The organism is uncultured Thiodictyon sp. (assembly GCA_903837595.1).
Taxonomy (GTDB): Bacteria; Pseudomonadota; Gammaproteobacteria; order Chromatiales; family Chromatiaceae; genus Thiodictyon.
Genome location: CAILVI010000190.1, coordinates 1 through 56,341 on the forward strand (window position 1 = coordinate 1; position 56,341 = coordinate 56,341).

The 56,341-nt window shown below is 64.8% G+C and carries 45 protein-coding genes; 29 read left to right on the top strand and 16 right to left on the bottom strand.

Going from position 1 to position 56,341, the window contains the following annotated elements; genetic code table 11:
* The first annotated feature begins 90 nt into the window (after positions 1-90).
* Positions 91-942: a methylenetetrahydrofolate reductase [NAD(P)H] gene (metF, locus tag QZY44_RS10285; RefSeq protein ID WP_295445821.1), complete on the top strand. Its 852-nt coding sequence runs from the start codon at positions 91-93 to the stop codon at positions 940-942.
* A gap of 162 nt (positions 943-1,104) precedes the next feature.
* Here the strand turns inward: metF and QZY44_RS10290 are convergent, their stop codons facing one another.
* Entirely contained in the window at positions 1,105-1,800 is a 696-nt protein-coding gene (locus QZY44_RS10290; protein WP_295445823.1) for a hypothetical protein, read from the bottom strand.
* Positions 1,801-2,503: 703 nt separating this feature from the next.
* Between QZY44_RS10290 and QZY44_RS10295 the strand changes: the two genes are divergently transcribed.
* The 7 genes from QZY44_RS10295 (at position 2,504) to QZY44_RS10325 (ending at position 10,801) form a co-directional block, all read left to right on the top strand.
* A complete protein-coding gene (locus QZY44_RS10295; protein WP_295445825.1) occupies positions 2,504-2,698 on the top strand; it encodes a hypothetical protein in 195 nt (64 codons plus the stop codon).
* Between the two features lie 70 nt (positions 2,699-2,768).
* Positions 2,769-3,089: a hypothetical protein gene (locus QZY44_RS10300; RefSeq protein ID WP_295445827.1), complete on the top strand. Its 321-nt coding sequence runs from the start codon at positions 2,769-2,771 to the stop codon at positions 3,087-3,089.
* The gene (locus QZY44_RS10305; RefSeq protein WP_295445829.1) at positions 3,082-3,510 is read left to right on the top strand and encodes a PIN domain-containing protein; all 429 of its coding nucleotides are present in this window, start codon (positions 3,082-3,084) and stop codon (positions 3,508-3,510) included. The genes QZY44_RS10300 and QZY44_RS10305 overlap by 8 nt, the downstream gene beginning before the upstream one ends.
* 234 nt (positions 3,511-3,744) lie before the next feature.
* Positions 3,745-5,379: a site-specific DNA-methyltransferase gene (locus QZY44_RS10310; RefSeq protein ID WP_295445831.1), complete on the top strand. Its 1,635-nt coding sequence runs from the start codon at positions 3,745-3,747 to the stop codon at positions 5,377-5,379.
* The gene (locus tag QZY44_RS10315; RefSeq protein ID WP_295445833.1) at positions 5,376-7,874 is read left to right on the top strand and encodes a DEAD/DEAH box helicase family protein; all 2,499 of its coding nucleotides are present in this window, start codon (positions 5,376-5,378) and stop codon (positions 7,872-7,874) included. Before QZY44_RS10310 ends, QZY44_RS10315 begins: the two co-directional genes overlap by 4 nt.
* A 64-nt stretch (positions 7,875-7,938) precedes the next feature.
* Positions 7,939-8,436 carry a hypothetical protein gene (locus tag QZY44_RS10320; protein WP_295445835.1) on the top strand — a complete coding sequence of 166 codons (498 nt, stop codon included), beginning with the start codon at positions 7,939-7,941 and terminating at the stop codon, positions 8,434-8,436.
* Between the two features lie 406 nt (positions 8,437-8,842).
* On the top strand, positions 8,843-10,801 hold the full coding sequence (locus tag QZY44_RS10325; RefSeq protein ID WP_295445837.1) for a hypothetical protein: 1,959 nt from the start codon (positions 8,843-8,845) through the stop codon (positions 10,799-10,801).
* A 156-nt stretch (positions 10,802-10,957) separates the two neighbouring features.
* Here QZY44_RS10325 and QZY44_RS10330 read toward each other — a convergent pair whose 3' ends face one another.
* From QZY44_RS10330 to QZY44_RS10355, 6 genes are all read right to left on the bottom strand, one after another.
* A complete protein-coding gene (locus QZY44_RS10330; RefSeq protein WP_295445839.1) occupies positions 10,958-11,947 on the bottom strand; it encodes an META domain-containing protein in 990 nt (329 codons plus the stop codon).
* A 154-nt stretch (positions 11,948-12,101) separates the two neighbouring features.
* Positions 12,102-13,505: a lytic murein transglycosylase gene (locus QZY44_RS10335; RefSeq protein ID WP_295445841.1), complete on the bottom strand. Its 1,404-nt coding sequence runs from the start codon at positions 13,503-13,505 to the stop codon at positions 12,102-12,104.
* A gap of 66 nt (positions 13,506-13,571) precedes the next feature.
* Positions 13,572-14,513, bottom strand: coding sequence for a sulfotransferase domain-containing protein (locus tag QZY44_RS10340; protein WP_295445843.1), 942 nt, complete (start codon positions 14,511-14,513; stop codon positions 13,572-13,574).
* A gap of 135 nt (positions 14,514-14,648) precedes the next feature.
* Positions 14,649-16,820, bottom strand: coding sequence for a malate synthase G (locus QZY44_RS10345; RefSeq protein WP_295445845.1), 2,172 nt, complete (start codon positions 16,818-16,820; stop codon positions 14,649-14,651).
* Between the two features lie 140 nt (positions 16,821-16,960).
* Positions 16,961-18,133, bottom strand: a complete 1,173-nt coding sequence (locus tag QZY44_RS10350; protein WP_295445847.1) for a two-component system response regulator — start codon at positions 18,131-18,133, stop codon at positions 16,961-16,963.
* Positions 18,134-18,142: 9 nt separating this feature from the next.
* A complete protein-coding gene (locus QZY44_RS10355; RefSeq protein ID WP_295445849.1) occupies positions 18,143-19,261 on the bottom strand; it encodes an anthranilate phosphoribosyltransferase in 1,119 nt (372 codons plus the stop codon).
* A gap of 161 nt (positions 19,262-19,422) precedes the next feature.
* Here QZY44_RS10355 and QZY44_RS10360 point away from each other — a divergent pair, with 161 nt between their 5' ends.
* From QZY44_RS10360 to QZY44_RS10400, 9 genes are all read left to right on the top strand, one after another.
* Positions 19,423-20,094, top strand: coding sequence for a hypothetical protein (locus QZY44_RS10360; protein ID WP_295445851.1), 672 nt, complete (start codon positions 19,423-19,425; stop codon positions 20,092-20,094).
* Positions 20,043-20,558 (top strand): hypothetical protein, encoded by a 516-nt coding sequence (locus QZY44_RS10365; protein WP_295445853.1) that lies wholly within the window; start codon positions 20,043-20,045, stop codon positions 20,556-20,558. The genes QZY44_RS10360 and QZY44_RS10365 overlap by 52 nt, the downstream gene beginning before the upstream one ends.
* A complete protein-coding gene (locus QZY44_RS10370; protein ID WP_295445855.1) occupies positions 20,558-20,731 on the top strand; it encodes a hypothetical protein in 174 nt (57 codons plus the stop codon). The genes QZY44_RS10365 and QZY44_RS10370 overlap by 1 nt, the downstream gene beginning before the upstream one ends.
* Positions 20,732-21,082: 351 nt before the next feature.
* Entirely contained in the window at positions 21,083-24,229 is a 3,147-nt protein-coding gene (locus tag QZY44_RS10375) for an ATP-binding protein (protein WP_295445856.1), read from the top strand.
* Positions 24,219-25,442 (top strand): ATP-binding protein, encoded by a 1,224-nt coding sequence (locus tag QZY44_RS10380; protein WP_295445858.1) that lies wholly within the window; start codon positions 24,219-24,221, stop codon positions 25,440-25,442. The genes QZY44_RS10375 and QZY44_RS10380 overlap by 11 nt, the downstream gene beginning before the upstream one ends.
* 61 nt (positions 25,443-25,503) lie before the next feature.
* Complete coding sequence (locus QZY44_RS10385; RefSeq protein ID WP_295445860.1) at positions 25,504-28,614, top strand: transporter substrate-binding domain-containing protein; 3,111 nt, start codon at positions 25,504-25,506, stop codon at positions 28,612-28,614.
* Positions 28,614-30,422 (top strand): diguanylate cyclase, encoded by a 1,809-nt coding sequence (locus QZY44_RS10390; protein WP_295445862.1) that lies wholly within the window; start codon positions 28,614-28,616, stop codon positions 30,420-30,422. The genes QZY44_RS10385 and QZY44_RS10390 overlap by 1 nt, the downstream gene beginning before the upstream one ends.
* Complete coding sequence (locus QZY44_RS10395) at positions 30,419-31,924, top strand: hypothetical protein (RefSeq protein ID WP_295445864.1); 1,506 nt, start codon at positions 30,419-30,421, stop codon at positions 31,922-31,924. The genes QZY44_RS10390 and QZY44_RS10395 overlap by 4 nt, the downstream gene beginning before the upstream one ends.
* A 466-nt stretch (positions 31,925-32,390) precedes the next feature.
* Positions 32,391-35,450 (top strand): PAS domain S-box protein, encoded by a 3,060-nt coding sequence (locus QZY44_RS10400; RefSeq protein ID WP_295445866.1) that lies wholly within the window; start codon positions 32,391-32,393, stop codon positions 35,448-35,450.
* Between the two features lie 301 nt (positions 35,451-35,751).
* On the opposite strand, the gene QZY44_RS10405 is transcribed toward QZY44_RS10400, so the two are convergent.
* Both QZY44_RS10405 and QZY44_RS10410 read right to left on the bottom strand, forming a co-directional pair.
* On the bottom strand, positions 35,752-37,965 hold the full coding sequence (locus tag QZY44_RS10405; RefSeq protein ID WP_295445868.1) for a pyridoxal-dependent decarboxylase: 2,214 nt from the start codon (positions 37,963-37,965) through the stop codon (positions 35,752-35,754).
* Positions 37,966-37,976: 11 nt separating this feature from the next.
* Positions 37,977-38,372: a LysR substrate-binding domain-containing protein gene (locus tag QZY44_RS10410; protein ID WP_295445870.1), complete on the bottom strand. Its 396-nt coding sequence runs from the start codon at positions 38,370-38,372 to the stop codon at positions 37,977-37,979.
* Between the two features lie 226 nt (positions 38,373-38,598).
* On the opposite strand from QZY44_RS10410, the gene QZY44_RS10415 reads away from it, so the two are divergent.
* From QZY44_RS10415 to malQ, 3 genes are all read left to right on the top strand, one after another.
* The gene (locus tag QZY44_RS10415; protein WP_295445872.1) at positions 38,599-40,284 is read left to right on the top strand and encodes a nitrite/sulfite reductase; all 1,686 of its coding nucleotides are present in this window, start codon (positions 38,599-38,601) and stop codon (positions 40,282-40,284) included.
* A gap of 346 nt (positions 40,285-40,630) precedes the next feature.
* A complete protein-coding gene (locus QZY44_RS10420) occupies positions 40,631-41,629 on the top strand; it encodes a MalM family protein (protein ID WP_295445874.1) in 999 nt (332 codons plus the stop codon).
* A gap of 84 nt (positions 41,630-41,713) precedes the next feature.
* A complete protein-coding gene (malQ, locus tag QZY44_RS10425; protein WP_295445876.1) occupies positions 41,714-43,228 on the top strand; it encodes a 4-alpha-glucanotransferase in 1,515 nt (504 codons plus the stop codon).
* A 43-nt stretch (positions 43,229-43,271) separates the two neighbouring features.
* Here the strand turns inward: malQ and queF are convergent, their stop codons facing one another.
* The 4 genes from queF to QZY44_RS10445 form a co-directional block, all read right to left on the bottom strand.
* Positions 43,272-43,661: a preQ(1) synthase gene (gene queF / locus QZY44_RS10430; RefSeq protein WP_295445878.1), complete on the bottom strand. Its 390-nt coding sequence runs from the start codon at positions 43,659-43,661 to the stop codon at positions 43,272-43,274.
* 342 nt (positions 43,662-44,003) lie between these two features.
* Positions 44,004-45,161, bottom strand: a complete 1,158-nt coding sequence (locus QZY44_RS10435) for a serine hydrolase domain-containing protein (RefSeq protein WP_295445880.1) — start codon at positions 45,159-45,161, stop codon at positions 44,004-44,006.
* A gap of 95 nt (positions 45,162-45,256) precedes the next feature.
* Positions 45,257-45,871 carry a 1,6-anhydro-N-acetylmuramyl-L-alanine amidase AmpD gene (gene ampD / locus QZY44_RS10440; RefSeq protein ID WP_295445882.1) on the bottom strand — a complete coding sequence of 205 codons (615 nt, stop codon included), beginning with the start codon at positions 45,869-45,871 and terminating at the stop codon, positions 45,257-45,259.
* A 40-nt stretch (positions 45,872-45,911) separates the two neighbouring features.
* Positions 45,912-46,136 (bottom strand): DUF1538 family protein, encoded by a 225-nt coding sequence (locus QZY44_RS10445; protein WP_295445884.1) that lies wholly within the window; start codon positions 46,134-46,136, stop codon positions 45,912-45,914.
* A gap of 103 nt (positions 46,137-46,239) precedes the next feature.
* Here QZY44_RS10445 and nadC point away from each other — a divergent pair, with 103 nt between their 5' ends.
* The 7 genes from nadC to QZY44_RS10480 all read left to right on the top strand — a co-directional run bounded on the left by nadC (position 46,240) and on the right by QZY44_RS10480 (position 51,824).
* A complete protein-coding gene (nadC, locus tag QZY44_RS10450) occupies positions 46,240-47,118 on the top strand; it encodes a carboxylating nicotinate-nucleotide diphosphorylase (protein WP_295445886.1) in 879 nt (292 codons plus the stop codon).
* A gap of 10 nt (positions 47,119-47,128) precedes the next feature.
* Entirely contained in the window at positions 47,129-47,821 is a 693-nt protein-coding gene (locus tag QZY44_RS10455) for a hypothetical protein (RefSeq protein ID WP_295445887.1), read from the top strand.
* 152 nt (positions 47,822-47,973) lie between these two features.
* Positions 47,974-49,056: a beta-N-acetylhexosaminidase gene (nagZ, locus tag QZY44_RS10460; RefSeq protein ID WP_295445889.1), complete on the top strand. Its 1,083-nt coding sequence runs from the start codon at positions 47,974-47,976 to the stop codon at positions 49,054-49,056.
* Positions 49,053-49,604 carry a hypoxanthine-guanine phosphoribosyltransferase gene (locus QZY44_RS10465; protein WP_295445891.1) on the top strand — a complete coding sequence of 184 codons (552 nt, stop codon included), beginning with the start codon at positions 49,053-49,055 and terminating at the stop codon, positions 49,602-49,604. The genes nagZ and QZY44_RS10465 overlap by 4 nt, the downstream gene beginning before the upstream one ends.
* A gap of 237 nt (positions 49,605-49,841) precedes the next feature.
* Positions 49,842-50,285: a hemerythrin domain-containing protein gene (locus QZY44_RS10470; RefSeq protein WP_295445893.1), complete on the top strand. Its 444-nt coding sequence runs from the start codon at positions 49,842-49,844 to the stop codon at positions 50,283-50,285.
* Between the two features lie 99 nt (positions 50,286-50,384).
* Positions 50,385-51,125 carry an S-methyl-5'-thioinosine phosphorylase gene (locus tag QZY44_RS10475; RefSeq protein WP_295445895.1) on the top strand — a complete coding sequence of 247 codons (741 nt, stop codon included), beginning with the start codon at positions 50,385-50,387 and terminating at the stop codon, positions 51,123-51,125.
* Positions 51,126-51,236: 111 nt separating this feature from the next.
* The gene (locus tag QZY44_RS10480) at positions 51,237-51,824 is read left to right on the top strand and encodes a SprT-like domain-containing protein (protein ID WP_295445897.1); all 588 of its coding nucleotides are present in this window, start codon (positions 51,237-51,239) and stop codon (positions 51,822-51,824) included.
* A 574-nt stretch (positions 51,825-52,398) separates the two neighbouring features.
* Here QZY44_RS10480 and QZY44_RS10485 read toward each other — a convergent pair.
* The 3 genes from QZY44_RS10485 to QZY44_RS10495 all read right to left on the bottom strand — a co-directional run bounded on the left by QZY44_RS10485 (position 52,399) and on the right by QZY44_RS10495 (position 54,785).
* Positions 52,399-53,469 carry a TAXI family TRAP transporter solute-binding subunit gene (locus QZY44_RS10485; RefSeq protein ID WP_295445899.1) on the bottom strand — a complete coding sequence of 357 codons (1,071 nt, stop codon included), beginning with the start codon at positions 53,467-53,469 and terminating at the stop codon, positions 52,399-52,401.
* Positions 53,470-53,634: 165 nt separating this feature from the next.
* Complete coding sequence (locus QZY44_RS10490) at positions 53,635-54,639, bottom strand: hypothetical protein (protein ID WP_295445901.1); 1,005 nt, start codon at positions 54,637-54,639, stop codon at positions 53,635-53,637.
* Positions 54,636-54,785 (bottom strand): hypothetical protein, encoded by a 150-nt coding sequence (locus QZY44_RS10495; RefSeq protein ID WP_295445903.1) that lies wholly within the window; start codon positions 54,783-54,785, stop codon positions 54,636-54,638. The genes QZY44_RS10490 and QZY44_RS10495 overlap by 4 nt, the downstream gene beginning before the upstream one ends.
* Before the next feature lie 674 nt (positions 54,786-55,459).
* On the opposite strand from QZY44_RS10495, the gene rimP reads away from it, so the two are divergent.
* Positions 55,460-55,951 (top strand): ribosome maturation factor RimP, encoded by a 492-nt coding sequence (gene rimP, locus QZY44_RS10500; RefSeq protein ID WP_295445904.1) that lies wholly within the window; start codon positions 55,460-55,462, stop codon positions 55,949-55,951.
* Positions 55,952-55,991: 40 nt separating this feature from the next.
* A partial coding sequence (locus QZY44_RS10505; protein WP_295445906.1) for a NusA N-terminal domain-containing protein occupies positions 55,992-56,341 on the top strand: 350 nt, incomplete at its 3' end.

Genomic DNA, 56,341 nt, shown 5'->3' on the forward strand with positions numbered 1-56,341 from the left:
CGCCCGTAGGAGCGGCCCCCCGGCCGCGACGTATGTCACCTCCCGCCAGCCCTTAATGGGCGCCACATTCCAGTCCAGGGCCGCGCCAACATGACCGACCATCTTCCACTCAGCTTCAGCTTTGAGCTCTTCCCGCCCAAGACCCCGGAGGGGAGTGCGAAGCTCAAGACCGTCATCGCCGAGCTTGCCGCTCGTGGACCTGAGTTCTTCTCAGTCACCTATGGTGCCGGCGGCTCCACGCGTGAGGGGACCTTTGAGACCGTCGACTGGCTGCGCGCCCAGGGCATCGACACCGCCCCGCACCTCGCCTGCATCGGCTCCAATCAGGAGGAGGTACGCGCGCTGCTCAATCGCTATCGCGACCAGGGCATCCGCCGCATCGTCGCCCTGCGTGGCGACCTGCCCTCGGGCACCGGCACCGGGACGTCCGGGGACTTCCGCTATGCCAATGAGTTGGTGGAATTCATCCGCGCCGAACACGGCGCCCATTTTCACATCGAGATCGCCGCCTACCCCGAATACCATCCCCAGGCACCCAATCCGGCGCGAGACCTGGAGAACTTCAAGCGCAAGGTCGAGGCTGGGGCGGACTCCGCCATCACTCAATATTTCTATAACGCCGACGCCTATTTCGCCTTCGTCGACAGCGTGCGTGCCTTGGGGATCAGCATCCCCATCGTGCCGGGCATCATGCCCATCACCAATTACACCCAGTTGGCCCGCTTCTCCGATGCCTGTGGGGCCGAGATCCCCCGCTGGGCGCGGCGCCGGCTGGAGGGCTATGGCGACGACCTGGAGTCCATCCGTGCCTTCGGTCATGAGGTGGGCCTGCGCCTGTGCCGCAACCTGCTGGCCGGCGGCGCCCCGGGTCTGCACTTTTACACCATGAACCAGTCCGGCCCGACGCTGCGTCTGTGGGACGACTTGGGGCTGACGGGCTGAGGCTGACCCCAATGCCATTCAGTTAACGCTCTCGTGACACCGCTCCGCGGTGTCACGCCTGTGTCAGGCGCTGCGCGCCGCGAAGGTCAGTGAATAGATCGATCAGTTAATCTTCATCGTAGGATTGGTTGGCGGGCCTAACCGCCAACCAACCAGTAGGACTCAAGCCCCTACCAACACCGTCTGGATCGCGCTCCAGTCGCCATGGCCCTCGTCCTTGTGCAACCAGCGCAGGCGATAGTCACGGCTCTCCGGGGTGCCCGGCACGGTCAGTGGACGATCGTCGTAGATCGTCTTCTGGTTGAAATGACCCAGCGGCAACCAGGGGCCACCGTTCACGCGATACTCGCCGACGATACCGTGGTGCCCAAACTTGGTGTAATCGATGCGTGGCCGCATCCCGTTGGGACCCTGTTCCGTGGTGACGGTAAACTCGGGGACAGGGTGTTCGGTGGCATCAACGATCGGCAGGATACCCAGTTCGCGGCCCATGCTCTCCGTGTAATTCGGATGGAGCTTCATGCGTTGGACCTGGTTGAAGATCCGGTTGAACAACCCGGGCAGGACGGCCGGTGGCGGGGACGCGAAGCTCGGCAACGTGGGTATCGCGACCGGGTCGGGGTCCTCACCGTAGGCGAGGTGCTTGCGGGCGGCCGTGGCATCCAGCGCAAACTGGTGGGCCACCGGGCAAAAGGATTCCAACATCCAGAGATAATAGGTGATACCGGCCCGGGTATCGGTGATCTCCTCGTCACCGAGGCCCAGCCGTGGGCCATGGCTCAACAGCATCGCCCAGTAGATCTTGAGCCAGAGAATGCGGTCGGCGTCGGCATTGGGGAAGTAGCGCTGAGAAATCATGATGTGAAACCCTCCGTTGAAGGAACAGTGATCGTGACTGACGCGGCGCATGTCCGCGTCTACAAGAAGTCTTGTCCCACACGCGGGGTCTGTCAAGGGTGTGTACGCAAATTTTCCGACACGGCGCCGTTGCGCGTCTGTCGTCGGCCGTCAATGTCATGCAATCACGAGCGACTTGCACGCAAGTCCGAGCGACTTGCGTGCAAGCAATCGCCCGTTGGCCTCGGCGCGCCGCATCTCAAAAGCAACGCGGCTTATCTCTTTTTCACGCAATAGGTTATAAAGCCACACATACCATGCGGAGCGCTGCAAGAAATCGCACAGTGCCTGCAAGTAGCGCCGCCTTGCGTGCAAGCAGCCGCTTCTGATCAGTCGCCGCGGCCGTCAGCACGCTACGGCACGGCCCAGCGCAGACGCGCGCCCGCTGCGACCTTGCAACCTGACGGACAGTGCAGCGGACCGGAGATGTCTACACGAGCGCACCGGGCTCCACGCCCCTTGCTTGTGGGACATCGCCGCCGCCCGTGACTCCTGGGTCTGAGTTGGACCGGGCTCCTTGCCGGCCACAATGCGCAGTGCTAACGTGCTACCGACAAAGCGAAGGCGAGAGGTGATCGTGATGCCGACCTTAACTGACTCAAGCGTCAAGATGATTGGCACCAAGGGCTAGATTTCGCTTGGCAAACAATATGAGGGCCGACAAGTGCTGGTCGAGGAGCAGGAGCCCGGGGTCTGGCTGCTGCGCACCGTGACGGTCGTGCCGGACAACGAACGCTGGTTGCATCTGCCCCAGGCTGCTTCCGATCTGGAGCAAGCATTGGCCTGGGCGACGACCAACCCGCCGGACGATGCCAATACTGAGCAGTTATTGAAAGTACTTGCCGATGGGCGCGGATAAGATCGAAGCGCTCGTCCGACTGGACCTCAACAGTCCCAGTTTTGGATAACAGCAGCGAGGTGATCGGGTCATGATGAACACGATTCGGGCAACGCTTTCTCCAGCGGGTACGCTGTCTTTCGACGACCCGGTGCGGATTACCGCACCTGTACGGGTGCTGGTGACCCTGCTGGACGAACAATCAAGTCCGGCCGCGGCGCCGGTCGCTGTCGATGTCCCGGCAGCATCGGAAGGCTCGGATACCCGAATGGCAGATCAGGCGCGAGCCAACGTTTGGAAACATTTGCTCGCCCTGCGTGAGCAGGCGATCAAGGAGGGAATGCCGCTGCTCGACTGGGACCAGATCCATGCCGAAGTGCGCAGCCGTCAGGGTGGCCGGCGTGATGACTAAGGTGCTGACCTATGTGGATGCCAACGTACTGATCGCCGCGTTTCGCGCCCAAGCGCCCCAGAGCGCCGCCGCGATTGCGGTTCTACGCGACCCCCAACGCGACATTCTCGTGAGTGACGCTCTGTGGCTGGAGACGATGCCCAAGGCGCAATACCATCGCCAGTTCCACGAATGCGCCTTTTGTGAAGGGATATTCTCCCTCGCCAAGGCGCGGGTTGCCTGGACTGATGCGGTGCTGAAAGCCGCTTGTGAACTTGCTCTCCGTTACGGTTTGGCCGCAATGGATGCAGTGCATGTCGCTGGCGCACTTACCGCGGGCGCCGATGAACTTGTCACGGGCGAAGATTGGAACAAGCCGATGCTGCAGGTTAAGGAGTTGCGGGGTGATCTCACTGAGGCCGCGTCCATCGCTCGTGCCTGACTCCTAAAGCCCTGGCCGATCAGCCGCGGCCGTGCGGCTGGGCCTTGATCGTCGTTCTGGCCACCGGAGGTCGAGGCTTTAGCCGGCCGGGCGTGTAGGCGCCATTGATTTCTTTTGGATGCGTGGGAAACCGCCACCGGCTAAAGCCTCGACCGGTTAGCGATGAAGGCCGCAGCGATGATCAAGGCCAATCGAAACTCTCGTTTTGCGCCGCTCACCACAGCAAGTAGATATATGGCCGACAAATATCAGGAATATAGCAAGGATGAACTGGTCCGGCTGCTGCGCGAGCGCGACCGCCGGCCGCGCTTCGGCCTGTCGTGGGAACGCGATCTGATCGACCATGATCGTTCGGTGAATGGCGATTTCGTGGTCCTGGACTTGGTGCCTGAACGATCGCATGGCGCGCCCCCGTTCGGCAATCTGATCATCGAGGGCGACAATTTCGACGCCTTACGCAGCCTGCGCATGACCCATGCCGGGCGCGTGAAGTGCATCTATATCGACCCGCCCTACAATACCGGCAACCGGGACTTCATCTATAACGACCGGTTCATCGATCGCGAGGACAGTTTTCGGCACAGCAAATGGCTGGAGTTCATGTATCGGCGCCTGGACTTGGCCCGCGAATTGTTGGCCGAGGATGGTTCCATCTGGGTGTCGATCGATGACAATGAGGTCTTCCACCTGGGGATGCTGATGGATCAGGTGTTTGGGGAGAGCAACAGGGTCGCGATCAATGTCTGGCAAAAACGATATTCACGGGAAAATCGTGAGGCGATTGGCGACGTGCATGAATATCTATTGGTATACACCATCGATCCGGACCGGTTCAAGGCTACCCGCAACAAACTCCCATTGGCTGAAAAGCAACTCGCACTCTACAAGAACCCGAACAACGATCAGCGAGGCCTGTGGCAATCGGTATCCCTGACTGCGCAAGGATACAGGCCGAATCAGATGTATGAAATCATCGCACCAAATGGAAAATGCCATCGACCTCCGGAAGGAACATGCTGGAAAGTTATTAGACCGGAATTTGAGCGGCTATTGGAGGATAAAAGGATTTATTTTGGGAAAGACGGTAATGGCGTCCCGCGAAGAATGCACTTCCTCGGCGATGCGGATGGAATCGTGCCATGGACTTGGTGGCCACATGAAGAGGTAGGCCACACCGACGAGGCGCGCAAGGAGATTCAATCTATGTTCGGCACCCAAACCGCATTCGATACCCCGAAGCCGGTTCGTCTCATCGAGCGTATCCTACGCATCACCACGAAGCCCGGCGACCTGGTCCTCGACTTTTTCGCCGGCTCCGGCACCACGGCCCAGGCAGTGCTCAAGCTGAATGCCGAGGACGGCGGCAATCGCCGCTTTATCCTGGTCTCCAACACCGAGGCGACGACTGACGAACCGGACAAAAACCTCTGCCGTGATGTCTGTGCCGAGCGGGTGCGCCGGGTCATGACCGGTTACCGTAACCGCAAGGGTGAGGAGGTGCCCGGCCTGGGCGGCAGCTTTGCGTATCTCAGAACCCGTCGCATCCCGACGGAGCGGCTCTTTCGGGCCGTCCAGCACGATCAGATCTGGACCGCTCTCCAACTGATTCATGGCGATACGCTGTCGCCCTATGATCCGGGGGCACCGCTACAGCTACTGGTGCTCAATGCGTCCAAGGTCATCTATCTGCCCGGCGTCAGTGAGGCAGCGGTGGCGGCGGTACAGGCCGCGCTGCAGGGTGCTGCCCAGGTGGTGGTCTATTCCTGGCAGGCTCCGCTGCTGGCCCAACGCATCGACGATGCCCGTGCCAGTTTCGAGCCGATCCCAGAGTATCTGGTCAACCGTTTCGGTGCGGGGACCGCCCAATGAACGGCATCGCACCCAAGCGCTATCAGCAAGAGGCCGTCGACCAGGCACTGGCGATCTTCCGCCATGCGGAGGACCAGATCCGGCAGGCGCCGGACCTCAACGAGCGTCGCATCGCCAGTGCCTATAACGGCTGTGTGCTGTTGGAGGCCCCCACCGGTTCGGGCAAGACCCTGATGGCGGGGATGATCGCGGAGGCCTTCAGCCGACCCGGGCGGGAGGGCAACGCCCGCATCGTCTGGTTCTGGTTTACCCCCTTCGCCGGACTGGTGGACCAGGCGCGGGGCGCATTGAAAAAGGATTTTCCCGGACTGCGCGTGCGCGACATCCAGATCGATCGGATTACCCGCAATGCCCGCAGCGGGGATTGTTTCGTCACCACCTGGGCGGCGGTGGCGGCCAACAACAAGGAGACGCGGCGGGTGCGCAAGGGCGGGGATAGTACGCTCGCCCTGGACGAGTTCATTGCGCAGTTGCGGCAGGACGGTTTCCGCATCGGGGCCGTGGTGGACGAGGCGCACCATACATTTTTCACGACATCCAGCGAGGCAGTGCGCTTCTATCATGAGGTCTTGGCGCCTGACTTCACCCTGATGGTGACGGCCACGCCGAACGATCGGGACGTGGAGCGCTTCAAGCAGGCGAGCGGGATCAAAGAGGTCCATCGCAACGCGGTGAGCCGCCGCTCCGCGGTGGAGGCGGGTCTGATCAAAGAGGGCGTCAGATCGGTCGCCTTTCTCGCCGGGCCGCAGCAACAGGCATTGGTGAATTTCGCGGAAACCGCGTTGAAGGAGGCCTGGACGATGCATCAGCGCATTGCCCGCGAACTTGCCGCGGCGGGGATCGATCTGGTGCCCCTGATGCTGGTGCAGGTGGGCAATAGTGACCAGGCGGTCGCCCAGGCCCGCGCGTTTCTCATTGGATTGGGGGTGCCCGAGGCGCGGATCGCCTCCTATACCGCCAAGGAGCCCAGCAACGACCTGCTGGCCGTGGCCCTGGACGAACAGTTCGAGGTGCTGATCTTCAAAATGGCGGTGGCCCTGGGCTTCGATGCCCCGCGCGCCTTTGTGCTGGCGTCGCTGCGCGGGGCCAAGGACACCGACTTCGGCATCCAGGTCGTTGGGCGCATCCTGCGGGTCCATCGCCGGCTGCAACCCGCGACCCTGGAGAAGACCCTCCCCGCCGGCCTGCGCTATGGCTATGTGTTCCTGGCGGATGCGGATAACCAGGGGGGGCTCGTCAGTGCCGGGGAACGGATCAACGCCATCCGCGATGAATTGGCCAAGATTTGCCCTGCGACCAGTGTCTTCCGAGTAGCGGGAGAGGCGCAGGTCCAGGTGGCGGTGAATGGCCAGGGGAGCCTGTTTCGGGTCCTGACCGACGCGCCTGACCTCACGCAAGCCCCTGATGGGGAAACAGAGACCGGAACGGGCCAGGCGGAACCATTGATCGGCGCGGGCTATCCGTTGCCGGGGACGCTCGATCTGTTTGGTGATGGACCCGCGGCCACGCTCGCCAATGGGCGCGCAATCAAGGGGCCGCCGGCCCTGGGTCAACCGATGGCGTTGCCGCCACCCGGGCGCCACCCCTTACGCGCGGATGCGCAACCGATCCTGAAGACCGAGCGGATGCCGATCTCCACCGCGGACCTGCTCAGTTGCATCGCGGCGCATATCGGCTTCGACGATACGGTAATCAATGTGGGCCTGCGCGTCAGCGTGACGCTCACCCGCAAGACGATCGATCTCTTCGAGGGAACGGCGGCGCTGGAGGAGGCTCACGCGCGGCTTGAGGCCAAGGCCCTGGCGGAAAAGGCGCAGCTGGAGTTGTTCCACTTCGGCTGCCTGCATCCCGCGGAGCTCTTCCAGGCCTTGCTCGGGCGGCTGCGGACCGAGTTCAGGCACCGCGGGCTACCGGATGACGAGCCGACCCTGGAGCGGGCACTCAATCTGATCATGGCGACCCAACCCACGCTGCTGCGCCGGGCGGAGCGCGAATGTGCCAGCCGTTTCAAGGAGGTCATCGATACGGCGCACTGGCCGGCGACCACCGAAGCGCTGCCGGGAGCGGAACGATCGCGGCTCAATGTCTATGGGGTCATGCCCGATGGCCTGAATCGGTTGGAATTGGCCTTTGCCCAGATGCTGGATGCCGACCAGTCCGGGGCCGTCGCCTACTGGTATCGCAACGAGCCGCACAAGCCATGGTCGGTCGCCCTGGTACTGCCCAGCGGCGCACAGTTTTTCCCCGACTTTATCGTCAAGGTCAATGGCCGCAGGCGCGGCGATGGCTGTGTGCTGATTGAGACGAAGGGCGATTATCTAGTCAATAGCCCAGATACCATTGCGAAGGTCAATGCGGAACACAAATTCTATGGCTCAGCGCTGTTTCTGAAGCAGGATACCCAGGGTCGCTTCATGACCGTCAGCTACTTCGAGAAGGCGGGCCGCTGCGAGGAGGATCAGGTCTTCCGGTTGGAAAATTTAGTGGGACATTGAAAATGTCAGTTTACTTTTTCCGACTGGATAAGTCTCTGTTATAAATTCAGATCAGGAGTGAAGCATGAACCGCTCGCTGTCTATTCTGCTCTTGGCGCTGCTCAGCGCTGGTGCGCTCGGCCAAGATCCGCGTACCCCATTAGGGAACTTTGAGGCCGACCCTGGGAGCCAAGGCATGGCTGCCTTCGACACTCAAGGTCCGCATACCCCATCTGGGAACCTTGAGATCGACCTCCTCAACGTCAGGCCAGAGTGCGCGCGCCAGATCATGGCGAGCGCCCTGGGGTCCGAGGGATACCAAATCGAATCGTCCAGCGTGACCCAGCTCATTGTGGCTCGCAGCGGTTCCGCGCTTTGTGTTCAAGAACGTCTCACGGTCCTGTTTCTCGACCAACCCGAGTCCGGGGTATTGAAGATTGTCGTGTATCCCGGCTGCGTAAAGTATCCCGGCGCTGCTTTTGAGTCGCTCCAGGCAAGGCAACCGACGCAGAGCCAGCAAGTGAGGTTGGATACCGTCAAGCAGAGCATCCTGGGCAGCTGCGAAGGGGGGCGCCGGAGGTGACCTGGCGAATTCTTGCCATTCGCCCAAATGCGAGAATTACTTGCGCCAAGGCAATGACTCCCGCCAGCGGGCGGTCTGACTCCCCTGTCGTTCCGCATCCGGGTGTCGGCAAGCGGATTGGCCTCTGCCCCGGCGCGTGGCGCCCCTTTCTCCACTCGTGATAGTGCTCTCGTCCGGGCAAACCGTGTCACGAGGGCACGGTCATGCCTGGCAACCGGGCTGCGGGCAGCGCCGTGTGTCGGGTCGCGATGCATTTTCAAGGTTTTGAGTGCCTCGGACAGAAAAAATACTTGACCAAAAAATTATGTCGTATAGGATGCCCGCCTAATAGAGTCGGATATATCCGGCGCTTCGTGGGGCTCTCGACCGCACCACGACTGATTTTTAACAAAACGTGTGCCTACCGATGCAAAAATCTCCGTTGCGCCTCAGTGCCTTGTCCGTGGCTTGTGCGATTGCCTTCCAGACTGGCCCGGCGTGCGCTGCTGCACCTGGCTATACCCTGACCTGGCTCGGTGTCCTGAATGCCGGCGATGCCTATAGTTACGCCCTCGACGTCAATAGTGTCGGCGAGGTCGTCGGTGTCTCCGGGAATCAGACCGCCAACGGCTATAACTCGCAGGCCCGCGGCTTCCGCTGGACGCCCCAGACCGGCTTGACCAATTTAGGCCAGTTTGCCGTCTGCGCGACCCAGCCCTGCTATACGTCGGATACCAGCGGCAACACCTGGAACGATTCGGTGATTCCCACGGGTATGAACGATCTCGGTGTGATCGCCGGGACCGCCAATGGGCCGGGCGGTTACGAACACGCCTTTACCATCACGGCTGCCTCCGGTATGACGGCGCCCTTGGGTCTGTCGCTCGGGCGCAATGACGGCGCCACCGCGGTCAACAACTTAGGCGCGGTCGTCGGGCACATGATGGGCACTTGGACCGGGTCGACCTGGACCGAGGTCGGCTTTCTCTCCACGGCCGGCGGTGCACCGCAAACGCTGCCGGGCGTGACCGGTTCAGACGTCATGTACGCCTACAAGATCAATGACTCCGGCGTGATTGTCGGCGGCGCCTCTTATCAGATGCCGCCCGATGGGATCAACCCGCCCGGTACCATCACCTACGGCTATCGGCCGGCGATCTGGGAGCCCGGCGCGACTGGGAAGTATAGCGCCCGCATTCTGCCCGGTTTCGAGACGGCGACCAACTGGAACTTTGCCTATGGCCTTAACGCGGTCGGTCAGGTCGTCGGCTATATGCAACTCCCCGACAATTATCACGCCTTCTTCTATGATAACGGCGCAGTGACCGATCTGGGATGCGGCATGGCGCAGGGCATCAATACGGCCGGCACCGTGGTGGGTGGTGAGGTGAGCGTCGGTGGCACCGGATTTATCTATACGCAGGGGGCCCGCTACGACCTCAATACCCTGGTGTCCAACCTAGCCGCGGACGACAGCATCGGCTATGCCCAGAGCATCAACGACTCCGGCATCATCGCCGGCTGGGGGACCCATAACGGTACCACCGAGGCGGTCGTGCTGACGCCGACCGGCAGCCCCTCGGCCGCCCAACCGGCCCCGCCCTGCGGTGGCGCGACCACGTCGACACCCACGCCGCTGCCGCCGCAAGGCGCCGATCTGGCTTTGACGGTGACCGATGCCCCCGATCCAGTCACGGTCGGTGCCAACCTCACCTATACGATTACGGTGGTCAACAACGGTAACCAGACCGCCACCGCGGCGAGTGTGAGCGATGCCTTGCCGGCCAACCTGACCTTCGCTTCGGCCAGCGCCAGCAGCGGCAGTTGTACGGGGGGCTCCAACGTCAATTGCGCCTTAGGGGACTTGGCGCCGGGAGCGAGCGCGACCGTTTCGATCGTCGTCAAGCCGACCGCGGCCGGGGCCGTCAGCAACTCACCCAGCGCGGCCAGCACGGCCAACGAGCTCAATCCCGCCGATAACTCCGCCACCGCGGTGACGACCGTCAATCCGGCACCCGTGACGAGCGGCGGCACCGACCTCACCGTGACCCTCAGCGATGCCCCCGATCCGGCCGCCGTCGGCAAGCCGCTCGTCTATACCGCGAAGGTCACCAACAAGGGCACGGTCACTGCGAGCGGGACCGTGCTGACGGCGCAATTGCCGGTGGGTCTCCCGGTCACGTTGGTGTCCGGCGGCACCTGCACCGGAACCGGCACCCTGACCTGTAACCTGGGTACAATCGCCGCCGGCAAGTACAAGGAAATGAAGTTCACGGTTTCGCCCACGGCCGCGGGCACCTTGTCCGGTTCCGTGCAGGTCAGCAGTACGACCCCCGACACCAACTCCGCCAACAACCAGGCCACGGCCACGACCAAGGTGCGATAACCCACGACGATGCGCGATGAGGGCGCTCACTGGATGAGCGCGTGGAGCGCCATGTCAGTGTAGTGCCCGCTCAGTATTCAACCCCCCCGACTCAGGCCGCCTCCAGTTATTTTGGGGCGGCCTTTTTTTGGGGATGGGTGCGACTGAAATGAAAGATCAATAAGGTGGTGGTGGGACCTTCCCGGCATTACCTGAGTCGCTCTTGGGGGCGCTGCTTTCCACTGTGGGCGTCGGGGTCGGCTGCGCATCCGGGCTCGGCTGCGCGCCCGCAGGGGCGGCACTCCCGGTGGCGACCGGCCGGCTGGCCGCCGCGCGGTAACGGGCGGCCGGTTTGTCCGCACTGGTGAGCAGGATCAACTCGTCGCCCTCGATCCGGTAGCCGGTCACCGTGGCGAGGGCCGTGGCGTAGTCGCCTGCCTGTTCCGCCGCGCCCTGCCGGCCTTTGCAGGCCATGCGGGTACTGGCCAGGGGGCCGACGGTCAGGGTCTCGCCCGTCAGGGTGTAGCCGCTCATGTAGCGATTGCAGCCGTCGGAACCGCCGAGCGTCCCGTCGTCGCGCAACTCCAGGGTGATCTCGGTGCCGTTCAGGGTTGATACCATGGCCTGTTTGCCGTTGTTGTAGCCGGTGAGCTGCCACTGTCCGACCAGCGGTGCGGGCCGCATCGCCAGCAAGCTCAGCAGCGGGCCGCCCGTGGCGTCCAGCAACTCGAGGCGTTCGCCGTCCAGTCGATAGGCCGCGACCCGCGTCAGGGCCAGGCCAACGGCCTGCTCCTGCTTCATCAGCGGCTCCGGGCAGGCCATCATGGTCGATCGGATGGTGGGCTTGAAGGTCAGCCGATCGCCCGCCAGGGTGTAGGCCCCACCGATCTGGTTGCAGCCCGCGCTGCCCGAGAGGTGTCCCGCCTCGAAGCGGAATCTCCCCGGGCGCCCGCCCGCGGTCATCTCGATGAGTGCATCGCCGACACGATAGGCCGTCGGCGACCAGGAAGTGCCTTCCAGGGTCGGCGCCGGTCGGGGTGCCGACGCGGCGGCGGTGCCTGGCGTTGGGGCTGCGCCGGTCGCGGGGGCGTCCGCGCCGGGTGCGATCGCCGGCAGCATGGCGGCGAGGATCAGGGCAAGGGCAGCGCCGGTGGGTGAGTGCTTCATCGCGGGAGGTCCTCAAGTGTCATTGGTTCGCCATTGCCGCCGGGCAGTGCGCGGCGGCTGCAACAACGAGAATCTGGGTTGGGAGTGTACCGGCGAAGACCCGGCTCCAACAGTGCCGTGTGGGTGGTTCGGTGTTGGCCCGACGGGAGCGCGTTCACTGTCGCTTCGCCGGTGCCGCTGGAGCGCTCTCGCGCGCGACTTGCTCGATCAGTGCGGGTGTCGGACAGGCGTCGGCGGGCAGGCCGCGCGCGTGCTGATAGTCCTGGACCGCGTCCCGGGTCTTGAGTCCGACCATGCCGTCGGCCTCACCCACGTCGAATCCCAGGCTGGCGAGTCCCTGTTGCAGCGCGACAATGCGCCGGCGCGGCAGTGCCCGGTCCCCGGGCGGCGGCCGGCCGACGAGTGGCGCGGCACCGCTCAGGCGATCGGACAGGTAGCCGGCGGTGAGCGCGTAGTTGAGCGAGCGATTCCAGTCGAGGATGACGCGGAAATTCGGGTAGAGCAGGAAGGCGGGGCCGCGGCGCCCCGCGGGCAGGATGATGGCCGCCGCGGTGTCGCCCATCGGCAGCGGTTGCGCGTTGGCGCACTGCACGCCCAGGCGGTGCCACTCATCCAGTGATTTGGTGATGCCTAACCGGGTTTGGGAGAGGTCGAATGAGGGCGGCAGCCTGACCTCCTGCCCCCAGGGCTGGTCGCGTTGCCAACCGGCGGCGGCGAGATAATTGGCCGCGGACTCCAATGCGTCGGGTGTGCTGGTCCAGATATCCGCGCGTCCATCGCCGTCGCCATCCTGCGCATAACGCCGGTAGGTGGAGGGCATGAATTGGAGTTGGCCCATGGCGCCCGCCCAGGAGCCGGTCATCTCGGCCACCCTGGCCTGACCGCTGTCGATCATGCGCAGGGCCTCGATCAACTCGCCCGTGAAGCGTTCCCGGCGGCGCCCGTCATAGGCCAGGGTGGCGAGTGCGGCGATGACCGGAACGGTGCCTGGTTGAGCACCGTAATCGCTCTCCATGGCCCAGAGTGCGACGAGCATGGCGCCCGGGACGCCGTGGCGCCGCTCGATGTCCGCGAGCAACGCGGCGTGTTGGCGCAGCAGTGCCTGGCCGCGGGTGATGCGTGCCGGCGAGACCGTGGCCTGCAAGTAGTCAAAGAAGGTGCGGGTGTACTCACTTTGGTGCCGGTCGAGAGCGATGACGCCCGGCAGCGGCAGCACGTCCTGGAAGGCCGCGTCCAGGGTGACTTGGGCAATGCCGATCCGCCGGGCGTGGTCCGTGAGTGCGTCGCGCCAGGTTTCAAAGGTGGCGGGCGGCAGGGGTAACGACGGCAATTCCGGCAGTGCTGGGGCTTGGGTGACAGGCGCCGTCGTGACTGTGGCGGGTGCTGCCGGTCGCTCGGCCTCAGGCGGGCGGATGGGAGGTTGCGGCGGTGTGCCTGCCGGGGCGCTTGAGTGCTCCCGCGGCCGGCCGTCCGTCCAGAGCCCGCGCCACGCCAGGACCGCCAGGCCGCCAAGCAAGAGCGCCGTGCCTGCTGCCGCCAACCATTTGCCGGTCGTCATCTGAGTCTGTCGATCATGACCGCAGTCATGGGGGGCATGACGCGAGTTGTGTGACAATTTTCCCGGCTAACTATGATCCCCAAACAACTGAGTGTCTGTTGGAAGCCCGTTCTTGTCGTAAATACCATTCAGTCCGAATGCTGACAAAATATAATCCGCTCTTCGAATTTGACTTGCCGAAAAGTCGTCTTTCCAGCTGTTGAGCAAGCGAGCCTGGTCCCTGCCATAATCCCTGTCAAGAAAGTTCGTGCCAGATGATGCAAGAATTGACTTATGCGATGCATCAGCGTCAATCGGCTTATTCAAATAGCGAAATAGGCTGCCAACCTCGTTGGTGGGATTGGTAAGCAGTTTTTCATAAAATAGAGGATAAGCGTCATTCTTGCTTAGATGGCGAAATGGCACAAGATGATAAACACACCACTCGAAAAGCAAAGTTTCGAACAAATCCTGCCTGTCAATCAATCCCATGACGTCTTTTATAATAGGGAAGTCGTTTGACAATTCTTTCTGTGAGGTGATTATGTCGAAATCACTTCTGCTGCCGATAGCCTCTTTTCCCCATCCCAGCTCTAACCATGAATGCAAGACCTGAAGGGGGTGCCGGATCACAAAGACAACCGGAGGATTATTGGCCAGCCGCTTAAGCCAACCCAGCATCAGATTGCATCTAATGTCTTTTACTATTCTGCGACGATAGAGCAATCGATCATTGCCTCTATCCACCCAATCATTTCGCACATCTCCTGTCAAAATTGCCCTTGCCTGATTGGCCAGGACCTCATTGCGGTAGTGAGGATTGAGATATTGAATATACTCAAACCCCTTTGCTTCGCTCGCTTTGGCTGGAAAAAATGGCTCAAACAGCACTCTGTAACTATTGTCGTAGTTAATGATATTTCCTGCCCAAGTCGTGCCGCTTCTACCCATGCCGGCCACGATGATCAGATCATCAAGTCTACCTATGTCTATCAATGGTAACCTGGTCTTATAATAGATCAGCTTCAATCTGCTTGGCATTGTCGCTTTAGCTTGGTCAGTGATCTGAATGAGTCAAGATACCAGCAGGGCTGGGCCGCTGGTCGAGCCTAGACCGCCCGGCGGCGGCTGGCCGACCAACGGTCGGCGCTCCAGGTGCCGGCGTCAGCCCGCCGCCTTGAGCCGCTTGCGCATGGCGTGCAGGGTGGGCTCGGTATAGCCATTGGGGACTTGGCGGCCCTTGAAGATCAGGTCGCAGGCGGCCTGGAAGGCAATACCGTCGAACGCCGGGGCCAGCGGCCGGTAGAGCGGGTCGCCGGCGTTCTGGCCGTCGACGATGACCGCCATGCGGTGCATGGTCGCCATCACCTGCGCGCGATCGATCACGCCATGGTGCAGCCAGTTGGCGAGGATTTGGCTGGCGATTCGCAGCGTCGCGCGGTCTTCCATCAGGCCAACGTTGTTCATGTCCGGGACCTTGGAGCAGCCCACACCCTGGTCGATCCAGCGCACCACGTAACCCAGGATCGCCTGGCAGTTCAGATCCAGCTCCTCTTGGACTTCAGCGGGCGTCCAGGCGTGGTTGGGGTCCAGGGGGATCTGCAGGATGGTGTCGAGGCTGGCGCGGGGACCGGCGGCGGCGATCTCCCGTTGGCGGGCGGGCACGTCGACCTGATGGTAGTGCAGTGCGTGCAGGGTGGCCGCGGTGGGGGAGGGGACCCAGGCGCAGTTGGCCCCGGCGCGCGGGTGGGCGGCCTTGGTCTCGACCATGGCCCGCATCTCGTCCGACATGGTCCACATGCCCTTGCCGATCTGGCCGTGGCCCGGCAGGCCGCACTTGAGGCCGGTGTCGACGTTCCAATCCTCATAGGCCAGCAGCCAGGGGGCGGCCTTCATGGCGCCCTTGCGCATGACGGGTCCGGCCTCCATGGCCGTGTGGATCTCGTCCCCGGTGCGGTCCAGGAAGCCGGTGTTGATGAAGATGACCCGCTCGCGGGCGACCCGGATGCACTCCTTGAGGTTGACGGTGGTGCGCCGCTCCTCGTCCATGATGCCGATCTTGAGCGTATTGCGGGCGAGCCCCAGGGCGTCCTCCACCCGGGCGAAGAGGTCGACCGTGAGTTGCACCTCCTCCGGCCCGTGCATCTTGGGCTTGACGATGTACATGCTCCCGGCCAGCGAGTTGTGCAGCGGCCCGGTCCCCTTCAGGTCGTGCAGCGCGCACAGCGCGGTGATGATGCAGTCGAGCATGCCCTCCGGTACCTCGGAGCCGTCCGGCAGCAGCACGGCATCATTGGTCATCAGATGGCCGACGTTGCGCACCAGCATGAGCGAGCGCCCGGGTAGGGTGATGGTGCCCCCGTTGGGGGCGGTATAGGTCCGGTCCGGCGCCAGCGCGCGCTCAACCGACTGCCCGCCCTTGTCGAAGCTGGCGGTGAGGGTACCTTTCATCAGGCCGAGCCAGTTGCGGTAGACGATGACCTTGTCTTGCGCGTCGACGGCGGCGACCGAGTCCTCGCAGTCCTGGATGGTGGTGATGGCGGACTCCACCAGTATGTCGGCGACGCCCGCCGGGCTGGCCTGGCCAACCGGGTGGGTGCGATTGATCTTAAGCTCCAGGTGCAGGCCGTGATTGACCAGCAGGATCGCGGTGGGGGCGCCGGGCTCGCCGCGGTAGCCGGCGAAGCGGGCCTGGTCCTTGAGTTTGGTCTGGCCCTTATCCGGTAGTTCGACGACCAGTTTACCCAGGTCCACCCGGTAGCCGCGGGCGTCCCGGTGGGAGCCCAGGGCCAGGGGTGCGGCCTCGTCCAGGAAGGCGGCGGCGCGGGTGATGACCTCGGCCCCGCGCGCCTGGTTATAGTCCTTGCCGCGCGCCAGACTGGCCGTATCGGGGATGACATCGGTCCCATAGAGCGCGTCATAGAGGCTGCCCCAGCGGGCATTGGCCGCATTGAGTGCATAGCGCGAGTTGTTGATCGGCACCACCAGTTGGGGGCCGGAGAGATTAGCGATCTCCGGGTCCACGTTGGCGGTGGTCACGGCGAAATCGGGACCCTCCGGGACCAGATAGCCGATGTCCGCGAGGTAGGCGCGGTAGGCGCCCTGGTCGATGGGCTGGCCCCGGTGCTCCCGATACCATTCGTCGATCTGGGCCTGGATGGCGTCGCGGCGTGCGAGCAGTGCCCGGTTGCGCGGCGCCAGCTCGGCCAGGATGGCGGCGAAGGACTGCCAGAGTGCGTCCGGTTCGATGCCGGTGCCCGGGGCGATCTCGGTCTCCACCAGGTCATAGAGGGGCTTGGCGACCTTCAGGCCAGCGACATCCACGCGTTCGGTCATGTGAGTGTTCTCCAACCCCCGGCTGACGAGGGTCTGTGATTGATGATCAGTGGGCAGGGGCGGCGCCGCGCTGCGTTCGGGGGCAATGTCAGGCCGCGGGGCCCGTGCTGCAAGGCGTCGGAGGTATTCTCTCCCGTCGGTCAGGGTGTCGGCACTCCCTGTGCATCCATTGGGGGCTGCGCGGGGGACGCGCTCGCCGGCCCGTGCGTGTCCTGGTGGCGCCGCGCGATGGCGGCAAAGGTGTCGAATTGCGCGAGGAAGGCATCCACCACGTCGGGGTCGAAGTGGCTGCCGCGCCCGGCGCTGATGATCTCGCGGGCCGCCGCAAAGGGCATGGGTCGTTTGTAAATCCGCTCGGACACCAGCGCGTCGAAGACATCCGCCAGCGCCATGAGACGGGCGGCCAGCGGGATCTGCTCACCTGCGAGCCCATCGGGGTAGCCGTGACCGTCCCAGCGCTCGTGGTGCCAGCGGGCGATCTCCCGGGCCAGGGCGAGAAACTCCAATGGCCGGGGGAGGCTGCGTTCGGCCCAGGCGATGGCGTCCGCGCCCAGCGCGGCGTGGGTCTTCATCACCGTCCACTCGGCCGGGGTGAGGGGGCCGGGTTTGCACAGGATCTGGTCCGGGATGCCTATCTTGCCGATGTCGTGCAGTGGCGCGGAGCGGACCAGGACCTCGATGAAGTGGGGGGTCAGCACCGCGCTGAAGCGCGGGTGGTCGCGCAGCGACTCCGCCAATTCACGCATATAACCCTGGGTGCGCAGAATGTGGTTGCCGGTCTCCAGGTCGCGGATCTCGGCCAGGTGAGCCAGGGCGCGGATGCTCACCTCCTGGATCATGGCGTTCTCCTCCATCCGCCGGTTCACCTCCTGCTCCAGCCAGGCGTTCTGGTCGCTCAACCGGTCCCGTGCCAGCTTCAATTCCAGGTGGGTCCGGACCCGCGCCTGCACCACCGCCGGAACGAACGGTTTGCCGATATAGTCCACCGCCCCAGCCGTGAACCCCAGGACCTCGGTGCGGGTGTCGTCCAGGGCGGTGACGAAGATCACCGGGATGTCACGGGTGACTGGGTCTTCGCGCAGGTGCGCCAAGACCGCGAAGCCGTCCATGCCGGGCATCATGATGTCGAGCAGCGCAAGGTCCGGCCGGGGTAGCGAGGCGGCGATCCGCAGGGCTTGGGCGCCGGAGCGCGCCGCCCGCACCTGGTAGTCATCACCCAGGATCTCGGCCAACACGGCCAGGTTCTCCGGTTGGTCGTCGACGATCAATAGGATGGGCCGATCCGTATTGGACTGGCCGTGCTGCGGGTCCATTGGTCGGTCTCAACACACCCGGCGTTGGGCGAGACCGGAGTCCAGGACGGCGCGCACCCGCCCGCCCGCGGCCGCCAGTGAGGGTTCCCGGCCCAGGTGCCACAGGATCAGGGCGGCGGTGAAGACCAGGCTGTCATAGGTCGGCCCGCGCTCACCCGCCAGCGCGGCCATCCCGACTTGGGCGGCCGCCCGCGCGGTGGCCGCGATGTCCAGCGCCATGGTGTCCTCGTCCCCCGGGCGCACGGTCTGGGGCAGGTCATCCGGCAAGGGGACGGCGCGCACGGCCTCGTCGATGTCCAGGGTTGCCGGGTCGATCCCGAACGGCTGTTCCGCGCCGCCGTCCTGGTAATTGAAGCAGACGCCGCTCTGGCGCAGCGACGGGATCACGCCGCCCTCCACGCCGCGCACCAGCAGGGCCGAATCGAAGCCGGCGTGGCGGGCCAGTAGGGCATAGATGCGGGGGTATTTTGTATGGACGAAGCCGGTCACCAGATGGGTCTTGGTGCGCCCCGCGATGGGCCTGGTCAGCCCCTCCACCGTGGTTAGTGCCTGGCGTTTGACCACCGCGGCGCGCAGGCCGTTGAGGCCGTGCAGGGCCGGGCAGAAGGCGCGCTGGTCCAGATAGGTCCAGCCCAGCGCCGGGTCCGCCAGCCGGGCGGCGGCGGCCGCGGTGTCGAGGTCGACCGGGACCCCGGCCGCCGCCAGCACGGCACGATGGGTGACGCCGAACTTGGGGCCGATCGCCTCCGCGCCCTGGGTCAGGGCGGGGACCCCACATTGCGCCAGCACGGCCGCCAGGAAGGGGGCGGCGGGCAGGCAGCGGTTGTAGCCGTCATAAGGGTCGGCGATGTCCACCACCTCATCGACGGCGGCGACCACCGGCGTGGTGGCGTCGCGCACGGCGTCCAGGATGCCGCGCAGTTCGTCGTCCGCCTCGCGCTTCATGCGCAGCGCAATCAGGAAGACGCCGGCCTGAATCGGGTCCACCTGCTGGGCCAGGATGGCGCCCATGCCGGCGCGCGCCTCGGCCGCCGTGATGTCCTTGGACATTGTCGGCCCCGTGGCGATGCGCTGGATGATCGAGCGCATCAGTGACTTGGGGTCTGCGGCGGTCTGGGGGCTGCTCATGGGGCCTCACGCGGGTAGATTAGGGAGTGGCGGCCGCCGGTCCGGCCGTTTCAAGATTCCTCATGCTGCGACTTTTGCCCCGACAGTTCAATGCCTGGTGAAGACGTCTTGGCCCGCACGCCGGACCCGGCGGTGCGCGAGATGTTGGTCCTCTGGAACAGGTGGGGATCGAGACCCCCTTCGACCGCTTCGACCAGCAGAAACCCCATTGTGCCTTTGGCCTGGAGGGCACCTGCTGCAAGGTCTGCCACATGGGCCCCTGCCGCGTGACGCCCAAGAAGTCCTGCGGGGTCTGCGGGGCGGATGCCAATCTGATCGTGGCGCGCAACATCCTGCGCTGGACCGCGGCGGGTGTGGCCTCACACGGTGCACGGGGTCGGGAGGTGATGTTGGCGCTCAAGGGCGCGGCGGAGGGCACGCTCGACCTGCCGATCTTGGGGCCGGAGAAGGTCTGCGCCACGGCCAAGGCCTTCGGGATCGACGACCCCGGGAAATCCGTCGAGGCGCTGGCGGGTGAGATCGCCATGATCCTGCTCGACGACCTGTGCCGTACCCTGCCGGGTCCGCATCGGACTCTGGAGGCGATGGCCCCGCCGGAGCGGCTTGCGGTCTTGACGGCGTTGGACATTTTGCCGATCGGGGCCTACCACGAGGTCTTCGAGTCCCTGCACCGCACCGGCACCGGGACCGACGGCGACTGGGAGAACGTCACCCAACAGTTGCTGCGCACCGGGCTTGCCTTCGCCTGGAGCAGCGTGATGGGCTCCGCCATTGCCATGGATTGCCTCTCCTGGAGACCTTCGGCGGTGCGCCGACCCTGCTCGATCACCTGAAGTCCGGGCGCATCCGGGGCGTGGTCAACCTGGTGGGCTGCAATAGCCCCAAGGTGGTCTATGAGGAGTCGGTGGTGCGGGTGGCCGAGGAGTTGATTGCACACGATGTGCTAGCCCTGACCAAGGGCTGCGCCGCCTTTGCGTTGCTCAAGATGGGCTTCTGCCTGCCGGAGGGCCTGGCCGGTGCCGGTGCCCGTCCCGGTCCCGGGCTCAACGCGGTCCTGGGGCCACTTAAGTTGCCGCCAGTCTGGCACATGGGTGAGTGTCTGGATAACGCCCGCGCCTCGGCCTTCTGCCGTACCTTCTCCAATGCGTCCGGTGAGCCGCTGCGCGCCCTCCCGCTGGCCTTCTCCAGGCCCGAGTGGTCGAACGAGAAGGGCGTGGGCGCCGCGCTCAGCTTCCGCCTGCTGGGGCTGAACTCATACCACTGCAGGCGATTGCGCTCGGCCAGCGGGTGGTGCTGATGGCCGCGGATATCCAGCGCGTGATCGCTATCGACCTGCCATACCCGCGGGAGCGGACCAGCGATGCGCTCGCCCGCTTGCGGCGCGAACTGTTCACTGAGTTTCGCCTGGTGCATCAGGAGGCGGCCAACGGGGGTGGGGGTGTCGAGGGGCTCAGTGGCGCGGGGATTTGAGGGTGGGGGCCGCCGGCGGGAGCCGACGACTGCAAGCGTCGTGGCGCTGGTCGGAAACGCCGTGATCACATTGGTCTGGAAGATGGCGGCTGACACGGATTGGACCCAGCTGCCGGTGGCAGTATAGTGGCGTTGGTTGGCACATCGACCTTCCGCGGTCTGGTTGGGGTAAAGCCGCAGAATGCCGGTCCACGCAACCGTTCGGGAGTGGCTTTTCACGGCCAATTCCGGCCCTTCAACCCCTTGATGTGTTAGGCGGCTTCAGGCGAGCGACCGACCATGCCGACCCTCCGAGCGAGGGTACCTGGCTGCCGTACCATAGCCACCTTGCGGAAATGGAGACTCGGCGCGATGTCCGGCATGAACAACTCCAGCGGTCCCGGCGATTGCGCGACCGCCAGCCTGCACGCCCCCCCCTTGGACGCATGCCCGGGGCAGCGATTGCGCTTGGACTTGGCCTTGGACGCCGCCGGCATCGGTGTCTGGGAGTTCGAGCACACCACCGATCGTATGGCCTGGAGCCCCGCGCTGTGCGCCCTCTTGGGTTACGGTGCGGCGCAGGCCCCAAAGACCTTCGTCGCCTGGCTCGACCTGATCCACCCGGATGACCTGCCGGGCCTGCAAGCACGCGTCACGGCGGCATTGGCGCCCGAGAACCCGCTCTTCGAGGCGGCGTATCGCCTGCGCGCGGCGGACGGCCGTTGGGCCTGGGTCGAGGCGCGGGGTCGGGTCGTGCAGCGGGATGTGGCGGGTCGGCCCCTACTGACCCTGGGCACCATGATCGATATCTCGGGGCGCAAGCACGCCGAGCTGCTGCTGCAAACGCAGCACGAATTCTCCGGGATTCTGGCCGCGGCGCCGGATCGCAAGACGTTGCTTGAGGCCATCCTGGAGTGCGCGCTGCGCCTGCCGGAGTTGGACGGCGGCGGGCTCTACTGGCGCGAACCGGACGGCGGTTATCGACTGGCGGTCCAACGTGGCCTCTCCGACGCATTCTTCGCCAGGGTTGAGCGTGTGGCCGCCGACTCGCCCCAGGCGGAAATCATCCGGCAAGGCCGGCTGCAATGCAGCTGTGGCGGCGCCGAGGACCACTGCACCGATGCCTCCCTGGTTCGGGAACCCGTGTTGATCGAGGAAGGCGTGCGCTCGCTCGTCGTCCTGCCCATCCATGTCGGTGGTGCGCCCGTCGCTTGTCTGAACCTGGCGAGCAAACAGGTCGGGAGGGTCGGGCGCCTGACGGTGGATGCACTGGAAACCCTCGCACGCCAATTTGCGCAGGCATTGGCGCGCCTGTCGGTCGAATTGGAGGCCGCCGATCAGCGGCAAAACCTGGCGGGGCTGTTCGCGGCCATCGCCGACTACCTCTTTGTGCTCGACCTGGACGGCCGCATTCTGCACTACAACCCGGCGGTAGCGAACACATTGGGCTACGGCGAGACCTTACTCGGCCAGCCCGTCTGGGTCATTCACCCGCCCGAGACGCACGCGCAGGCGCAGCGCCTGGTGGCCGAAATGGTTAACGGAACCGCCCTGAGCTGCCCGTTGCCTTTGCTCAAGGCCGGCGGCGGACACGTTCTGGTGGAGACACGTGTGACCATGGGCCGCTGGAATGGTCGGCCCGCCGTCATCGGCATCTCGCGCGACGTCACCGAGCGCACGGCGGTCGAGGAGGAACTGCAACAGGCCCGCGCGAGCGCCGAGGCCGCCAACGCCGCCAAGAGCGCGTTTCTGGCCCACATGAGCCATGAAATCCGCACCCCGATGAACGGCATCATCGGCCTGTCGGAGCTCACCTTGCATCAACCCCTGCCGTCCAAGGCGCGGGAGTACCTGGAGCAGATCCACCGGTCCTCGACCTCGCTCCTGGGGATTCTCAACGACATCCTGGACCATTCCCGGATCGAGGCAGGGCGCCTGACGCTGGAGAGCTCGCCGTTCGAGCGTGACGCCGTGCTGACGACCCTGCGCACCCTGTTTGCCCAGGGCGCCGCGGCCAAGGGCTTGGGGTTCGCCATTGAGGTCGCGCCCCAGGTGCCCCGGTTCCTGCTGGGGGACGCCCTGCGTCTGCAACAAGTGCTGTCCAACCTGCTGGGCAATGCCATCAAATTCACCCAGCGGGGCCAGGTCCGTCTTCGGGTCGCCGGCCGAGAGACCGGGGATGGTCGGGCGCGGCTGCACTGGACGGTGGACGATACCGGGATCGGGATGGACGCGGCCACCCAAGCCCGGCTGTTCGAGCCCTTTGCCCAAGGGGACGACTCGATTGCCCGACGCTTTGGCGGCACCGGATTGGGCTTGGCCATCAGCCGCGACCTGCTGCGTCTGATGGGCAGCAACCTGGCGGTGGCGAGCACCCCAGGGCAAGGGAGCACCTTCAGCTTCGACCTGGATCTGGGCGTCGCGGCGGACCGCCCCGCTGCGCCGCCGCCCCCCGCGTCCCGGGCCACCCTGGCCGGGGCGCGCATTCTGGTGGCGGAGGACCTGCCCATTAACCAGCGCGTGATTGGCGACATGCTGCACCTGCTGGGGGCTCAGGTGACGCTGGCGAATCATGGGCGCGAGGCCCTGGAGCGCCTGGCCGCGGCGCCCTTTGATGCGGTGCTGATGGACATCCAGATGCCCGAGATGGACGGGCTGACCGCCACCCGGCGGATCCGCGAAAACCTCGCTTGGACCGCGTTGCCGGTGATCGCCCTGACCGCCGGCCTCACCGCGGCAGAGCGGGAGCGGATGACGGCCAGTGGCATGACGGACCTGTTGCCCAAGCCGGTGACCCTGGACGCCCTGTCCGCCATCGTGGGGCGCTGGATCGCGGCGCGCAGCTTAGCGGAAACGCCCGCTCGCCCGTCCCTGGCCCAGGAGTTTCAGGCGCCCAGTGCCGGCGCTGATCCGGGGGAACCCCTGACGCTCCCCGCGTTCGACCTGCGCACCCTGCGGCGGATGGTGGGCGAAACCACTGACGTGCGCGAGCTCCTGCGCCAGTTTGCCGACACCATCCGGGACGATGCGGACGCCATCGCCCAGGCCTTGGCCTGGCGCGAGACCGCCGCGGCGAGACAACGCGTGCATCGGCTCAAGGGGGCCGCCGGCCATCTGCGCGCTCTGGACCTGTCTGCCGCCGCCGCGCGGCTGGAGGCGGCCCTGGAGGCGGGACAGGACCCCGCCCCCGCCCTGAGCGCCCTGCGCCAGACCCATGCCCAAGCCTTGGCCCAGATCGCGGCGATGCCCCTGGCACCTGCTGTGACGGGGGCCGTGAGGGGCGCGGGCGATCCCACGGCGGTGCACCGCCTGGCCGCTGAGATCCATGAGCAACTCGCCGTGGGGCTGCTCATCCCTGCGGAGCTGCTGGGCGCGCTGGCGGTGGCGCTGCCCGCCGACCAGGCCCTGCATCGGGCACTGAAACGCCATCTCGAACAATTCGACTACCAGGCGGCCAGCCAGCTTCTGGAGTCGCTCCGGTCCGCCCCGGACCCCCAGGTATCAGACCATGAAGGATGACCGTCCTGTCGTGTTGATCGTGGACGATGTGCCGCTCAATCTCCATCTGCTGGCCGAGGCGTTACAGCCGCACTACCGGATCAAGGTCGCCACGAACGGGCCAACCGCGTTGGACCTGGCGCGCCGGGCGCCGGTCCCCGAGGTGATCCTGCTGGACGCCATGATGCCGGAGATGGACGGTTATGCGGTCTGCGCGGCCTTTAAGCAGGCGGTCGCCACCGCGGCGATCCCGGTCATCTTTGTCACCGCGAAAACGGATGCGGATAGCGAAACCCAGGCCCTGGCCGGGGGCGCGGTGGATTTCATCCATAAGCCGATCAACCCGGCGGTGGTGCGCGCCCGCGTGCAGTTGCATCTTGAACTAAGACGGCGGACCAGGGCCTTGCAAGTGGCCAATGCGGAACTCGCGCGGCATCGCGACCACCTGGAAGACCTGGTGCACGCCAGAACCCTGGAACTGGCCCAAGCCCGCGACGCGGCGCAGAGTGCCAACCGGGCCAAGAGTGCCTTTCTGGCCAACATGAGCCACGAGATGCGCACGCCGCTCAATCACATCACGGGGATGGCCTATCTGCTGCGCCGCCAGATCCAGGAGGACCGCGGCTGGGAATTCCTGGAGACGATTGATCAGGCCGCCCGGCGCCTGCTGGACCTGGTCAACAATCTACTTGATCTCTCCCGCCTTGAGGCGGACCAGATCCAGCTGGAAACCCGCGGGTTTGATCTCGCGCAGATGCTCCAGCAGGTGGTGGAGGATAGCCATGACCTGATCGCGGCCAAGGGGCTCACCCTGGCTCAGTCGATTGACCCGGCATTGCCTGCCACCTTGGACGGGGACCCGGTGCACCTGCGCCAGGTCCTTGGCCTGCTCCTGAGCAACGCGGTTAAGTTCTCCGAACAAGGGTGTATCACCCTGCGGGTCCAGTTATTGGAGCGCCACGCAAAGCGGGTGTTGGTGCGCTTCGCGGTTGAGGATGAAGGAATCGGGGTCTCTCCGGAGGTGGCGTCCGGGTTGTTTGCGCTCTTTCATCAGGGTGACAATTCGCTCACCCGCAAGTTTGGCGGCACCGGCCTGGGCCTGGCCCTGAGCCAGCGGTTGGTGACCTTGATGGGTGGCGAGATCGGGTTGGACAGCACGCCGGGCCAGGGGGCTACCGTCGGTTTCCGGGTACCTCTGGGCATCGGCGGTGAGACGCCGGGCAATGCGCTCTGAGTTCGCTTCGTGGTCTGCCTCACTTTGTCGGCTTTTCGTCGCAATAGGCGTGGCGTTGCTGGTGCCGATCTGCGCACAGGCCCAAGAGCGTGTGCTGCGTGTCATCGGTGACGAGAACTACCCGCCCTATCTTTTTCTCGACGCGGGCGGCAAGGAGGAGGGTTTTCTCGTCGATGTGTGGAAGCTCTGGGAGCGCAAGACGGGTATCAAGGTCGAGTTGAAGGCGACCAAGTGGGACGAGGCGCAGCGCATCCTGTTGCGCGGCGACGCCGACGTCATCGAGAACATGTTCGAGACCCCACAGCGTGCACCGCTCTACGACTTTTCCAAGCCGTACGCTGACCTGCCGGTCGACATCTATCGGGATGTGTCGATCGGCGGCCTCGCCAGCCTGGCCTCACTGCGCGGCTTTCAAATCGGGGTGATGGAGGGCGACGCCTGCATTGAGCAGCTGAAAAACAGCGGCATCGACACCCTGGTCTACTACGGCAACTACACGCAGCTGATCCAGGCGGCCAAGGCGCAGGACATCAAGGTCTTCTGCCTCGACCAGTACCCGGCCAACTTCTACCTGTACCAGCAGGGGGCGTACCGCCAATTCGTGAAGGCGTTCGAGCTCTACCGGGGCCAGTTTCACCGCGCCGTGCGCAAGGGGAACAGCGCCACGCTGCAACTGGTCGAGCAGGGCATGGCGGCGATTTCCGACACGGAGATGGACGCGCTGCACCGCAAATGGTTGAGTGAGCCGACCGATTATGGGCGCTACGTGCAGTATGCATTCGAGGCGGTCGCGGTGCTGGCGTTGGCGCTGGCGCTGCTCGGGGGCTGGGCCTTCTCGCTGCGCCGCGCCGTGGCCGCGCGCACGGCCGAGCGCACCCAGGCCGAGCAGGCGCTGATCGAGCGCGAGCAGCGCTTCCGCCGCCTGTTCGAGGACACCAAAGAGGCCATCACGCTGGTCGAGGACGGGCGCTTCGTCGATGCCAATCGAGCGGCCCTCGACATGCTGCGGATGGACCATCTCGACCGCTTTCGCGGGCTGCGCCCGGCGGACATCTCCCCGGAGTGTCAGCCCGACGGGCAGTTGAGTGCGGTCAAGGAGCAGGAGGTGATCCGCGTCGCCTTCGCGGCGGGTTCCCACCAGTTCGAGTGGGAGCACGTTCGGGCGGACCGCGAGCACTTTTTCGCCGAAGTGCTGCTGACGCCGATGAGCTTCGGCGAGCGCAAGCTGCTGCACGTGGTCTGGCGCGACATCACCGAGAAGAAACGCGCGCAGGCCGAGCTCGACCGCTATCGTCAGGAGCTCGAATTACTCGTCGCGCAGCGCACCTCGGCCCTGCGGGCGAGTAACCAGCAACTGGCGCAGACGCAGTTTGCAATGGAGCGGGCGGGCATCGGCATCGGCTGGAACGATGCGCAGACAGGACAATTTATTTACGCAAATGATGAGATTTGCCGCCAGCTCGGCTATACGCGTGAGGAACTGCTGCGGCTGCGGGTAGCCGATATCAACCGGGACCTTCTGCCGCACGCCCTGCGGCAGCTCGCCACCGAGCTGCGGGCCAGCGGGGGGAGTGCGCGTATTGAGACCCTGTACCAGCGCAAGGACGGGTCATCCTATCCGGTGGCGGTCACTGTCTATCTGCACCACGCCGCCGGACAGGAGTGGTTCATCGCCTTTTTTGAAGACATCACCGCGCGTAAGGCGGCAGAGGATGAGCTGGTCATCGCCAAGGAGGCCGCGGAGGCGGCCAACCGGGCGAAGAGTGCGTTTCTGGCCAACATGAGCCACGAGATCCGCACGCCGATGAACGCCATCCTCGGGCTCACCTATCTATTGCAGCGCGAGATCGTCGCGCCCAAACCGCGCGAGTGGTTGGCCAAGGTCGAGAGCGCCGCCCAGCACCTTTTGAGTCTACTCAACGGCATCCTCGACCTCTCCAAGATCGAGGCCGGTCGCCTGGTCCTGGAGCGGGTGGATTTCTCCCCGGGGCAGGTCCTCGACCAGGCCGCGGCCTTGCTGCGGGAGCGCGCGGCGCAGATGGGTTTGACCTTGGTCGTCGACATCGACCCCGCCGTTCCCCCTCACCTGCGTGGCGACCCGTTGCGCCTGAGCCAAATGGTGACCAATTACATCACCAACGCCATCAAGTTCTCCGAGCACGGCGAGGTGTGCATGCGCGCCCAGGTTTTGGACGACGGCCCCGCGGGCGTGCTGCTGCGTATCGAGGTCAGGGATCGGGGGATTGGCATCGCCCCGCAGGACCAGGCACGGCTCTTCCAGCCCTTCGTCCAAGCGGACAGCTCCACGACCCGTCGGTACGGCGGCACCGGGCTCGGGCTCGGCATCGTCAAACGCCTGGCCGCCCTGATGGGAGGCGAGGTCGGCGTGATCAGCGCCCCGGGGGAGGGCAGCACCTTCTGGCTAACCGCGCGTTTGGAGCACGCGCGGGCCTCGGGGGAGCCGGCCCCGAGCAAAGGCGCGAGCGCGCCCACGCAGAGCGCCGAGCAGGTGCTCGCCGGTCGTTATCGTGGCGTACGCCTGCTGCTCGCGGAGGATGAGCCGATCAACCAGGTCGTCACGCGGGAACTGCTGGGCACGCTCGGGCTGGTCGTCGACCTGGCGGAGAATGGCCGGGAGGCGGTGGAACGGATCGCCAGCACGTCTTACGCGCTGGTGTTGATGGACATGCAGATGCCGCTCATGGACGGGCTCGACGCCACCCGCGCCATCCGCGCCCTGCCCGGCAAGGCGTTGCTGCCAATACTGGCCATGACCGCCAACGCCTTCGCCGAGGACCACGAGCGTTGCCTGGAGGCGGGCATGAACGATTTCATCACCAAGCCGGTGGAGCCCGAGCAGCTCTGCGCCACCCTGCTGCGTTGGCTGCCGCCGTCCGTCGGGGAGTCGTCCTGCGCGCCCAGCGAGCCTCCACCGGCCCTGGGGCAGGAGGCCGACCTGGTCGAGGCGCTGGACCGCCTGGAGCGGCTTTTGGCCGATGACGACCTCGAGGTCCTGGACCTCTGGCAGACGCTTGCGCCGCGGCTCGCGCCGGCCCTGGGTGCCGCCGCGGCGCCGCTGGCCAGGCAGATCGCCGACTACGAACTGCATCGCGCCCTGCTGACCTTAAGAGCCGCGCGCGAGGGGAAGTTTGGAATTGCTGAGCGTCGGTAATGTTTGACCCATTCCGATCAATCACATGTCATGGGGCCACCGCACCTCTCCCGGTTGCCCATCGGCGTCATACCGGCGGGCTGTTGGTCACCTTCCTGCTGCTCACGCTCGTCTTGCTGTTGCCAGCCGCCTGGGCAGTCACCGTGGCAATCGATGGCGAGGACCGCGTGGTGCTGGGACCACACTACCAGATCCTGGAGGACCCGAGCGCAGACATGGATTTGGACGCAGTGAGGCAATCCGGTCGGTTTACGGCTGCCGACCTGGGTACTGACCCGAACCTTGGGTATACCGCGTCGGCCTGGTGGGTCACGGTCGCGCTTTACTCGGCGCAGGGCGGGCGCCGGATGCTGGAACTCCCATTTCCGTTCCTCGACGATGTTCGCGTCTATCTGGTCGAGCCGGCTGGCGGCACGCTGCTTGAACGCTTCTCGGCAGGCGATCTGCGCCCCTTCGCCGAGCGCCCCTATCCGCACTACAACTTCGTGTTTCCGCTGCAGCTGCCCGCCGGGACGCGGGTGGACCTCTACCTGCGGGTGCGCACGCAAGGCAGCACCACCATCGGCAGCGCGGTGTGGCAACCCGCGGCTTTCCAGCTTGCCAGCGACAATGCTAACCTCTTGCTTGGGATCTACTTCGGGATCATGGTGGCGCTCTTCGCGTATAACGGACTGCTCTATCTGGCGCTGCGCGATCCAGCCTACCTTTGGTATGTCTTGTTCGTCAGCTCGATGACGCTCGCGCAAGGCGCCTGGACCGGCCTGTTTTTCGCCTATCTCTGGCCGAATTGGCCGGCGTGGGGCAATCTGGCCGCGGTGGTCGGCTTCGACCTTGCCGGATTCTTCGGCGCCCTCTTCTCGCGGACCTTTCTCGACACCCGCCAGTTCGCGCCCTGGACCGATCGCATGCTACTCGTCTCGGCGGTCGTCTTCGCCATCCTGGCGATTGGTGCACCTTGGTGGCCATACCAATTCCACGCGATGGTCACCTCGGTCACCGGTATGGTGTTTCCGCTGATTGCAGTCACCGCAGGTTTCCAGGGATTGCGGCGCGGCGGGGTTTCAGCGCGGTTCTTCCTGCTCGCCTGGACGATCCTGCTGGTGGGCACGGTCCTGCTCGGGGCACGTAACCTCGGACTGGTGCCGACCAACTTCCTGACCCGTTATGCGATGCAGATGGGCAGCGCATTGGAGATGCTCTTGTTGTCCTTTGCGCTCGCCGCGCGCATCACCGATCTGCGGCGCCAGCGGGAACAGTTCAAGCTACAGGCGCACCAGGATCCCCTGACCGGATTGGCCAATCGCAGCATGCTGGAACTGGAGCTCTCCGCCACCATTGGCCGCATTGACAGAGGCCAAGGGGCGCTTGCGGTACTGTTCATCGATCTGGACGGTTTCAAACTGGTCAACGACCTCCACGGTCACGCGACTGGGGACGTGCTGCTGAAGGTTATCGGCCAGCGACTCAAGCAGGGCAGTCGCGTCGGCGATACCGTGGCGCGGTTCGGTGGAGACGAGTTTGTGGTCGTGCTGGAGGGGCTCCAGGATCTCTCGCACGTCATGCGGGTCGCAGAGAAGCTCATCGCTGAGGTCTCCAAACCTGCAATCATCGGCGACTTGCAGCTGCAAGTGGGTGCCAGCATCGGCGCCGCCGTCTACCCGGCTGATGGCGCTGAGCCCCTATCCCTCATCGCGAGTGCCGATCACGTGATGTATGAGGCGAAGCGCAGCGGGCGTGGTCGAGTCGCAGCGGCAACAGGCCTGGCGGCTGCCCTGCGCACGGTGGCATCGAGCGGGGGGCACTCTTGAGAGATTGGCAGAGGAAGGCACGCGTCCTCCAGCTCATGCTGGTGATGGCACTGGGCGGGCACGCCATCCAATCCGCCGAACCGGTGAAGGCTGCGCCCGGTGAGGACGTGCCCTGGAGCCTGCAAACCTTCCTGCGGCGGGTCCCGCCACTCGTGCATGATCCTGCCGGGCGGCTGCCGCTCATTACTTGGGAACCGTTCCGCCTGACACCGGACGACACCTCGTTTGATGAGGGTAACCCCTTGTCGGATGAGATGTATCGGGAGATTGGAAAGCGCGGCTTCACCCAGCGGATACCGCTCAACGAGAAGTACATTCCGATGGCCCTGGCGCTGCAAGAGGCGGGGCTGCCGGTCGTCGTCATGGAGGGGGCGGGGGGCAACGGACCGCGCTCGGCGGAAGCATCCGAACACCAACTGCCGGAAGGCTATCGGTTCGAACCCGGCGAGCACCGCTACTATCACCCCATGCTGATCGATGGTTGGCAGAAACGGGCCGACGCATTGCGTTCCACGCTGCGCAAGTTCAAGGATTCCGGGGTGAAGGTAACGGCCGCCTGGCTCGACTGGGAAGAGGAACCCAGGGTCGACGAGGATCGCTGGCGACAGGCCGCGGCCTGTATCAGGTGCCGCGCCCTGTTTCCCCCTGGGACCCTCGATTCACTCGCGACCTACAGCGATTTCATCTATCAGCTCAGGCGGCAGGTTCTGTCGGCCTATCTGGCGGCCCCGATCCGTGAAATTTATCCCGATTGTTCAATTACCAACTGGGCGCTGAGCTATTCCGCGAGCGATCGACCAACCCGTTCGGTATGGGGCGATAAACGCTATCCGGCCGGTGACATAGGGCTGTTTACGGCCACCAACCCGGTTGCCTACGGCAATACGATCTACTTCCTCTACCACTGGAAGAGGCAATGGCAATGGCCGCTGGATGTTGCCCATATGGACCGGCTCTATACCGAGATCATGCTCGGCAACGTTTCCGATAACGCGGCCAATCAACAACGTCTGGCGCCCTGGAGTCAGACTGTCCCCTGGGTGGCGCGCTATTGCCCCGATTGGGATGATAACGGTGTCGTCCCGATACTGTCGCGGGAGCGGTATCGCGAGATACTCCGGCATCTCTGGTTGCGGGGCGCCGACGCGATGCAGGTATTTAATCCGCTGCGTGCCAACCACCCGGTCATCGCCACCGAGGAGGTCGAGGATGTGGCGGCGGTATATGATGAGGTCCTCAACTACCGCGAATTCCTGGAGAAGGGGTGGATTTTGAATACGGAGCCACCACAGGCCCAGGGGGAGGGTGCCATCTGGTCGGGGTTGCGGCTGGAAAGACGGGCACTGATCAGGGCCTTCACTCAAGGCGTGGAGCCCGTGTCATTCCTGATCAAGCCCTGGGACAATGGCCCGCCAGTGGTACTGGTTGCGCCCCCAGGCGGGCGCACCTGGCTGATCTCATACGAGCCGGGCACTATGATGATCAGCGAAGAGAAACCATAGCGGCGCCCCGTCATTCCGGCGGGCAAGCCGGAATCCAGATCCGGGACGGCAACCGCTCAGCCGTAGCGCAGTCCACGGACGCCCTGCGCCGCTGCTGGTGGTCGGGCTGCTGGGGTGTCGAGGGGCGCTGTGGGGCGGGGATTTGCGGGTGCGGGCCGCGGGCCGCCGTCGGGAGCCGACCATTGGTCTGGAAGATGGCGGCTGACATGGATTGGACCCAATTGCCGCCAGCAGTATAGTGGCGCTGGCCGGCACAGGTCGGCCTTCCGCGGTCTGGTTGGGGTAAACTCGTCGGGTTCCGGTCCACGGAACCGCTCGGGGGCTGCTCTTCACGGCCAATTCAACCCCTTCAACCAATTGATATTAAAAGCGGCTTCAGGCGAGACACCGGCCATCGCCCACACTCGGTGCGAAGCTCGCTGACTGCCGTCCCATAGCCACCTTGCGGAAATGGAGACTCGGCACGATGTCCGGTATAAACCACTCCTGCGCTCCCGACGATTGCGTGACGGCAAGCAGGCTCGCCGCCCCCCTCTTGGAGGACGGCCAGGGGCTGCGATCCCGGTTGGAGTTGACGTTGGACGCTGCCGGCATCGGTGTGTGGCAGTACGACCACACCACCGATTGCGGTGCCTGGAGCCCCGGGCTGCGCGCCCTCTTGGGCTATGGTGCGGCGCAGGTCCCACAGACCTTCGCCGCCTGGCTCGACCTGATCCACCCGGATGATCTGCCGGGCCTGCAAGTACGCATCGCGGCGGCGCTGGCGCCCGACAACCCGCTCTATGAGGCGCAGTATCGCCTGCGCGCGGCGGACGGCCGCTGGGCCTGGGTCGAGGCTCGGGGTCGGATCGTGCAGCGGGATGCGGCGGGTCGGCCCCAGCTGAGCCTGGGCACCATGGTCGATATTTCGGAGAGGAAGCATGCCGAGCTGCTACTGCAAACCCAGCACGAATTTTCCGGGATTCTGGCCGCGGGGCCGGATCGCCAGACACTGCTTGAGGCCATCCTCGATTGCGCACTGCGCCTGCCGGAGCTGGACGGCGGCGGGCTCTACTGGCGCGAGCCGGACGGCGGTTATCGACTGGCGGTTCAACGGGGCCTCTCCGACGCCTTTTTCGCCGAGGTGGGGCATCTGGCCGCTGACTCGCCCCGGGCGGAGCTCATCCGCCAAGGCCGGCTGCAATGCAGCTGTGACGGCGATCAGGACCATTGCACCGATGCTTCCCTGGTGCGGGAACCCGCCTTGGTCCATGAAGGCGTGCGCTCGCTCGTCGTCCTGCCCATCCAGGTCAATGGTGCGCCCGTCGCCTGTCTGAACCTGGCGAGCAAACAGGTCGGGCAGGTCGGGCGCCTGACGGTCAATGCACTGGAAACCCTCGCCCGCCAATTCGCACAGGGATTGGAGCGCTTGGCGGTCGAGTTGGAGGCGGCCGATCAGCGGCAAAACCTGGCGGGGCTGTTCGACACCATCGCCGACTATCTCGTGGTGCTCGACCTGGAAGGCCGGATCCTGCACTACAACCCGGCGGTCGCCAATGGGTTGGGCTACGGTGACACCTTACTTGGTCAACCGGTCGCGGTCCTGCACCCCCCCGAGACGCGGGCGGAGGCGCAGCGCGTGGTGGCCGAGATGATTAACGGAACCCGCCAGAGCTGCCCGTTGCCCTTGCTCAAGGCCGACGGCGGACGCGTCCTGGTGGAGACGCGCGTCACCATGGGCCGCTGGAATGGCGGGCCCGCCATCATCGGCATCTCGCGCGACATCACCGACGCGCAGGCGATGCAGGAAGCGCTGCGGGCGCGCGAAGAGATTCACAGCGCCATCTTCAGCCAGGCGGGCGATGGGATCGCGCTGGTGGATGCGCAAACGCTGCGCTTCGTCGAGGTCAATGACGCGGGCTGCCGGCTGTTGGGCTATAGTCGTGAAGAGATGCTCCGGCTGTCCGTGCCGCAGCTGCGCGTCGATCCGGATGAAGCCGGTCTGCGCGAGCGGGTGGCGCAGGTGCAAGCGGGACCGCACGCGCGCTTCGAGAACCAGTACCGGCGCAAGGACGGTGCCTTACTCGATCTTCAGATAGACGCACAAAGCGTCTACCTGCACGGCCGCGACTACCTGGTGGCGGTCTGGCGTGATATCTGCGACCGTAACGCCCAACAACGCGCCCTGGAGGAACGCGAGGGCCTGTTGGAGGCCATTTTCAACCAGGTCAGCGTCGCCATCGGGTTGGTGGATGTGCAGTCACAGGCCTTCGTCCGGTTCAATCGCGCCGAGCACGAGTTGCTCGGTTACAGCGAGACGGAATTCGCCCGGTTGCGGTTGCCGGATATCCAGGCGTTGCCGGCCGAGGTCTTCGCGGGGGTCTTTCAGGAAACGCAGGCGAAGCTGCGCAAGACGAGCACCTTGCGCTTGGATATGCAGCATCGGCGGCGCGATGGTCAGCAGATCGACTGCGAACTTGCCCTGCGCATGATTGAGTTGCGGGGCCGGGAACAGATCCTCTCGGTCTGGAGCGACGTCACCGAGCAAAAGCGGGCCGAAAAGCAACGGCGCGAGATTATGCAATTCCTGCGGGAGAGCCAGTCCATCGCCCGCGTGGGCGGGTGGAAGGCCAATCCGGTGACCCGCATGTTGTTCTGGACCGAGGAGGTTTACCGTCTGGTGGAGCATCCACTGGAGCGTCCGCCCGCCACACTGGAAGAAGGGTTGCGGTATTACGCGCCGGAGTTCTTGCCTTTGATCCGTCGGCACCTCCTGGAAACCTGGGAATCCGGCACTCCCTTCACCATCGAATGCGCGTTGATCGCTGCTTCGGGGCGGCGCTTCTGGGCGGAGTTGCGCTGCATTGGCCGGGTGGAGTACGACGGTGAGGCGTATCTGACCGGGACCTTACAGGACATCACCGAGCGCCGGGCGGCCGAGGAGGAACTGCGCCGCACGAAGGAGCGCCTGGAGGCCATGATCAGTGCCCTGCCCGACCTGATGTTTCGGGTCGATCGGGAAGGCCGCTTTGTCGACTACAACGCGCCGACGATCGATCAGCTGTATGTCCCCCCTTCCGCATTCCTCGGCAAGAAGGTCTCGGAGGTCTTACCGGAGGATGCCGCGCGCATCGTCACGGCCGCCCTGGACGAGGCGGCAACGCTCGGCAGTTACTGCGGGGCCACCTATTGCCTGCCGCTGCCGCAGGGCCCGCACTGGTTCGAGCTGTCGATCGCCGCGATGGGTGCGCCGGCGCGGCCGGGCAACGAGTTCATCGTGCTGGCCCGCGACATCACCGAACGCAAGCGCGACGCGCTCGAGCTGGAACTGGCCCGCGCGAGCGCTGAGGCCGCCAATGCTGCCAAGAGCGAGCTCTTGGCCCACATGCGCCATGACATCCGCACCCCGATGAATGGCATCATCGGCCTGGCTGAGCTCACCTTGCAGCAAACCCTGCCGCCCAAGGCGCGGGAGTGCCTGGAGCAGCTCCACCGGTCCGCGACCACCCTGCTGGGGATTCTCAAAGACATTCCGACCAGTCCTTGACCTTGCTGCGGCTGAGTGTCGGTCATGTTTGTCATAGATCGCAGGGCCTTGATGGTCATCCCGGCCGCTGACCTCGGGGCGCTCAGCGCCAGACACCGGCGTGACACCGCCGCCGAGCTTGTGAAAGTATTCGCCAGCCGCCCGGGAAAGGAACGTTTCTTGTCGTTGTCGTTGTCGTTGTCGGATTCGTAGTCGAGTTCTTCGTTTACGACAACGACAACGGGGGCTTGGCTCGGGACGGCACACACGTCACGAATACTTTCACAGTCTCCGCCGCGGTGTCCCGAGCGGCGGGGCAGGCCTAAGTGACGGCCTGTCTGGCCTGCCGCAGCAGCGTCGGCAGGCCCTCCAGAAAGAGTTCCATATAATTCTTTTCCCCCCGCGCCGGCTCCAGTGTAAACAGATTCATCAGGGTGGTGCGGAAGACGACCACTTCGCTGTCGAAGCCTGATTCGCCGGCGGCCAGGCGTTGCTTGCGCTCGGCTGGCGGGACGAAGTAGCGGCCTTGCACGCCCATTTCGTCCTGCAGATAGGCACGCAGCGCCACCGGGTTGTAGGTGTCATAGCCGAATTCGGTGTGTGAGACGATGAACTGCCGGGTCTGGACCGGGCTGGCGGGGTCGATCGAGAGGCTTTGATAGAGTGCCAGGCTGAAGCGGTTCATCAGGTCCAGGCGGTCGTTGCCTGCGATGTTAAAGGTGTAATTGAGTATATTGGTATCGGGCAGGGTGAGTGGTCGCAGGATGAACTCGTTGGCGAGTGAGTGGCCGAATCGTGCCAGCGCGTCATGGAAGGTCCGGGTGATGCGCAGGGTCTGGCCCAGGAGTCGGCCATAGCCGTCCTCGTTGAGTGGTACCACCCGGTGTGACAGATAGACCGAGGCCGCGGCGGCGCCCGGTTTGGAGCCCTCCAGGATGTACTTGCCGATGTAGACCTCGCCGGGCTGCCGCTGGGTGCGCCCGCCCAAGGCATAGGCGGCCTCTTGCGCCACCAGGTCTTTGACCCGGCCGTCGCGAAAGACGATGGCACCGGCGGGGTAGGGGACATAACCCAGTTTGTGCGGATCGATGGTTGCCGAGTCGACCTGCTGCAAGGCCGTAAAGCTCTGATAGACGTCCGCGGGCGGCCAGCCGGCATATTCGTCTTGCATGACCGGTAGGGGGCGCAGTTCGCCGTTTTTCGCCCGGAAACAACTCGCGATATAACCGCCGTAGGCCGCATCGCAGTGCAGACAGAAGGTCAGGCCGCGGCCGGCGAATTCGTCGCGCAGGGCCACCAGCTCGTGCATGGGGTCGACGGCCCCTTCTTCGGTGGTGCCGACCACGCCGACCACGGCAATGACCGGTTGCCGTGCGGCCAGGGCCTGCTCCAATTGTTGGCGCAGCCGCGCCACGTCCATACGGTAATGGGCGTCGATGGGGATCGCCATCACCTGGCGGGCGCCCACGCCGATCGCACCGGGTCCCTTGACCCAGGAATAGTGCATGGTCTGCGGGGCACACAGGATCGCCGGTTGCAGGGTGTCATTGCCGGTCAGGCGGGAGAAGAAACTGTGATCGCCCAGCGACAGGATGTCATGGCGTTTGAGCGCTTCAGTGACCTCAGTCACCGCGTCATCGGGTGTCAGTTCCGGGTGCTGGACGGCATAGCTGCGCAGCAGCCGGTCTTTCAGATCGAGTGCCGCTGTGGGGGTGAGGTTGACCAATTCCCAGGCGTTCAGTTCTGCGAGTGGCCGGTCGCCGGTGCCCACCGTGAGGTCGTTGACCTGTAGGTCCAGGGCGGCCTGGTGCACCGCGATGGGTAGAAACTTGAGCGCCTTGGCGACCCAGATCGATTCGATGTTGGCCAGGGTGCCGCCGGAGGTGATGTGTCCCCAGGTGCCGGCCAGCGCCTGCGGCGTGTGGCCGAACCCGAGCATCCTGGCCAACGACCGGCCCACCTCCAGTTCCAACAGGGTGGTGATCGGTGAGGCCTCCCAGGACACGTTATTCGGGTCATAGAGCATGGTGGCGAAATAGCCGACCAAGGCGGGCAGTGAGACGTCGCCGGTCATGTGGCCCAGGTAGCGGGGCGAATAGAATGGGATGTCGGCCTTCAGCTCGCCCAGCAGGGTGAAGAGCTCACGCCTGAAATTGTCGATGAAGGTCAGATAACCAGCGTCGCGTTGTTCCTCCGGGGTGATGGCCAGGCGATCCTCCGGGTGGAAATTGCGCCGCCAGAACACATAGTCGCGGAACACCTCCACCAGCAATGACTCGACGAGCGGGGCATTCTCCGCCTTGGGTCCCAGAAAGACCCCATTGAGATTCAGTGGCGGGGTCTCCCAGGGCGCCGCGAGCGAGTCCGCCAGTCCGCCCGCGGGCGTTACTCCGGCTTGCGGGTAGCCAGCGGCTAGCGCGGCGGCGACCTCGGCAATGGTCAGATTGGGAAACAGCCGCTGCTGTAGCGCCAGGGCGGCGACGGCGGCCGTCCCGCCTTTCAGCCATTGGCGGCGGGTCAGGTGAGTGCTGCTCATGGCGGGTTCTCCTAATGCGGTTCAGATCGCAAATTCGCTCCCCCACCGGCTAGTGCCCGGGCGATCACCTGGCGGCTCAGGTGGGGGGCGAACAACGCGATGAAGGCGTAGACATCGCCGCGCAGCCAGGCGTTGCGGCGCAGGTCGACGCGGGTGAGGCTGGAGTCGAACAGGTGGGCGGCGTCCACCATCCCCAGCGCGCGGTCGCCCTGCGCATCATAGGCCATCCGCGCGACGATCCCTATGCCTAAGCCCATGCCCACATAGGTCTTGATGACGTCCGCGTCCAGCACGGTCAGGACCACGCGCGGCGTGAGGTCGTGGCTGCGGAAGGCGCGGTTGATCTGGCCGCGCCCGGTGAAGGCGAAGTCGTAGGTGACGATGTAGCGCAACTGCTGTAGGTTCATCGTTGTTTTGCTTCGCGTCTTGGCGTAAGTCACGGTCTGGTCTCGGTGGGATCCGTCGGGCGGTCGAGCCGCCCCGGCACTCGGGGGCTTAATAAGTTATAGCTATATCGATCGAAGAAGCAATTCCTTTTTTGTGCTAAAGGATGCCGCTAGGATGGGCGCCCACTCAGCGGCCCCCCGGTCCTTCAGGCCCGGCCCCACCCGCGATTCAAGGACCCGCCCGCCCATGTACCAATACACTGCGCAAGATCAACAGCTGGTAGACGCACGCGTGACCGAGCTGCGCGATCAGCTCGCACGGAGCCGCGCCGGCACCCTCAGTGCCGAGGATTTGCGGCCCCTGCGCCTGCTCAACGGGCTCTACATCCTGCGCCACGGGCCCATGCTGCGGATTGCCGTTCCCTACGGACTGCTCGCCAGTGACCAGTTGCGCGTCCTGGCCCGGGTGGCCGAGGCTTATGGCGGTGGGCGCGGGCACTTCACCACCCGGCACAACTTCCAGATCTCCGGGCTGGTCCTGGAAGACGCCCCGTTGGTCCTCGCGGAGCTGGCGCAGGTGCAGCTGCATGCGATTCAGAGCTCCGGGAACTGCATTCGCAACATCACCTCCGACCCCCTGGCCGGGGCCGCCGCGGCTGAGCCCATGGACCCGCGCGCCTGGTGCGAGTTGTTGCGCCAATGGAGCGCCGGCCACCCGGGGTTCAGCCGCCTGCCGCGCAAGATCAAGATCGCGGTCCAGGGGGTCGGGCCCGACCGCGCCCTGATCCGGGTGCAGGACATCGGGTTGAACCTGGTGCGTGATGCGGCGAAAGAGACTGGCTTTCGGGTCTATGTGGGGGGCGGGCTCGGCCGTACCCCGATGGCGGCGCTGGAGCTGGAGCCGTTCTTGCCGTGGCGCCATCTGCTGAGCTACTGCGAGGCGATCTGCCAGGTTTTCAATACGCAGGGCCGGCGGGACAATCCACACAAGTCTCGCCTCAAGTTCCTGGTCCGCGACCTCGGGATCGAGGAATTCCGCCGTCGGGTCGAGGCCGCCTGGGCGCCGCTGAAGGACGGCGCGCTGACGCTCACCGAGACTCAGGTCGCGCGGGTCGCCGGTCATTTCGCCGATCCGCCGTATCTCGATTTGACCGGTGACGACGCGCTGCACCTGCACCGGCTCGAGCGCGAACCGGCCTACGCCGCTTGGGTACGCCACAATGTGCAACCCCATCGGCGCCCCGGCTACGCTATCGTCACCCTGTCCACCAAGCGCGTGGACAACGCCCCCGGCGATGTGTCCGCGGAGCAACTGCGACAGGCCGCCCAGTGGGCGGATGACTACAGCTTCGGCGAGGTCCGGGTCACCCAACGCCAGAACCTGGTGTTGGTCCAGGTGCGGCAGAGCGACCTGCACGGACTGTGGCGTCAGGCCGCCATCGCCGGACTGGCGAACCCCAACATCGGGCTGCTCACCGACATCATCGCCTGCCCCGGCGGGGACGAGTGCGACCTGGCCAATGCCCGGTCTGTGCCGCTGGTCAACGCCATCCAGGCCAGGTTTGCGGACCAGGGTCTGCTGGAGAGGCTCGGGGCGCTGGTGGTCAATTGCTCCGGCTGCATGAACGGCTGCGCCCACCACCAGGTGGCAGACATCGGTATCCGGGGGATCGACAAGCAGGGGGCTGAGTATTACCAGCTGGGTCTTGGAGGCCGTGCGGGGGTCGATACCCGCTTTGGCACGGTCATCGGCCCGGCGATTGCGGCCGCCGAGGTGCCCGCGACCTTGGAGCGTCTACTCGGGGCCTACCTCAACCATCGCCGCGAGTCAGAGCCCTTCAGCGATACCGTCCGGCGCATCGGCAACACGCCCTTCGCGACGGCCGCCTATGGGGCTGCTGAGCGGGCGGTACGGGAGTTGGCCCGGGCCTGAGTCAGTCGCGTACCGACGTTCCCAATGGCTCACGCCAAAGCGCCAAGCTCGCCAAGAAATACAATAGGGTAAGAGAAGTTGCGAGAGCGTCCGTTGGCTCGCTGCTCCAACGCCGATGACGCACTGGAAAACCTTGGCGAACTTGGCGCCTTGGCGTGACAACGGCTTTTTCCAGGGTCGGACGTCCAGGAGGTGCTGCGTGGACCGGTTGGCGCCGGGCATCCCGATCAGTCGGCGATCCGTGGTAATGTCGCGCAGCAGTGTTCGCGCCCATTCCCGGCCCATGGCCGGCCCATTGCCGCTCGGGCGCGGCACGCTCGTGTCGTTCACCGTCCTGGAGCCCCCCATGCCCAGATTCGCTACAGTCACCGCGCTCGCCCTGAGTCTACTGTGCATCGCCGGCTGCGCCGGCGTGGGACCGGTCCCCTGGCGTGCGGCCATGGAGCCGCAACCGCCCATGGCGTCCAGTTCTCCCATGTACACGGCGGTCAGCCCCAGCGCGGCCGCGAGTCAAGAGGTCTTGAATGCCGCCCGGGTCTGCTGCAATGCACTCTCAGGGCTGCGCTTTGCGCCGCTGGACACCGCCGGCAGTGCGTTTTACCAGGTGGATGGCAAGGCCCAGGCCTTTGACTTTTCGACCGGCAAGAGCCTGCTCCAGGCCTTTGAGATCCCGGACGACCTGCAGCGCGCCACCCTCACCATCGATGCCATCGCCGGGGCCACGGTCTTCGTCCCCACGGTGCTGATTCTGGACCGCAATTACCGGGTGAGTCGCGCCATCGACTCCAGCACGTTCAAGTACACCCCGGCCGGCTTCATGGAACCCCAGCGCCTGCGGGGGAAGGTCTATCTGGACCGCCATCGCGGGGGCGACCTGGCGGCCGAAAAATATCTGGTCGTTTTTACCACCGACCAGGCGCTGCGCGGTTCCACCCGGATGATGAGTGAGGCCAAGCTGTATGCCCGGGCCCAGGGGCTGGAGGATCCGCGTCTCCCCGACCCGGTGGCGCAACACGCCGCGACCGGAGTTTTTCGGATGTCCGTGGGGGACCTGGAGACCGCCGCCTCCACTACCCAATATGGCCGGCAGCGGCGCGGTGCCGGCCGCTATGTGGCCGTCGCCCCGCGCGCCGCGACCCGGTCATCCCGCACGGCCCGGGCGCCGGCGCGCGCCGCCGCCCGGCCGCCCATGCGCAAGGAGACCCAGACCATGTATAACCGGATGATCCAGGACTCGGTGGAACTCGGCGACATGGATCGAGCCTGGCGGCTGGTGCAGGAGGCCGAGCGGGCCGGGTCCGCCACCGCCCGTCAGACCTTCTTGACCGCAGTGGAGAACAAATAGCGGTCGCGTGCATTGAACGGTCGGCTTTTTCCCAGGTATTCGGTAGACTTCCCGACCTTGCTCCCACTCACGCCCGGAGTCCCCATGCACCGTACCAGCGGCATCCTGCTGCACCCCACCTCCCTTCCCGGCCCCTTCGGCATCGGCGACCTGGGACCGGCGGCCTACCGCTTCGTCGATTTGCTCAGCGAGGCCGGGCAGGGGCTCTGGCAGGTCCTGCCGCTCGGGCCCACCGGCTACCGGGACTCGCCCTATCAATGCACCAGCGCCTATGCCGGCAATCCCTTGCTGATCAGCCCGGAGGCGTTGCTCGCCGCCGGTTGGATCGATCCCGCGGACCTGGAACACCCGGACTTTCCGGAGGATCAGGTCAACTTCGGCGAGGTCCACTGCTGGAAGCGGACCCTGCTCGATCGCGCCTACCAGGGGTTTCTGGCTCGTGCCGATCAATCCCAACGCGATGCCTATGCCCGTTTCCAGGAGGAGCAGCGCGACTGGCTTCCGGAGTATGCGCTGTTCAGTGCGCTCAAGATCGCTAACAAAGAGCGCCCTTGGACCGAATGGTCGCCGCGGCTCGCCCTGCGTGATCGCAAGACGCTGACGGCCTGGAAACGGACCCACAAGGCGAAGATCGACCGCGAGTGTCTGGTGCAATTCCTGTTCTTCAGCCAGTGGTCGGCGTTGCGTGACTACGCCCATGTCCGCGGGGTCCATTTCGTCGGTGACATGCCGATCTTCGTCGCCCACGATTCGGCCGAGGTCTGGGCCCATCGCGAGTGGTTCCAGCTGGAGCCGGACGGCCAGCCGACGGTCATCGCCGGGGTGCCGCCGGACTATTTCAGCCCCACCGGTCAACGCTGGGGCAACCCGCTCTACGACTGGCCGGCCCTGGCCGCCGACGGCTACGGGTTCTGGGTGCAGCGCCTGCGCCACCTGCTCACGGTCACCGACCTGGTGCGGGTGGACCACTTCCGCGGTTTTGCCGGTTATTGGGAGGTCCCGGCGAGCGAGGCGACCGCCGTCAATGGCCGCTGGGTCACCGGGCCGGGGATGGCCCTGTTCGATGCACTTTCTAAGGCACTGGGAGCGGACCTGCCGCTGATCGCCGAGGACCTGGGGGTCATCACCCCTGACGTCGAGGCCCTGCGCGACGGGCTCGCCCTGCCGGGCATGGCCATCCTCCAGTTCGCCTTTGAGAATACGGACGGCTGTGGACATTGCGGCTTCCTGCCCCACCACCACCGGCCGCGGCTGGTGGTCTACACCGGCACGCACGACAACAACACCGTCGTCGGCTGGTGGTCGGAACAGGACGCGGCGACTCGCGATTGGGTTCAACGCTATCTCAACACCGACTGCGGTGAGCCCCATTGGGCCTTCATCCGCGCCGCCCTGGGCTCGGTGGCGGCCGCGGCGCTGTTCCCGATGCAGGACCTGCTGGGCGCCGGGGCGGAGGCGACCATGAACCGCCCGGGCACCGCGGAGGGCAACTGGGTGTGGCGTTATCGGGCGGCGGACCTGGACCCCGCGTCCGCTGGCAGGCTGCGGGACCTGAGCCGGATGTACGGGCGCGAATCCTATCCGGTGGGCGGGGAGTGATGGGCTCGCGGACGTAGGTGCGACTTCAGCCGCACCTAGATTCTTATGGGAGTTCGACCAGCGACGGCGCCGCCCAGGCGGGTGCGCGGTGCTCGGCTACCACCGTGGTGTCGATCCCGCCGCGCACGTTGAAATCCGCGGTCAGGCGCATGAAGCGGGGCTTGGTTGCCTCCACCAGATCGTCGAGGATGCGATTGGTCACTGCCTCGTGGAAGGCGCCCTCGTCGCGATAGGACCAGACATAGAGCTTGAGCGCCTTGAGTTCGACGCACAGCCGGTCCGGGATATACTCCAGGGTCAGTTCAGCGAAGTCCGGCTGTCCGGTCTTGGGGCACAGGCAGGTGAACTCGGGCACGCGGATGCGGATGGTGTAATCACGCCCGGGCTGAGGGTTGTCGAAGGTCTCGAGTGAGCGGCTGGGTGCGCTGGGCATGGGGGTGTCTCCGGGGTCGGGCGGTTCGGGTCGGCGGCGTGGGCCGCCGGGGCAATCCGCTAGTGTACCTGGCTGGGGGAGGGCGGACAGTCCGGTTGGGGGCGCGACTGGCCTCATCCTGGGCTCGCTGTTGTGGGGCCATCTCACGCTTGTGTGCGCGTCTGTCCGGATGCGCATGCGCCACACTAAGTTACCCGCTGCTGGAGCGGCGCAACGGTATTGCCACGGTTAGCGCTTGGGGAACGCGAAGAGCGACGATCAAGGCCTTAGATCCTGGGCCGTCAGCAGTGCATCCCGGTGCGCTGGCAATGCGAGCGCGGTGTTCGTCTCAGGCGAGCACGACTATGGGTGCGGCGAGGTGAACATGCCGTCCTCGAGTTGCTCCAGTGGTGGCCAAGCGAAGGCCTGGGCCAGCGCATTGACCACCGCTTGCGCAAGTGGGCTCCCCGCGTCGGAGTTCGTCATTACCACGGCTCCCTGTCCGGTGTTGGGAAAGCCAATCATCCAGTTTTGGTACCCTGCATTATGTCCTTGCTTGAGAAAATGCAGCGTGCGTCCGGTTCCTCGCACCACTAGGCCAAGTCCGTAGAACCCATTGTCTGGCAGGGTCAGCATTTCCGTGGCACTGGCTTGATCGAGCATCGCGCCTGAGGTCCCGCGATAGGCATTCATCATCGCAATCACGAAGCGCGCCAAATCGGCGGGTGTACTCCAGAGTCCCGCGGCTGCCAGTTCCGGGAAAACGCGCCACTGTCCTTCCAAGGGTTGGCCGTCCTCCAGGTGTCCGCAAGCCGCCTGCTTAGCCAGCTGCGGCGGCAAGGGTTGCACGAAATAGCTATGGCGCATACCGGCCGGTCTGAGGATCAGCTCTTTGGTAATGTCTGCAAACCGCCGGCCGGTGATATCTTCGATCAACTGTTCCATGATCTCATAACCGCCTCCGGAATAGGCATAGCGCTGGCCTGGAGGCGCCACCGCCTGTATCGGTGCGGAGGTCGCCGGCGGTTGGCCATTGAGGATTTCAACGAGTGTCGGTAGCGGCTGATTGGGCGGGTATCCGGAAAATCCGCTGAGATTGATGCCGGCGGTCATGTTGAGCAGTTCGCGCAGCGTGAGCTTGCGCTGCGGGTCAGGCGAGTATTCAGAAAGGTGCCAGGACTTAAGCTCACGATCGACGTCGTCATCCAGGCTCATGCGTTTGAGTTGCACCAACTTCATGGCCGTGGCCGCCGCCACGGATTTGGACAGCGAGGCCGCCTGAATCAACGTGTGCGGGGTGATCGGTTCGCTTTGCCCAGACTGCTTGTAGCCATCGGCGAGCGTTCCGGCGATCTGGTAATCGTCGATGAGGGCGATACTGATCCCCGGAACATGGTCTCTTGCCATCGCTTGCGGCAGCGTCAGTGTCGCGCCATCCAACTGGACTTGCTCCAGCGCCTGTCGCAGCTGTTGCGCCGCCCCAGTCGGTGTCACGCTGGCCGGCCAAAAGAGCAGCATCATGACACTGCCGACGAGTGCAAGCAGTAGGGATTGGGTTATTCTTTTCATCAAGGATTGCGCGTGCGGTCGTGATCGTGGTTCCGTGATCGCAGTACCTAGGGCCGGCGTGACACCGCTTGCGCGGTGTCACGAGTGTGGGTGTGACAATGATCAAGGCCATGGTGGCGGATCAAGTCGCGATACCGCACCCAAGCGAAAAATGGCCCCGGGTCGGTCTTGCGCCCCGGTGCTATGTCACTATGTCCGACGATGCGCTCGGGCGTAATGGCGGGATACTGGCAGAGGATGGCTAGGGTGCAGCGGGCGAGGGTCAGGTATTGCGCCGGCTCGAACGGTAGCGTGTCCGTGCCTTCCAGTTCGATGCCGATGGAGAATTCGTTGCAGCGCTCGCGCCCGCCGAAGCAGGAGCGCCCGGCGTGCCAGGCGCGGCGCCGGCAGGGCACGTATTGGATCAGGGCGCCGTCACGCCGGATCAAGAAATGGGTGGAGACAGGGCCGGCCGCGGCGGCGATGCGGTAATAGGGGTGGGCGGCCGGGTCGAGCCGGCCGAGAAAGAGGTCATCGATGGCACTGCCGCCGAATTCGCCCGGCGGCAGGCTGATGTTGTGGATGACCAACAGGTCGATTGCGGTACCCGCGGGGCGGTCATCGCAATGGGGCGAGGGGTGGTGTGCGGCGGCCAGGAGCCAGCCTGCGGGATCGATTTGCATTGCCGGGTCTTCAGTCGGGCATGGTGCAGTCATGTCACCCTCACAGATAGGGAAGCATACCCTCAATCATCAGAACGGTCACGCACAGAAAGTGCCGCATCAGGCTCCCGGTGCGGGCGAAGTCCCAGGCCATGGCCTCGCCCAAGGGACAGAGGCCGGGCTTGAGCCCCTGGACGAACCGGCTCAAACCCACGGCCACCAGGGCGGTGCCCCACAGGACAGCGAGCGTTGGTCGGTTCTGGCCTGATGGCCTGATCAATGCCATGCTAACGCAGCCCGGGCGATCGGGTCGCGTCGAATCGGTCGCGTCTGTTCCCCGGTGACTGCGGGTGTCAATTTTGTTCTCAACCATGGGAGATTCCAAGGATATGCCGACGGTGCCATTGCCCTTGCCCAGTGCTGCGCTGCTGCGCGCCCAACTCCCCGCGCCGGACGTGATCGCCTCCCAGGTCCGGGCCGCCTTGGCGGAAGACTTGGGCGGGGGGGACCTGACGGCCGCCCTGCTCCCGGCGCACCAGCGCTCGCGGGTGGAGTTGATCACCCGGGAGGCGGCGGTGTTGAGCGGCAGCGCCTGGTACGAGGGCGTGTTTCGCCAACTCGATGCCGGCGTGATGCTCGACTGGGAGGCCCAGGACGGCGAGCCGATCCGCGCCGGCCAGCGGCTCTGTGTGCTCACTGGCCCCACGCGCGCCCTGCTCAGCGGCGAACGCACGGCCATGAACTATCTGCAGACCCTCTCCGGCACCGCCACCCGGGCGAGCCGCTATGCCGCGGCGGTTGCCGGGCTGCCGGTAAGCGTGCTGGACACCCGCAAGACCCTGCCGGGGCTGCGTCTCCAGCAGAAATATGCGGTGCTGTGCGGCGGCTGCCACAACCACCGGATCGGGCTCTACGATGCGATCCTGATCAAGGAGAATCACATCCTGGCCGCCGGCTCCATCGGCGCCGCCCTGGCGGCCGCGCGCGCCGGCAATCCGGGCGTCGCCATCCAGATCGAGGTGGAGAACCTGGCGGAGCTCGGTGAGGCCCTGGACGCGGGGGCGCTCCTGATCCTGTTGGACAACTTTACCCTCGACGAGCTGCGTCAGGCGGTGGCGCATACCGCCGGTCGGGCGCAACTGGAGGCCTCGGGCAACGTCAACCTGAGCACCGTGCGGGCGATTGCCGAGACCGGGGTGCATCGCATCTCGGTCGGCGACCTGACCAAGGACGTGACCGCCGTCGACCTCTCGATGCGCTTCGTCTGAGTCGCAGACGATGCTCGATTTTCCACTGAGCCTCGCACTCTATAACTTTCTGCCGGTGGCCCTGACCGGCGTTGCGCTGTGGTTCGTCACCCGCTACGTGGCGGACCAGGATCCGGCAGACGAGCGGCCGGCGCTGCTGGGCGGCTTTCTCATCGTGGCGGGCGGACTGTCCAAGGCGACTTGGAAGCTCATCGCCGCGGCGACCGGGACCGACCTGGTGTGGCTCGCCACGGCCCTGTTCCCGCTGATGGCCCTGGGGTTCGCCCTGCTTGCCGTCGCCCTGTGGGGTGCCGTCTGGCGTCAATTTGGGCGGCACGCCCCCGCCCGGCGGTGGCGGGTCGCGGCGCTCCTGGTGCTGGTGGCCTTCGCCGCCGCGGCGTTAAGGCAATGGGTGTTCGAGTTGCCCCGCGGCTGGTTCCTGCCCCTGCTGATCCTCGTGAGTCTCGGCAATCTGGCAGCGAGCGCGCTGCTGATCGCCGCCGCGCTGGCTCGGCGGCGCTGGGGCACGGCACTGCTGTTCGCGGTCAATCTGCTGATGATCTTTGCGCTCCAGCCGATCGCCATGATGAACCCCAAGACGCTGGCCATGCACTGGCTCGAGCAGTCACTCACGGTGCTCGGTACCGCCTGCTTCGCGCTGGCGGCCTATCAGCAATGGCGGCTGCACCGACCCAGCCCGCCGCCGCATCTGACGCAGCATTGATCTTTCGAGGTTCCTGGGAGTGTGTTAAAACCCCGGATTGAAGGCCGGGTGGCAGTCACCCGGCCACCTTCCACAGGCGATGTCATGCGCGTGCGACCCCCGCTTTCCGATTGGACCCCGAGGGCCGCACGGCCCGGGCGGGGGATCTAACCATGTCACTGGGTCCGATCATGGTCGACCTGGCGGGTACCGAGTTGACCCCCGAGGACCGCGACCTGTTGCGCCATCCGGCGGTGGGCGGTGTCATCCTCTTCGCCCGCAACTACGTCTCCCGCGACCAACTCACGGCACTCACCGCGGCCATCCATGACCTGCGCGAGCCCCGGCTCTTGATCGGGGTCGACCAGGAGGGGGGGCGGGTACAGCGCTTTCGCGATGGCTTCACCCGCCTGCCGCCGGCCGGGCGCTTCGGTGCACTCTACGCCCAGGACCCGCGCCGGGCGATCGCTGCCTGCACTGCCGTCGCCTGGTTGATGGCCGCGGAGCTGTTGGTGGCAGGGGTGGACTTCAGTTTTGCCCCGGTGCTGGATCTCGATCGGGGTCTCTGCCGGGCCATCGGCGATCGCGGCTTCGGCGGCGCGGTGGAGCCGGTGTCGGCCCTCGCCGGCGCCTGGGCGGCCGGGGTGCGCCAGGCCGGGATGGCCGCGGTCGGCAAGCACTTCCCCGGGCATGGCGGCGTGGCCGCGGACTCCCACACCGAGTTGCCGCTGGACGAGCGGGAGCTGGCGGACCTGCTGGCCGCCGATCTGGTGCCGTTCCGGCGGTTGATCGGGCACGGACTGGAGGCGGTGATGCCGGCCCATGTGGTCTACCCGCGGGTCGCTCCGGAGCCCGCCGGATTTTCCCCCTTCTGGCTCAAAGAGGTGCTGCGCAGCCGTCTGGGCTTTGCGGGTGTCATCTTCAGCGACGACCTCAACATGGCCGCGGCCGATGCCGGCGGCGGCTATGCCCAGCGCGCCCAGGCCGCCGCCCGTGCCGGTTGCGATATGCTCTTGATCTGCAACAATCGCCCGGCCGCGCTCGAGATTGTTCAGGCCTTCCGTTCCCAAACCGACCCGACCGCCCAACTGCGGCTGCTGCGCATGCACGGGCGCGGACGCCTCGCCCGTGAGCGTTTGCACGAGGAAGCGCGTTGGCATGAGGGCGTGCAGCAGGTCGCACGACTCGAAGACCTGGAAACGCTGGACCTGGAGTTGACGCTGGCCGACCCTACTCAACCGGTAAACCACAGATGAAGCTCACCCCCGAGACGTATGTCGCCATTGCCGATCGTGCCGAGTGCCTGGTGACCCAGGAGGTCATGGAGACGGCGCTGGATCGGATGGCCGAGACCCTTACCGCCCGGTTGGCGGGGACCGATCCCGTGGTCCTGAGTGTGGTGACCGGCGGCATCATCGCCGCGGGACTGTTGCTGCCACGCCTGAATTTTGCGCTGCGGTTGGGTTATGTGCACGCCACCCGTTACGACGGGACCACCCGCGGCGGTGAACTCGCCTGGCACTACCGTCCGTCGGAAATTATCCGCGGGGAACAGGTGCTGATCTTGGACGACATCCTGGATGAGGGCATCACCCTGGACGCCATCATCCGCGCCTGCCGCGAGGACGGGGCGGCCGGGGTCCATACGGCGGTCCTGGTGGAGAAAGAGCGCTCCCACGCCTGCGCGGCCGATGTGGTGGGCGTGGTGGTTCCCGACCGCTATGTGTTCGGCTATGGACTAGACTACAAGGGCTACTTTCGCAATGTCCCGGGTATTTTTGCCGTCGCTGATCAGGACCGCTGAGCGGCCACAAATCGGCGACGGGGAAAAGCAATGCAACTAAATTCAGAGCTCTAAAAAACCAATACAAGCAATGTATTTTTGACGACGCCTCGATTTTGGAGTAAACCTTAGCGCATAAGATCGCTCGTGCGCTGCCTCGGCGGGCAGCGCGCCTCAAGCGTGCCTGCCACCCGGTGTCGCGGATCGCGCCCCGCGGCGGTGGTGTTCACGAAACAACAACAACGAGGAGGATGATCCATGCAAACCCTAGACGGCTACCGTTGTACGCATTCTGAATTGCGTCAGATGATTGACGACCTGCGTTCGCTCCTGACCACGGAACAGCTGCGCATCCGCCCCAACGCCCGGACCGCGCATGAGTTACTGTGCGACTTGGGCGAGCGGGTGCGCCGACACCTGGCCGAGGAGGATCGCGGTCTCTACCCCAGCCTGTTGATCCATGATGACCCCAAGGTCAAGTCGATCGCCTGGGGGTTCATCAGCGGTGAGCGGCCGTTGCGGAAGATCTTCGACGACTACCACAAGAACTGGCTGAAGAACTGCGATTTTAATTTTAGCGACGACTTTGTCGCCGAGACCCATGAGGTTTTTGAGATGGTGGGTCAGCGCATCGAACGCGAGGAGCAGGTGCTCTTCCCCAAGTTGGTTGAGATTGGCATGTTTCACGAGGCGCGGGCCTAAGCGGACGCGCCGTTTTTTTGATTTCGCGAGTGCTCAGGTAGACTGACGCCCAGTGTCAATTGTGAGCCCGGATCGCCGGGCCACCGCCAGGGGTGTTGCATGGGGCTTCTCGCCGTCATCGGGGGATCGGGTTTTCAGCGTCTGGGGGGGCTCGAGGTCGTCTCGACCGAACAACCGGAGACCCCCTTCGGCCCGGTTTCAGCGCCGCTCGTGCGCGGGGAACTCGCCGGCCGGTCGGTGCTCTTTCTCGCCCGCCACGGCGCGGGCCATCGGTTGGCGCCGCACCGGGTCAACTATCGGGCCAATCTGTGGGCGCTGCGCGCGTGCGGGGCGCGGCAGGTCGTGGGGCTCGCCGCCGTCGGCGGCATCACCGCGGCTTACGGTCCCCGGGTCTTCGCGCTCCCCGATCAGATCATCGACTACACCTACGCTCGTGAGCACACCTTCCACGACGGTGAGTCGCACCCGGTCCACCATGTCGATTTCACCGAACCCTACTGTGCGCAGCTGCGCGGCGCCCTGCGGGCCGCCTGTGAACTCGCCGGGGTGCCCGCGACCCCGACCGCGACCTATGGGGCGACCCAGGGCCCGCGGCTGGAGACCGCGGCGGAGATCGTTCGGATGGAGCGCGACGGTTGCGACTTGGTCGGTATGACGGGGATGCCCGAGGCGGTCCTGGCCCGTGAGTTGGATCTCAACTATGCAAGCCTCGCCTTCGTGGTCAACTGGGCGGCCGGCAAGGGGGAGGGCGCGATCACCATGGCCGAGATCGAAGGGCACCTCGCGTACTGCACCGGGCAGGTGGAGCGCATCCTCGCGGCGCTGGCGGCGGCCTCCTGAGACTCATCCCGGCCACCTGGCGGCGTCAACGTCGGTCGCCCTGCTGGGCGACGATACCGGCCCGTGGTCGCAACGATCATCAAGATTCCATGGCTAACCAAGGGTGATCCCATGAGATCGGACAGCAACCAGGCTGCGCCGGGTGGCCGCGTCAGGCCGACGGGGCTGCCGACCGAGGACTTAGTGCTCTTGCAAGGGCGTGTGGCAGCACAGACCCGCGCCCTGCTGGCGCAGGCCCGGCAGTGGCTGCGGATCGGCATCCAGGAGCCGCAGATCCGCTTTGACCTGCGCGGGCGCTCGGCCGGTCAGGCGCGTGTCGGTAGCCGTGGTCCCTGGGTCGTGCGCTACAACCCGGTGCTCCTCACGGCCAATGCGGAAGACTTCCTCGCCACCACGGTCCCCCACGAGGTCGCGCACCTGGTGGCCTTCGCCCGGTACGGGTCGCGCATCCGTCCGCACGGACCCGAATGGCAGGCGATCATGCGGCACTTCGGCGTGGCGCCCGAGCGCTGTCACCGTTACGACGTGTCGACGGTACGCGGTCGCGTCTTGCGGGAATTTGACTATCACTGCACCTGCCGCGGACATCGGCTGAGCAGCATCCGCCATCACCGCGTCCTCGGCGGCCGGGACTACATCTGCCGCCACTGCGCCACGCGGCTTCGCCCCGGGTGCCACCCCGACGCGGTTGGGCACTGAGGTCAGTCCGCACTGCATTCTTTGACGCGGTGCCGGCCTAGTTGGCTGAGTATTCATCGCAGAGGAATCCACCACGCGGGTGTTCTATCCCTTTCGTATCTTCGGCGTCGGGACGCAGGCCGATGGCGTGATCAGCGCGAATTAGGCGGCAGATGCCGTCGCCTTCGGCCTGATGCCCGGCAGGGACCGCGCCGAAGGTGTAGGTGTTGTCTCAGCCCCGCCCGGTATTTGTCGAGGACAGTCTGGATGCCGACCGGCAGTTTCTTCAGGGGCGCGCTCGCGGCGTCCTTGGCGCAACCGGGCGAAAGAGGTCAGGTCACGGCCACCCAATTGGCCTGCACCAGATTGCGTGCCTGGCTTTCGAACACCAGGGCCGTCGGGCGGATGCCCGCAGGGCGATCCGCCATCAACCCGCGGAGGTGTTGGCCTGGAGCCTCGATCGGCGGCGCCAGCAACCCGGGCGCCCGGCCACCCAGCAGAGGCTCGAGACCAACCGGAAACTGGCTCCGACCTGTGTGCGTCTTTTGTTGAGCGACTATACACCCGATGGGCGGTCACAGACACTGCCCCCGGACTACCGTGCCGGCCTGGTCGGTCTTGGCTGGGAGCCGCTATTGGGGTTGCTGCTTCGCTCTTCGAAATACCGGCGTGCGCCGGGATGAAGTGGAGGCCAAATGCTGTCAATGTTCTTGTGCGCTTGGTCAAGTTGCATCAGCGCGGGGTGAACTTCGGCCAAGCGTGCGACATGCGTGTAAATTTCGCGAGTAATCCGATAGACATCTTCCTCGGGCAGGTCCTGGCGTACCACCAGGACGTTGGGCTGCGAAATTGATGCGACGTCGGTTAGCTGCAAGGGATAGGTTGCCGCTGGAATGATTGCCCTCTGCCACACAGCGGCGCCACTGCGTATCAGTGCCAGTTCGTCGTCGGTCACCGCGAGTAAGCGCACGGCATTACCCAGGGATGAGAATGCCCTGGTTACGGAAGACACCGGGTCCCCGCCCGGCAGGCTTGCGAAAACGATAGGCCCGCTCTTCAGTTCGCCAACAACCGCATCGTAGCTGGTAGAGCGCAGATTTTCCACGGGGAAGTGGATGCCCAAACTACTCAAGATACTGGTTGTCGAGATACGTGTTCCCGATGACTCGGCACCCAGGTATACCGGCTTATTCACGATGCTTCTCAGGTCTGCGAGTGATCCGCTCGATACATACTTCTCCAGAAGCAAAAAATGCTCAACGTTTTGCCACAACCACCCGATGCTGGCAAGCGACGCCACGTCACTTGACGTACCCTGCGAAGGTGATCTTCTTAGCTGTTCCAAGACAAGTGCCTGAACGATTGCGAGGTCGGCGTGTCGCTGCGTCAGGAGCTCCAGGTTCTCCTGGGAGCCGGCCGTTGGTATCGCGATCAACCCGAAACTCGCCTCTGGTATCATGCGAACGTCGATTTGCGTCGCAATCGCAACGCCTGCGTGGTAATAGGTGCCACCAGTAAAACCGGTCGCGAGGACGTAGTCGCGTTTCGTCGCCGAAGACATGGGTTCGTCTTCGGCAATGGCTGCAATCTGATAAAGGGTCATCGCCACGGCGATCATGGCAAGGCCGACCTGATAGAACACGCGTTGCGAAAACTCACTTGTCATGGTCTGATCCGATTCGCTGCGAGTAGGCGTTATTAGTGCACGGTGGGTGGCAGTCTTAAGGCTGAGGGTGCGGCCAGTATGCCTCGTCCTGGTTTCGCACTATTTACCTGGTAGCGGCGATGAGGGTCAGGCGATGCCCCAAGGTCGCGAGGTGTTCCGCGGTCATCATTGCGAATGAGGCCGCAGCTGTTCCGTAGCGGTTGCTTTCATGTCACGTCGGGCCGCTTCTTCGGCACAAAAATTCTTTGCCTCGGTGGTGCCCGGCTGGTTACGGATCAATCGGATCGCGCCGCCAGTATCGCCGAAGCGGGCGTAATTGCCGCTCATCTCCAGAATGTTATTGCTGTCGTCGTTGGTGGACGCTTTAAATTTCAGGCTGGCCATGCCGAATGGCTGACCGCGGTTGGGTTGGTCCGGGTTGCTGTCGACGGTCCAGTCATAGAAAATTCCGTCGTTATCGACCACGAATAGCCCGGATTCAAAACTCATCGATGCAACGCGACCACTGAGTTTAACGACCGGCGGTCCACTTGCGGGCGCCTGGATACTGAGGCGGCCAAAAAACCACCCATAATCACCGTCCTTGGCGACGCTGACGTAATAGCAATACTGGCCGACGATGCGATTGTGCAAGCGTTCCTCATCCGAAAACCGTCGGATAACTGTTCTAATCCGATCCAGGTCCTGATCGTCAGAATTGATATCCTTGAATAATATCTTATGCTGGTCGATGATTCTTTTCAGGGTTTGCGGATCCTGGACTTCAACCGTTACCCACCACCGTTCTTGCAGCCATGTAAAACCAAAAAAGAGGCCGGCGCCGGTCAGCAGAAATACGCCGAAGGTTCCGGCAACATCGATAGTGACCGAACCGTATTGGGCCTTGAGAGCGGCCGCACTCTCGCTGGAGATCAATCGCCCAATCCAGAGTGTAACCATCAGGGAGGCAAATACGACAATGAGCAAAAACTCGATGCTGAAGAGTTTCGAATCATAGGGCTGCACGGTCATCAGGACCGTCAAAACAGCGATCACAGCACCGAAGACGGCGCTTGCGACCGTGGCCTGTCGCGTGGAGATCAGAGATGCCCCGGCAATGCTGCCGCCCGTGGTGGCAGGCGGAACGGGCTCGGCGCCATTAGATTCATTGTCCGGTGTGTTGCTATTCACGGACGCCCCCCGGTATGGCCCTCTGGTGGGCAGGGCACAATGGCCGTCGCCATGGCGGCGACATAGCCCGGCAAGGCCGCGGTGATATGCCGGATCAGGACCAGTTTGTCCGAATCCACACGAGGAATAGTAGTAGAATCCGACACGATGCGCTCCTTTTGCGTTTCCGAAAACGATTACACTAAGCAGCATGCGGGGCAAATTTTAGCTCTGGCTTTTCGGTAAATGCAAGGGGTTTTTGCATCGACGAATATCAGGAGGGGGTGCCGGAATAGAGTGACCAAAGCCTTCGCTGGGCGTCACAGGGCGTGCCGACGCGCAACGCTGAGCCACGCAGCAGCCCCGGATTTCGCGTAAGATCATCGTATTCGATCGAATTACGACCAATTTCGGGGTTACGTGCTCAGCGCCCCGGTGCGGCCAGCTGGCAAGACCAGTTCCGACGTCACGGCGCTAAGGCGTAGAATTACTATAATTACTATGTTAGTCGGCGGGAATTCGGCTGGCGTCGCGGTGCGGAGGGGGCTGCGGCGCCTTGCCTATTCTGGTGCCCCCGAGGCCCTCGCAGTCTAGATCGTACCCGCGGCAGACAACGTCCTTGCGTAACGCCCCCGAAGGACCTACACTTCCAGCGCTAAACGTGCGACGGACAACCTGCCAGGAAGGTTCGCGATCCTTAGATGGTCCCCGTCATGAGCCCCGTACCCGGGGTGTTTCTGTACGACACGAGGTGGGGCGCCGAGTCCGCGGTAACGCGTGGGCTGGGCGCATCAACAGAGTGGGCCACTGGCCCATTTTTCGTTTTTGGACGGTCTTTTTCATGCAGCCGGTAGACAGCACCCTGACCCAATTGGCCCGCCGTGTGGTGGAGCCCATGGGCTACGAACTCGTTGGGGTGGAACATTTCCAACGTGGTGGCGGCGCTTCCACCCTGCGTGTCTACATCGACCACGCCCGTGGGATCAATCTGGACGATTGCACCGCGGTGAGCCAGCAGTTGAGCGGTGTCCTCGACGTGGAGGACCCCCTGCCGGGCCATTACGACCTGGAGGTTTCCTCCCCGGGACTGGACCGGCCGCTGGTGTTCCCGGAGCACTTCGCCCGTTTCGTCGGTCAGCGGATCAAGCTCCGGCTGGCCGAGAAGGTCGAGGGTCGACGCAACCTGGAAGGGGTGCTCCTCGGTCTCGACTCCAAGGGCACGGGTATTGAGATGGTTCGATTGGAGGCGGAAGGCCGGACCTGGGACATCGCGTTCGCGGCCCTGGAGTCCGCCCGTCTGATCCCCGATTTTGCAGCGGCCGCGCGCCGGTAGCCGCGGTCACCGGTCGCACAGTCTGTGAGTATGGGAAGGTATGAGCAAAGAGATCCTGCTGGTTGTTGAGGCCGTATCCAACGAGAAGGATGTGCCCGAGGACGTGATCTTCGAGGCCATTGAGGCCGCGCTCGCCTCGGCGACCCGCAAAAAGCACGGCGGCGAGATCGACGCGCGGGTGGTCATCGACCGTAAGACCGGGGACTATCGGACCTTCCGGCGCTGGGAGGTGGTGGCAGACCCGGCGGCCGGCACCGCCTTGGAGGCCTCGGAGCGTCAGATCACCCTGTCCGCGGCCGAGGTGTTGGAGCCCGGCCTTACGGCCGGCGACTTCATGGAGGAGGAGATCGATTCCGAGCTGTTCGGGCGCATCGCTGCCCAGACCGCCAA

Bases quoted from the DNA above. Each gene is read 5' to 3' on its own strand.
- QZY44_RS10465 (WP_295445891.1), top strand. From the start codon at position 49,053: ATGAAGCTCACCCCCGAGACGTATGTCGCCATTGCCGATCGTGCCGAG.
- QZY44_RS10315 (WP_295445833.1), top strand. From the start codon at position 5,376: ATGAACGGCATCGCACCCAAGCGCTATCAGCAAGAGGCCGTCGACCAG.
- QZY44_RS10415 (WP_295445872.1), top strand. From the start codon at position 38,599: ATGTACCAATACACTGCGCAAGATCAACAGCTGGTAGACGCACGCGTG.
- QZY44_RS10380 (WP_295445858.1), top strand. From the start codon at position 24,219: ATGAAGGATGACCGTCCTGTCGTGTTGATCGTGGACGATGTGCCGCTC.
- metF (WP_295445821.1), top strand. From the start codon at position 91: ATGACCGACCATCTTCCACTCAGCTTCAGCTTTGAGCTCTTCCCGCCC.
- nadC (WP_295445886.1), top strand. From the start codon at position 46,240: ATGCCGACGGTGCCATTGCCCTTGCCCAGTGCTGCGCTGCTGCGCGCC.
- QZY44_RS10330 (WP_295445839.1), bottom strand. From the start codon at position 11,947: ATGAAGCACTCACCCACCGGCGCTGCCCTTGCCCTGATCCTCGCCGCC.
- QZY44_RS10325 (WP_295445837.1), top strand. From the start codon at position 8,843: ATGCAAAAATCTCCGTTGCGCCTCAGTGCCTTGTCCGTGGCTTGTGCG.
- QZY44_RS10290 (WP_295445823.1), bottom strand. From the start codon at position 1,800: ATGATTTCTCAGCGCTACTTCCCCAATGCCGACGCCGACCGCATTCTC.
- QZY44_RS10345 (WP_295445845.1), bottom strand. From the start codon at position 16,820: ATGACCGAACGCGTGGATGTCGCTGGCCTGAAGGTCGCCAAGCCCCTC.
- QZY44_RS10400 (WP_295445866.1), top strand. From the start codon at position 32,391: ATGTCCGGTATAAACCACTCCTGCGCTCCCGACGATTGCGTGACGGCA.
- QZY44_RS10420 (WP_295445874.1), top strand. From the start codon at position 40,631: ATGCCCAGATTCGCTACAGTCACCGCGCTCGCCCTGAGTCTACTGTGC.
- QZY44_RS10475 (WP_295445895.1), top strand. From the start codon at position 50,385: ATGGGGCTTCTCGCCGTCATCGGGGGATCGGGTTTTCAGCGTCTGGGG.
- rimP (WP_295445904.1), top strand. From the start codon at position 55,460: ATGCAGCCGGTAGACAGCACCCTGACCCAATTGGCCCGCCGTGTGGTG.
- QZY44_RS10435 (WP_295445880.1), bottom strand. From the start codon at position 45,161: ATGATGCTGCTCTTTTGGCCGGCCAGCGTGACACCGACTGGGGCGGCG.
- QZY44_RS10485 (WP_295445899.1), bottom strand. From the start codon at position 53,469: ATGACAAGTGAGTTTTCGCAACGCGTGTTCTATCAGGTCGGCCTTGCC.
- QZY44_RS10355 (WP_295445849.1), bottom strand. From the start codon at position 19,261: ATGAGCAGCCCCCAGACCGCCGCAGACCCCAAGTCACTGATGCGCTCG.
- QZY44_RS10455 (WP_295445887.1), top strand. From the start codon at position 47,129: ATGCTCGATTTTCCACTGAGCCTCGCACTCTATAACTTTCTGCCGGTG.
- QZY44_RS10310 (WP_295445831.1), top strand. From the start codon at position 3,745: ATGGCCGACAAATATCAGGAATATAGCAAGGATGAACTGGTCCGGCTG.
- QZY44_RS10370 (WP_295445855.1), top strand. From the start codon at position 20,558: ATGGCCGCGGATATCCAGCGCGTGATCGCTATCGACCTGCCATACCCG.
- QZY44_RS10480 (WP_295445897.1), top strand. From the start codon at position 51,237: ATGAGATCGGACAGCAACCAGGCTGCGCCGGGTGGCCGCGTCAGGCCG.
- queF (WP_295445878.1), bottom strand. From the start codon at position 43,661: ATGCCCAGCGCACCCAGCCGCTCACTCGAGACCTTCGACAACCCTCAG.
- QZY44_RS10410 (WP_295445870.1), bottom strand. From the start codon at position 38,372: ATGAACCTACAGCAGTTGCGCTACATCGTCACCTACGACTTCGCCTTC.
- QZY44_RS10335 (WP_295445841.1), bottom strand. From the start codon at position 13,505: ATGACGACCGGCAAATGGTTGGCGGCAGCAGGCACGGCGCTCTTGCTT.
- ampD (WP_295445882.1), bottom strand. From the start codon at position 45,871: ATGCAAATCGATCCCGCAGGCTGGCTCCTGGCCGCCGCACACCACCCC.
- QZY44_RS10445 (WP_295445884.1), bottom strand. From the start codon at position 46,136: ATGGCATTGATCAGGCCATCAGGCCAGAACCGACCAACGCTCGCTGTC.
- nagZ (WP_295445889.1), top strand. From the start codon at position 47,974: ATGTCACTGGGTCCGATCATGGTCGACCTGGCGGGTACCGAGTTGACC.
- QZY44_RS10390 (WP_295445862.1), top strand. From the start codon at position 28,614: ATGTTTGACCCATTCCGATCAATCACATGTCATGGGGCCACCGCACCT.
- QZY44_RS10405 (WP_295445868.1), bottom strand. From the start codon at position 37,965: ATGAGCAGCACTCACCTGACCCGCCGCCAATGGCTGAAAGGCGGGACG.
- QZY44_RS10470 (WP_295445893.1), top strand. From the start codon at position 49,842: ATGCAAACCCTAGACGGCTACCGTTGTACGCATTCTGAATTGCGTCAG.
- QZY44_RS10375 (WP_295445856.1), top strand. From the start codon at position 21,083: ATGTCCGGCATGAACAACTCCAGCGGTCCCGGCGATTGCGCGACCGCC.
- QZY44_RS10350 (WP_295445847.1), bottom strand. From the start codon at position 18,133: ATGGACCCGCAGCACGGCCAGTCCAATACGGATCGGCCCATCCTATTG.
- malQ (WP_295445876.1), top strand. From the start codon at position 41,714: ATGCACCGTACCAGCGGCATCCTGCTGCACCCCACCTCCCTTCCCGGC.
- QZY44_RS10300 (WP_295445827.1), top strand. From the start codon at position 2,769: ATGATGAACACGATTCGGGCAACGCTTTCTCCAGCGGGTACGCTGTCT.
- QZY44_RS10320 (WP_295445835.1), top strand. From the start codon at position 7,939: ATGAACCGCTCGCTGTCTATTCTGCTCTTGGCGCTGCTCAGCGCTGGT.
- QZY44_RS10305 (WP_295445829.1), top strand. From the start codon at position 3,082: ATGACTAAGGTGCTGACCTATGTGGATGCCAACGTACTGATCGCCGCG.